This window comes from Sphingomonas sp. SORGH_AS_0438 (assembly GCF_031453475.1).
Classification (GTDB): Bacteria; Pseudomonadota; Alphaproteobacteria; order Sphingomonadales; family Sphingomonadaceae; genus Sphingomonas.
The window spans coordinates 2616157-2673056 of the sequence record NZ_JAVIZS010000001.1; the positions used below are offsets into that span (position 1 = coordinate 2616157).

A 56900-nucleotide genomic window follows, 5' to 3' on the forward strand; every position below is an offset into this window, starting at 1 on the left:
TTGGGCGCTTCATAGCCGTCGCCCGCCCGGTGATCGGGAATGTCGCGCCCGTCATAATGGCTGCCGTTCGAGGCGTTGGGCCAGCCATAGTTGCGGCCGGGCTGGATCAGGTTGATCTCGTCGCCGCCCTTGGGCCCCATCTCCTGCTCCCACAAGCGGCCCTGCGCGTCGAAGGCGATGCCCAGCAGGTTGCGATGGCCATAGCTCCACACCTCGGGCTGGAAACCCTGTGCCGCCAGCGGACTGCCCGGTGCGGGCTGTCCGTCCGGGGTCAGACGCAGCACCTTGCCCAGCGTGCCGTCCTTGTCCTGGGCGGGGGTAAATTTCTGGCGCTCGCCATTGGTGAAGAACAGATATTGCCCATCGGGCGAGAAGGCGATGCGGCCCGAATAATGGCCGTCGCCCGCCACGAAGGGACGCGCGCGGAAGATCGCCTCGATCTCGCCCAGCCGCTCGCCCCCCGCGCCGTCGGGCCGCAACCGGCCGCGCGCCAGCACCACGCCCTTGCCGCCCTCGCCCGCCGCCGAATAGCTGAAATAGACTCGCCGGCTCTGCGCGAAGTCGGGGGCGAGCACCACGTCCATCAGCCCGCCCTGCCCGGCCGAATCCACGGTGACCGTCGCCACGGTCGATCGGCTGCGGCCATCGGCCGACACCAACAGCATCCGCCCGTCCTTCTCGGTCACCAGCATCCGCCCATCGGGCAGGAAGGTCATCGCCCAGGGCGCGTCGAAATCGGCCACCACCGTCTTCACGAACGGTTCGGCCCCGGCGGGCGGCGGCGTCGCCGTGGCGCTCGGACCCGGCGCGGGGGCGTCGACCACCGGCGGGGCGGCCGTGTCGCCTCCCGGCGCGGCATTGCCCGAACAGGCCAGAAGCGCGAACGGCAACGCCGCCAGCAGGGACACACGACCGTTGCTCTTCATGACCGACCTCTCCCGTTGATCGGGACTGCAACGTCCGTATATCGGGCATGGATGCAAGCCGCATCGGCAAGGCTTGTGGAATGGCGACGACTCGCATATATCCGCGTCGCTTTCTCTACATCGCCAGATGCGGAGGCTGCGGGGCCCGGCTCCGCGGCGGCGCCCTCGCATGGAGTTCCGCTTGACCGATATCGCTGCCCTGACCGCCCTGATCGAACCTGAAGCGCAAGCGCTGGGTTTCGCGTTGGTGCGCGTGAAGATGACCGGCGGCAAGTCGGACCCGACGCTCCAGGTGATGGCCGAGCGCCCCGACACGCGTCAGCTGACGATCGAGGATTGCACCGCCCTGTCGCACCGCATCTCCGACCGGCTCGACGAGCTGGAGGCGGCCGGGCGCGACCCGATCGCCGAGGCCTATCGGCTGGAGGTGTCCAGCCCCGGCATCGACCGGCCGCTGACCCGCCTGTCCGACTATCGCGACTGGACCGGGCATGAGGCGCGCATCCGCCTGACCGAGGCGGTGGACGGCCGCAAGCAGCTGACCGGCGACATCGCCGGGGTCGAGGGCGACCGCATCTCGGTCGACCTGGGCCAGCACGGCGTGGCGACGATCGACTTCGGCCAGATCGACCATGCCAAGCTGGTGATGACCGACCGGCTCATCGCCGCCACCGCGCCGCTGTCGATGGACGGCGCCGACGAATTCGAAGATGCGCCTGACGAGGCGCCCGTATCAGCAGAGGATACCCACTGATGGCCACGGCCACCGCCAACCGCGCCGAACTGATCGCGATCGCCAACTCGGTCGCGGCCGAGAAGATGATCGATCGCGCGATCGTGATCGAGGCGATGGAGGACGCGATCCAGCGTGCCGCCCGTACCCGCTACGGCCAGGAGATGGACATCCGCGCCAAGCTGGACCCGAACAGCGGCGACTTGCGTCTGTGGCGCGTCGTCGAGGTGGTCGAGCTGGTCGACGACCTCTACAAGCAGGTGTCCGAGAAGGACGCGCAGAAGCTGAAGAAGGGCGCGGTCGTCGGCGACTTCCTAGTCGATCCGCTGCCGCCGATCGAATTCGGCCGCATCCAGGCGCAGGCGTCCAAGCAGGTCATCTTCCAGAAGGTCCGCGACGCCGAGCGCGAGCGGCAGTTTGAAGAGTTCAAGGACCGCCAGGGCGAGATCATCACCGGCGTCGTCAAGCGCGTCGAGTTCGGCCATATCGTCGTCGACCTGGGCCGCGCCGAGGGCGTGATCCGCCGCGACCAGCAGATCCCGCGCGAAGTGGTGCGCGTCAACGACCGCATCCGCTCGCTGATCCTGAAGGTGGTGCGCGAGAATCGCGGCCCGCAGATCTTCCTGAGCCGGGCGCATCCCGACTTCATGAAGAAGCTGTTCGCGCAGGAAGTGCCCGAGATCTACGACGGCATCATCACCATCCAGGCCGCCGCGCGCGATCCGGGCAGCCGCGCCAAGATCGGCGTGATCAGCCGCGACAGCTCGATCGATCCGGTCGGCGCCTGCGTCGGCATGAAGGGCAGCCGCGTCCAGGCCGTGGTGCAGGAGATGCAGGGCGAGAAGATCGACATCATCCCCTGGTCGCCCGACATCGCCACCTTCGTCGTCAACGCGCTCCAGCCGGCCTCGGTCAGCCGCGTCGTGATCGACGAGGAAGAGGAGCGGATCGAGGTGGTGGTGCCCGACGACCAGCTGTCGCTGGCGATCGGTCGTCGCGGCCAGAATGTCCGGCTCGCCTCGCAGCTGACCGGCAAGGCGATCGACATCCTGACCGAGGCGGACGCCTCCGAGAAGCGGCAGAAGGAATTCGTCGCCAATTCCGACCTGTTCCAGCAGGAGCTGGACGTGGACGAGACGCTGGCGCAGCTGCTGGTGGCCGAGGGCTTCACCAACCTCGAAGAGGTCGCCTATGTCGAGATCGACGAGCTGGCGGCGATCGAGGGCTTCGACGACGACCTGGCGCAGGAGCTGCAGAGCCGCGCGCAGGAAGCGCTCGACCGGCGCGAGCAGAATAATCGCGAGCAGCGCCGCGCGCTGGGCGTCGAGGATGCGCTGATCGACATGCCCTATCTGACCGAGGCGATGCTGGTCACGCTCGGCAAGGCGGGCATCAAGACGCTCGACGACCTGGCCGATCTGGCGACCGACGAGCTGGTCGAGAAGAAGCGCGCCGAGCAGCGTCGTCGCAACGACGAGACCAAGCGTCCCGAACCCAAGGGCGGCATCCTGGCCGAATATGGGCTGAGCGACGAGCAGGGCAACGAGATCATCATGGCCGCCCGCGCGCACTGGTTCGCGGACGAGGAGGAGGCTCCGGCCGCCGAGTCGTCGGACGAGACACAGGGCGTGGACGGTGATGACGACGCGACGACGGAGGATCATCAGGCCTGATGCCCTTTGTCAGCATCCGCATTTCCGGCACGGCGACCCGCGCGCAGAAGGCTGCGATCGTCGCCGATGTCACCGACTCGCTGGTGCAGCGGCTGGGCAAGAACCCGGCCGCCGTCCAGATCGTGATCGAGGAAGTGCCGACCGAAAATTACGGGGCCGGCGGGCAATTGCTCGCCGACCGCGATGCCGCGAAGGGAGACGCTGATGCGGTCCCCTCGCAATGAGACCCGTTCGCTAAACACGCGCGCGCACGCCGACATCGACGGTCCGGTCCGCAAGTGCATCCTGTCCCAGGATCGCGCTTCGCCGGTGGCGCTGATCCGACTCGCGCTGTCGCCCGACGGCGTGATCCTGCCCGATGTGCGCGCCAAGGCCCCCGGCCGCGGCGCATGGATCGGCGTCGATCGCGCCGAACTGGACGTGGCGCTGGCCAAGGGCCGGTTGCGCGGGGCGCTGTCGCGCGCGTTCAAGACCAGCGCGCTGACCATCCCCCGACGATCTGCCGCAGCTGATCGAGTCGGCGCTGGAGCGCAACGCGCTCGACCGGCTGGGGCTGGAGGCGAAGGCGGGCACCTTGGTCACCGGGTCCGACCGGATCGAGACGGCGGCGCGGTCCGGCCAGCTCCGGGCGCTCTATCACGCCGCCGATGCGCGCGAGGACGGGCGGCGCAAGCTGGCCCAGGCCTGGCGTGTCGGCAGCGATCGTGAAGGTTCCGATCTGAAGGGGTTGGCACTACCCGTTGAACGCACCATATTGTCGTTGGCGCTGGGCCGCGAAAATGTGGTACACATCGCCCTGACCGACCGGCACGCAGCAAAGCGGGTGAGCGAAGCGCTCGACCGATGGCTGCATTTCATCGGATCCGAATCCTTATCGGCCCCTTGCGGAACGGCCCCGCAAGGCGCATCGGCGCCCGGTTCAGACCCGGCGTCTCCGGCCGTAGACGTACGCGAGGAATTTGAGTGAGCGAAACCGACAACGACAAGCCGAAGCTGGGCATGCGCGCGCCGCTGGGACTTCGCCGCACGGTGGAGACCGGCAAGGTGAAGCAGAGCTTCAGCCACGGCCGCTCGAACACGGTGATCGTCGAGACCAAGAAGGCGCGGACGTTCCGTCGCCCCGGTGAAGCCGCGCCTGCGGGCGAAGCGGGAACGCCGGTCCCGGCCGCCGAGGCAGAAATCGCGGCCCCGACGCCGGCGGCACCGCCTGCGCCGGCACCGCGCCCGGCACCCGCCAACGAGACGGCGCAGGAGCGCCAGGCGCGTCTGCTGCGCGAGGCCGACGAGCAGCGGATGCAGGCGCTGGAAGACGCGCGCCGTCGCGAGGACCAGGAGCGCGCCCGCGCCGCCGAGGAGGAGCGCCAGCGCGCCGCCGAGCGTGCGCAGGCCGCGGCGGAGGCTGCCGCCAAGGCGGCCGAGCCCGCGCCGGCTCCTGCCCCGACGCCTGCACCGGCACCGGAACCGACCCCCGCACCCGAACCGGTTGCGCCCCAGGTCGTGGCCGCGCCGCCGGCCCCGCCCGCGCCCCCCGCGCCGCCGATCACGGTGGCGACTCCGGCCGGCCGTGGCTTCCGCCCGGTCGAGCGTCCGGTGATCCCGGCCCCCGCCCCCAAGGCGGAGACCCCGGCACCTACGCCGGCTCCGGCCCCCGCACCGACGCCGGCTCCGGCTCCGGCACCCACGCCGGCCCCCGCCCCCGTGGCGGCGCGTCCGGCACCGACCCCTGCGCCCGCTCCGGCGCGTCCGGTGGTCGAACTGGCGCGCGATCCGTCGATGCCGGCCCCGCGCCGCTTCTCGCCGGTCGCCCGGCCCGAGCGTCCTCCGCCGCCCGCGCCCAAGCCGGTGGAAAAGCCCGCAGCCGCCGCCGCACCGACCGCCGCCGCCAAGCCGGCCGAGTCGTCGGCATCGCAGCCGCGCAGCTTCACCTCGGGTGCGGCGACCCCGCGCGCCGGTGCGCCAGCCACGCGTCCGCAGCAGCGTGACCGTCGCGGCGACGAGCGTCGTGGCGGCAAGCTGACCGTGACCCGCGCGCTCGGCAGCGACGACGGCGCACGCGCCCGCTCGCTCGCGGCGCTCAAGCGGGCCCGCGAGAAGGAGAAGCGTTCCTTCGGTGGTCCGCGCGAGCCGCAGATCAAGCAGGTCCGCGACGTGCAGGTGCCCGAGGCGATCACGGTGCAAGAACTCGCCAACCGCATGGCCGAAAAGGGTGCGGACCTGGTCAAGACGCTGTTCAAGATGGGCATGCCCGTCACCATGACGCAGACGATCGACCAGGATACGGCCGAGTTGCTGGTGACCGAGTTCGGCCACAATATCGTCCGCGTCTCCGACAGCGATGTCGATCTGGCGGTCGATACCAACGAGGATCCGGTCGAGGCCCTGCAGCCGCGTCCGCCCGTCGTCACGATCATGGGCCATGTCGACCATGGCAAGACCTCGCTGCTCGATGCGCTGCGCGGTACCGACGTGGTGCGGGGCGAGGCCGGTGGCATCACCCAGCATATCGGCGCCTATCAGGTCACGCTGAAGGACAAGTCGAAGGTCACCTTCCTCGACACGCCGGGTCACGAGGCCTTCACCCAGATGCGCGCACGCGGCGCCGACGTCACGGATATCGTGGTGCTGGTGGTCGCGGCCGATGACGGGTTGATGCCGCAGACGATCGAGGCGATCAACCACACCAAGGCGGCCGGCGTGCCGATGATCGTGGCGATCAACAAGATCGACAAGCACGAGGCCAATGCCCAGAAGGTGCGCGAGCGCCTGCTGAGCGAGGAAGTCGTGGTCGAGGAGATGGGCGGCGACGTCCAGAACGTCGAGGTGTCGGCGCTCAAGAAGATCGGCCTGGAAGCCCTGATCGAGAAGATCCAGCTTCAGGCCGAACTGATGGAGCTGTCCGCCAACCCCGATCGCCCGGCCGACGGCACGGTGATCGAGGCCAAGCTGGACAAGGGCCGTGGCCCGGTCGCGACGGTCCTGGTCAATCGCGGCACGCTGAAGGTCGGCGACGTGTTCGTCGTCGGCGCGGAAAGCGGTCGTGTCCGGGCGCTGGTCGATGACAAGGGGCGCCAGATCAAGGAAGCCGGTCCGTCCATGCCGGTCGAGGTGCTCGGCCTGTCGGGCGTGCCCTCGGCGGGCGACCCGCTGCAGGTCGTCGAGAACGAGGCGCGGGCGCGCGAAGTGGCGGAGTATCGCCAGGGCGTGCTGACCCAGAAGCGCACCACCTCGGCCCCGGCCAGCCTGGAGTCGATGTTCTCGGCGCTGCGCCAGAACCAGGCGGCGGAATATCCGCTGGTGGTGAAGGCGGACACGCAGGGCACGGTCGAGGCGATCGTGGCGTCGATCAACAAGATCTCGACCGATCTGATCCGCGCCCGCATCCTGCATTCAGGCGTCGGTGGCATCACCGAGAGCGACGTGACGCTGGCTGGTGCGTCGGGCGCGCCGATCGTCGGCTTCAACGTCCGCGCCAATGCCAAGGCGCGCGAGATCGCCGAGCGGCAGAAGGTGGCGTTGAAATATTACGACGTCATCTACGACCTGATCGACGAGATCCGTGCCGGCATGGCGGGGCAGCTCGGGCCGGAAGCGTTCGAGACGGTGGTCGGCCGCGCCGAGATCCGCGAGGTCTTCTCCGCGGGTAAGCATGGTCGGGCAGCCGGTCTGCTGGTCGTCGACGGCGTCATCCGCAAGGCGCTCAAGGCGCGCATCATGCGCAACGACGTCATCATCTATCAGGGTGAGATCGCGTCGCTGCGCCGCTTCAAGGACGATGTCGCCGAAGTGCGCGCCGGCCTGGAGTGTGGTGTGACCTTCTCGAACAATTTCGTGGATATCCGCTCCGGCGACTATCTCGAAACCTTCGAGGTCGAACTGCGCGAGCGCACCCTCTGATCGGGCGCGCGACCGGTGGCGGCTTCTCCGCCGCCGGTCGCCCCCGGATTTACCGCCGCCCGCTGACCGGCGGCGCAGGACGACCATGAAACATCAAAGCGACGCCGCCCCCGAGAAATCCGTCCGCACGCTGCGCGTCGGCGAGCAGGTGCGGCACATCCTGTCCGAAGTCCTCCAGCGCGGCGACGTGCATGACGATGTGCTGGCGAAGCACATGGTGTCGGTGACCGAGGTCCGCATGTCGCCCGACCTTCGCCACGCCACCGTGTTCGTGAAGCCGCTGCTCGGCAAGGACGAGGCGGCGGTGCTGAAGGCGCTGCGCACCAACACCGCCTATCTGCAGCGCGAGGTCGCGACCCGCATCAAGATGAAATATGCCGCCAAGCTCAAGTTCCTGGCGGATGAAAGCTTCGACGAAGGCAGCCATATCGACCAGCTGCTGCGCGCACCGCAGGTGGCGCGCGATCTGAGCGAGGATTGAGCCGCTTGCTCAGCGGATAAAGATGGCCGTCCCACCATATATGGTTCCCCGGCGAAGGCCGGGGCCCAGTTGGGGGACGTTCGTAACGAAGCGCATCGCTCCCTTACATCCGCCTTCCCCACTGGGCCCCGGCCTTCGCCGGGGAACACGGGTTTGAAGGTTTGCATGCTGCTACGCAGCCAGTGCTTCACGCACCTATAACGAGGCGCCAGCCACGGCCGGCGCCCCGCGCCATCATCAACCGAACAGCTTCGCCGCCGTCTCCGCGATGCGCTTGCCCTGGTAGCGCGCGCCGGCGAGTTCCTCGGCGTGCGGCTGGCGGCTGCCGTCGCCGTCCGCGATCGTGGTCGCGCCATAGGGCGTGCCACCCAGCACCTCGGCGACGCCCATCTGGCCCTTAAAGCCGTAATCCAGCCCGACGATCGTCATGCCATGGTGCAGCAGGTTGGTGATGATCGAGAAGAGCGTCGTCTCCTGCCCGCCATGCTGGCTGGCGGTCGAGGTGAAGGCACCGCCGACCTTGCCGATCAGCTTGCCCTGGAACCACAGGCCGCCGGTCGTATCCCAGAAGGACGCCATCTGGCTAGGCATCCGGCCATAGCGGGTCGGTGCGCCGACGATGATCGCGTCATAATCGGCCAGCGCGTCCGGCCCCTCGATCAGCGGGTGGGCAGTGTCGGTCTTGAAATGCGCGGCCTCGACCACCGCCTTGGGCGCGGTTTCCTCGACGCGGCGGATGTCCACCTGCGCGCCGGCCTCGCGGGCACCCTCGGCGACGGCATCGGCCATCTGCTCGATATGGCCATAGGACGAATAATACAGCACCAGAACCTTGGTCATCGATAACTCCCTTTCCAAAACAGCGTGGTGATCCCGGAGAGGATCATTCGGCGTCGACCAGGACGATCTCGGCATCGTCGGTTGCCGCGATGTCGTACGTGCGGCCGCCCGACAGCGCCGCGCCGTCGCGCGCGTCGAACGCCTGACCGTCGATCGTGATCCGCCCGGTGGCGGGCACCAGATAGGCGTGGCGGCCGGCCTCGACGCGGTGGCTGGTCGCCTCGCCGGCCTTCAGCGTCGCGCCCATCACCCGCGCCTTGGCCCGGATCGGCAGCGCGTCGCTATCCTCGGCAAAGCCCGACGCCAGGGTCACGAACTTGCCCGAGCGCTCGCCCTTGGGAAACGGCTTGGCGCCCCAATGCGGCTCGCCACCCCGGCTGGTCGGCTCGATCCAGATCTGGAACAAGGTGGTCGGCACGTCCTCCAGATTATATTCGGCATGGCGGACGCCCGATCCGGCGCTCATCACCTGCACGTCGCCGGCGCCGGTGCGGCCCTTGTTGCCCAGCGAATCCTGGTGGGTGATCGCGCCGCTGCGGACATAGGTGACGATCTCCATGTCGCGATGCGGATGCGGCGGGAAACCGTTTTGCGGCGCGATGACATCGTCGTTCCACACGCGGATCGCGCCCCAGCCCATCCGGTCGGGATCGTGGTAGCCGGCGAAGGAGAAATGATGGCGCGCGTCGAGCCAGCCATGATTCGCATGGCCCAGCGTGTCGAAGCGACGGCGGTCGATGGCTTGGGTGTCGGAGACTGTGTCGGACATGGTGTCGAACTCCTGTGATGACACCAAGATAGGCGCTTTGCGGGTCGCGTAAACGGAAACGGTGGAAACCGATCGTTTCCACGGATAAGCATTCCGCAAAGGAGCAATGCCGCCATGCGTCTGCCGGATCTGGAAGCCTGGGCGATCTTCGCGGCGGTGGCGGAGCATCGCTCGTTCAGCGGCGCGGCCGCCGCGATCGGCCTCAGCAAGGCGACCGTGTCCAAGGCGGTGTCGCGGCTGGAGGCGCAGATCGGCCAGTCGCTGTTCCACCGCACCTCGCGCCGCCTGGCCCTGACCGAGGCGGGGCGGCCGCTCGCCGACCATGCCGCGCGGCTGCTGGCGGAGGCGCGCGCCGCCGAGGAGGCCGCGCACGACGCCGCCTCCTCTCCGGCCGGGCGGGTGCGACTCGCCGTACCGATGAGCTTCGGCATCGCCAATGTCGCGCCTTTGGTCGCGCGGTTCCTGGCCCAACATCCCGGCGTCGAGATCGACCTGCACCTGTCGGACGCGCGAATCGATATCGTCGCGGAGGGGTTCGACGTGGCGCTGCGGATCGGCGACCTGGCGGACAGTTCGCTGCGCGCGCGCCGGCTGTGCGGCATCGCCAGCCATATCGTCGCCGCCCCCGCCTATCTCGCGGCCGCCGGCGCGCCCAGCCATCCGAACGAACTGAGCGCGCACCGGCTGCTCGGCTATGCCAATGCACCCGGCCCGTGGCGCTTCGCCGATGCGGAGGGGACGGTGCTGACCGTGCAGGCCGACGGGCCGCTGACCGCCAATAGCGGCGATGCGCTGGTGCCGGCGCTGCTCCAGGGGCTGGGGATCGCCCGGCTGCCCGGCTTCATCGTCGGCCCTCACCTGGCCAGCGGGGCGCTGGTCGCGATCCTGCCCGACTGGACGCCACCGCCGATCGGGCTGCACCTGCTCACGCCGCCCAGCCCCTTGCGCCCGATGCGGGTCGAGGCGCTGATCGCCTTTCTCGCCGAGCATCTGCACGATCCCTGCGCCGCGGCGGCGACAAAGCCTGTCGCGAGCGGCCAGGCTCTGCCATGAACCGCGCATGACCTCCGACGATCCCGCGACCCAGCCCGAACCGCCCGCCGGTCGCCTGGCCCCCGACGAAGCGGATGGGCGCTTCATCCGCCGGGTCGTCATCCTGGTCGTGCTGGCGGCGGTGGTGCTGGCGCTGTGGCGGGCGAGCGACCTGCTGATCCTCGCCTTCGGATCGGTGCTGGGCGCAACCGTCATCCACGCCTTTGCCGATCTCTATGTCCGCCGCCTGAAGATGCCGGCCAAGGCGGCGCTGGGGACGGCGATGGCGACCGTGCTGGCGGCGATCGCCTTCCTGGTCTGGCTGTTCGGCGTCGCCTTTCGCCAGCAGCTCAATGCGCTGGTCACCGCCCTGCCCGGCCTGATCGACCAGTTCGCGCGCTGGGCCAGCCAGTCGCCGGTCGGCGCCAAGATCGTCGATGCGGTGCGCGCCGCCTTTGCGGGCAGCCGGGTCGCGCAGGATATCGGCGGGCTGGCGCAGGGCACGGGCGAGCTGATCCTGAACGCGCTGCTGCTACTGGTCGGTGCCTTCTTCTTCGCGGGCGATCCCAAGGTCTATGAGCGCGGGATATTGCTGCTCGTCCCGCGCAAGCACCGGCCGGCGGTGGAGGATGCCCTGGTCGACGTGGCGGTGACGCTGCGGCTGTGGCTGCGGTCGTCGCTGATCCTGATGACGAGCATGGGGGTGCTGGTCGGCATCGGCCTGGCGCTGTCGGGCGTGCCGTCCGCCGCCGCGCTGGGCCTGCTGGCCGGATTGTCAGAATTCATCCCCTATGTCGGGCCGACCGCCGCGATGCTGCCCGCCCTGGGACTGGCGGCGATCCACGGCACCGGCCCCGTCATCGGGACGCTCGTCACCTATGCGGTCGTGCGGCTGATTCAGACGAACTTCATCACTCCTTATGTCCAGCAGCGGGTGATCTCGATCCCGCCGGCCGTCACCGTCTTCGCGATCATCGGCATCGGGGTGGTGTTCGGCATCTTCGGCCTGTTCTTCTCGGCCGCGCTGCTGGTGGTATTTTTTACCCTGATTCGCAGCCTTTACCTGCGCGAGGTGCTGGGCGAGCCGATCCCCCGCGTCGTCCATCCCTCGCTGACTCAAGAAAATGAAGCGAAAATGGAGCGGGGGGCTTTTCCCGATCGTCTCTAACCAGAAATTAACCTTTTGCCTTCAAATGTTCTTTGGTTAATGAATCCAGGCCGACCGATTCCATGGGATGGGATCTTCGGCTTGTGACAGGGGACTGGCTGATGCGCGTGCTGTTGATCGAGGACGAGCCGACCACGGCAAAGGCCATCGAGCTCATGCTCTCCACGGAGGGCTTCAACTGCTACACGACCGATCTGGGCGAGGAAGGCCTCGATCTGGGCAAGCTGTATGATTACGACATCATCCTGCTCGACCTGAACCTGCCCGACATGCACGGCTATGACGTGCTGAAGAAGCTGCGGGTGGCGCGGGTGACGACCCCGGTGCTGATCCTGTCGGGCGTCAACGAGATGGATTCGAAGGTGCGCAGCTTCGGCTTCGGCGCCGACGATTACGTCACCAAGCCGTTCCATCGCGAAGAGCTGATCGCACGCATCCACGCCGTGGTCCGCCGCTCCAAGGGGCATAGCCAGTCGGTGATCCGCACCGGCAAGCTCGCCGTCAATCTCGACGCCAAGACGGTCGAGGTCGATGGCGCGCGCGTGCACCTGACCGGCAAGGAATATGCGATGCTGGAGCTGCTCTCGCTCCGCAAGGGCACGACGCTGACCAAGGAGATGTTCCTGAACCATCTCTATGGCGGCATGGACGAGCCCGAACTGAAGATCATCGACGTCTTCATCTGCAAGCTGCGCAAGAAGCTGTCGCTGGCCTGCGACGGCGAGAATTACATCGAGACCGTCTGGGGTCGCGGCTATGTGCTGCGCGACTCGGAAGACGCGGAGATCAACGCCGTCGCCTGATCCGGTTAACCCGTGGGGGGTTGATCGCCGCGCGTCTCTGGCGAGACGCGCGGCTTTTCACGTTTGAAAGGATGATGGACGCGGGTCCGTGCGCCGGCTTCACCGCGATTTGGGAAGAGGCCGCCCCTCGTCACCGTCCGGCGATGGCCGGGACCGGTGCACAAGTCGACGTTCCATTTCCGTTACCCGGCAGAGGCAGGAGTTCGGCTCCGGAAGGTTTCGAACGAACGGCGAGGCTCACCCGGCTGGATTCCCCCCTCGCCGGATGATCCCGACAGGTCTTTCAAAGAGCTCGACTGCGCCGGAATAGTCCGCGCGGAGACGAGGCCCCTCCCTACTTCCGCTCCCACATCTTCTCGCCGCCGACCCAGGTCTCCTGCACCTTGGTCGCGCGCAACTCGGCCGGGGAGGCGGCGGTCGGATCGCGGTCGACGATCAGGAAATCGGCGCGCTGCCCCGGCGCCAGTCGCCCGAACTTGGTCTCGGCGAAGGCGGCATAGGCCCCGCCCTGCGTGAAGGCCCGCCACGCCTGTTCGCGCGTCACCGCTTCTTCCGGCCGCCAGCCGCCCGGCGGCTGTCCCTGCGCATCCTCGCGCGATACGGCGGCGGCCCAGCCGGCAAAGGGGTCGGGGCTTTCCACCGGATAGTCCGATCCGAACGCGAGCGGCACGCCGTTCGCCAGCATCGTCCGCCAGGCATAGGCCCCGGCCAGCCGCGCCGGGCCCAGCCGCGCCTCGGCCATCACCCGGTCGCTGGTCGCATGGACCGGCTGCATCGAGGCGATGGTGCCGTGCTGGCCGAATCGCTTCAGGTCGGCGGGATCGACGATCTGCGCATGTTCGATCCGCCAGCGGCGATCACCCTTGTAGGTTTCCGACAATTCGTCGATCGCGCCCAGCACCTCGGCATTGGTGGCATCGCCGATCGCATGGACGGCGACCTGATATCCATCCATCGCCGCGCGGCTCATCAGGTTGCGCAGCACGGTGTCGGACAGGAAGCCCAGCCCCGATTCGCGGGGGGAATCGGCATAGGGCGCCTTCAGCCATGCGCCGCGCGAGCCGAGCGCGCCGTCGCCGTACAGCTTCACGCCCACCAGCCGCAGCCGGTCCTGATAGAGCCAGGGCGTCGGCCCCTTGCCGCCGATCCGCACCGTATCCTCGATCCCCGCGCCATAGCTGATGACGCGGATCCGCAGATTGCCGATGTCGCCCATCCGGCGATAGGTCAGCCAGTCGTCGACGCTGGTGCCCATATCGGCGGTGGCGGTGACGCCGTTCGCCAGCAGCAGCGCCTGCGCCTTGAGGAAGGCAAGGTCGCGCTCCTTGGGCAAAGGCTGCGGCACCACCTTCTGGATCAGCGCCTGCGCGGCATCGACGAAGACGCCGGACGGTTGGGTGCCGCTCTTCTCGATCCGTCCGCCCGCGGGCGACACGGTCTTCGCGGTCACCCCCGCCTCGCGCAGCGCGACGCTGTTCGCCCAGCCGGCATGGCCGTCGGCGCGTGCCAGCCAGACCGGCCGGTCGGGCACCGCCGCATCCAGCTCGGCGGCGGTGGGGAAGCGCCCCAGCCCCCAGGCCTCCTGGTTCCAGCCGCCGCCCAGGATCCATTTCCGGTCCGGATTGGCGGCGGCATAGGCGCGGATGCGCGCCTGCGCCTCGGCCAGGGTGCGCGCGCCCGACAGGTCGAGCTCCAACTGGCGAAAGCCCAGTTCCAGCACATGGCCGTGCGAATCGACGAAGCCGGGGATCATCACCCGCCCCTTCATATCGGCGCGCCAGTCGAGCTTTTCGGGCCGTTTGTCCTTGGCGGACAGCAATTTGGTGACTTTGCCGTCGAGCGACATCAACAGGCCGGTGAAGCGGACGACCTTGCCATCCTCGTCCAGCGTGATGCCGGTGACATTGTCGACCAGCGCGTCCGCGCTCGCCGCGACAGGCCAGGCGATCAGTGACAGGGCCACCAAGCCCTTGATTGCATATCCTTGCATGACATCGGCGCATAAGCGGTGTTTCCACGCCGCACCAGACGGTCTAACGACGCCCGATGACAACCCAGGTCAATGCGCCCGCCGCCTCGCTGCCCGTGTCCATCGATGACGTCCGGACCGCCCATGCGCGCATTCGCGAGTCGATCGTGCGCACCCCGACCCTGATCAGCCGCACCCTGTCGCAACTGACCGGCGCCACCGTCTATCTGAAGTTCGAGAATCTCCAGTTCACCGCCGCCTATAAGGAGCGCGGCGCGCTCAACACGCTGCTCCAGCTCAGCGAGGCGGCCCGGGCGCAGGGCGTGATCGCCGCCTCGGCCGGCAATCACGCGCAGGGCCTCGCCTATCATGCCAACCGGCTGGGCGTGCCCGCGACGATCGTGATGCCGCGCAACACGCCGACCGTGAAAGTCGTGCAGACCGAGGGCCATGGCGCGACCGTGGTGCTGGAGGGCGAGACGTTCGACGCCGCCTATGCCCATGCACGCGTGCTGGAGGGCGAGCGCGGCTATACCTTCGTCCATCCCTTTGACGACCCCCGGATCATCGCCGGGCAGGGCACGCTGGCGCTGGAGATGCTGGAGGACGCGCCGGACATCGACACCTTCATCGTCCCGATCGGCGGCGGCGGCCTGATCTCGGGCATGGCGACGGTGGCGCGTGCCGCCGACCGACGGGTCGAGGTGGTCGGCGTGCAGGCCGAACTCTATCCCTCCATGTACAACCGCATCCATGGCACCGACCTGCCCTGCGCGGGCGACACGTTGGCGGAGGGTATCGCGGTGAAGGAGCCGGGCGGCATCACCGCCCGGATCGTCGCCGAGCTGGTCGACGACCTCGTGCTGGTCGGCGAACGGCAGCTCGAACAGTCGGTCAGCCTGCTGCTCCAGATCGAGAAGACGGTGGTGGAGGGCGCGGGCGCGGCCGGCCTCGCGGCGCTATTGGCGCATCCCGAGCGATTCAAGGGACGGACCGTGGGCGTGGTGCTGTGCGGCGGCAATATCGACACGCGGCTGCTCGCCAATGTGCTGTTGCGCGACCTGGCGCGGTCCGGTCGCCTCGCCCGGCTGCGTATCCGCTTGCAGGATCGGCCTGGGGCCTTGTTCCACGTCGCCCGGATCTTTGATCAGGAGCGGGTGAACATCATCGAGGTCTATCATCAGCGCGTCTTCACGACGCTGCCCGCCAAGGGGCTGATCACCGATATCGAGTGCGAGACGCGCGATCGGGCGCATCTGGACCGGTTGATCGCGGGCTTGCGCGATGCGGGCTATGAAACCAGCCAGGTCGAACTGGCCTGAACGGGAAACGGCGGGACAGGCCATGAGCCCGTCCCGCCGCACAGCAAGATTAGTTGCTGTCCGAATTGTCGTCCTTGACGATCGCCACGACGCCGATCGCCACGACGCCGGCCGCGATCAGCGCACCGAGCAGCGCGCCGCCGCCGGCCGCCTTGTTGGCCTTGCCCGACGGGGCGCTGGCGCGAACCGACTTGGCGACCGACAGCGACGCGGCCGAGTTGGCCGGAGCCGCGACGGCGGGAACCGAAACCGCGGTTGCGGCGAGAAGGGCGACGGCAGAGGTGAACTTCTTCATAAAAATCCTCCCATTGGGAAATTCGGCAACGCAACTAGGATCAGCTCGTTCCCCACCCGATCTCGTGTTTCCGACGTCTGTGACGCCGGCGACACAATTTGATGGTAAACGACCTTTTCAGATCCAGTCACTGCCGACATATAACAGCGTAACGATTTTTGTGGGGGTTTTTCGGCGGTGACCGCGCCTTTTCGTTTTCCGCGCTTCTTCGTCACGACGCCGTCACCCTGCCCGTACCTTCCCGGGCGGCAGGAACGGAAGGTCTTTACGGAGCTGACCGGCCCCCATGCCGGCGAGTTGAACGATGCGCTCGGCCGCATCGGCTTCCGCCGCAGCCAGGGCGTGGCCTATCGCCCCTCCTGCACCGGCTGCACCGCCTGCGTATCGGTACGGGTCGTCAATTCCGAGTTCGTGCCCAATGCGACGCAGCGTAAGTTGCTGCGGCGCAACAGCGATCTGGAGGTGGTCGCCTGCCGTGCCTGGGCGACGGACGAACAGTATCAGTTGCTCCGCCGCTATCTCGGCCATCGCCATCCGGGCGGCGGCATGGCCAATATGGACGAGGACGACTTCGCCGACATGGTCGAGCATTCGCCGGTCGATTCGCTGATCGTCGAATATCGCGAGCCGCCGGCGAATGGCCGCCGCGGCAAGCTGGTGGGCGCCTGCCTGACCGACCGTCAGGCCGATGGGCTGTCGATGATCTACAGCTTCTTCGCGACCGAGGGGGATGGGGGCGATTCGCCGGTCCGGCCCGGCCTCGGCAACCTGATCATCATGGACCATATCATGCGCGCGCGGGATGCCGGCCTGCCCTATCTCTATCTCGGCTATTGGGTGAAGGGTTCGGCACGCATGGCCTATAAGACGCGCTACCGCCCGCTCGAGGTGCTGGGGCCGGCAGGCTGGCGTCGGCTCCGCGACGAGGATGTGGTGGAGGCCGCCTCTGCCCTGCCCGGTGCGGCGGTGGGCCAGCCGGTCTGATCCGGCCAGGAACGGCAGGCAGCGGATACGACAAGGGCCAGAGACGCGCTTCCGCTTCTCTGGCCCTTGTCATGGGTGGGAGCCGGAACGACCCGCGGCGAAATCGTTGCGGCTGCTTCCTTCCGGATCTGACCGGGTTGGCGACGACCACGTCCGCCCGACTCCCAGGCGCCCTATGGCGGAGCCGGGCGGCGGGATCAAGTCCCCGCGCGCCCGGCCTTCTATCGGTCAGCGATAGCGGCGCACCGTGCGGCACACCCGCTCGCGATGGCCATGGACCCAGCGATTGGTGCAGACCTTGCGGGTCGCGACGCGCTGGCGATGATGCGGGCGGACATCGTGGCGGACCACGGTGCGTTCGTGGACGACGGTGCGCTGCGCCGCGGCCGGCGTGACGAGGGCGATCGGCGACAGGCCGGTGAGCGCGACGAGGCCGGCGGCCATAAAGGTCTTGAGGGTCATGAAATTGTCCTTCCTGATGAAAGCTTTAGCGTTTTTGACTTAGCGATAGACGCGGTAGCATTGCCGGCCGTAATAGCCACGCTCGCAGACCAGTCGGCCCCGCCCGCGTCCGGCCCAGCGCGGGCCGCCCTGCCAGCGATGACCGCCCTGCCAGCGGGGGCCGCGATCCCAGCGATCGCCCCGCCAGCCGCGATCATGGCCGTAATGCCGGCCCGGTCCGCGATCCCAGCCCGGACCCCGGTCCCAACCGGGCCCGCGATGATGGTCCCATCGCTGCGCCTCTGCCGGCAGGGCGGTCAGGGCTCCGGTGGCGAGCAGGCCGGCACCGATCAGTGCTGCAATCTTCATGGCTCGATACTCCGTTACGCACCCGCCGGGTGAAGCGGGTATGACCAGAGGATTACGGCCATTGCGATGCATCACGGCTGAACCCGCCGTTGTCGCACTGTCAGGAAAGTCAATAGAAAACGATTGTTTTGTAACAATTTATGTCACGCGGACGATCAATCCCTCCAGCGCCTCGGTCAGCCGCACCTGACAGGCCAGGCGGCTGGTGCGGGTGGCGGCGGGCACGAGGTCGAGCATGTCCTCCTCCGCCTCGCCCGGCGGCGGCAGGCGATCAACCTGGTCGGCCGCGATGACGACATGGCAGGTGGCGCAGGCCAGCTGGCCGCCGCATGTCCCCTCCAGCGGCATTCCCGCCGCTTGCGCCACGTCGAGCAGCCGCGCGCCCGCTTCCGCCTCGGCCGGCACCGATGCGCCGCGATGCTCGAAGACCAGCCGGATCATTGCGCCGCCGCCGCCTCGGCGATCCGCTCCAGCGCGGCGACCAGCGTGGCTTCCGGCGTGTCGCGGCCGAAGCCGATGCGGATCGACGACCGCGCCTCCGCCTCGGACAGGCCGATCGCGCGCAGCACATGGCTGGACCGTCCCGACCCGCTGGCGCAGGCCGATCCGGCGGAAAAGGCCAGGTCGCGGCAGTCGCTCATCAGCCGCGCGACATCCAGGCCGGGCCGCCGCACATTGACATTACCGCGATAGCGCCGCTCCGCATCGCCGTTCAGCGTCCAGCCCCGCTCCGGCGACAGGATCGCGCGCGCCGCCTGCCACAGCCGCTCGACATGCGCCGCATCCTTGGCCGCCCGCTCCCGCATCAGCCGCGCCGCCGTCCCCAATCCCGCGCAAAGCGCCGGGCTCAGCGTCCCCGAGCGACCACCCTCCTGGTCGCCGCCATGCAACAGCGTCGCCGGGGCGGCCCCGCGCATCCACAGGCCGCCAATCCCCTTGGGGCCGTGGATCTTGTGCGCGGACAGCGCGATCCAGTCGACGCCCTCCGGAATGGCGACGCGGCCATAGCCCTGCACCGCGTCGCACAACATGGTCGCGCCCGCCGCCCGCGCCATGGCCGCGAGATCGGCGATCGGCTGGATCACGCCGATCTCGTTATTGACCAGCATCGCCGCGACCAGCCCGACGCCCGGCCGGATCGCCGCTCGTGCCGCCGCCGGATCGACCAGCCCGGCTTCGTCAACGGGAAGGATCGTGACGTCGCGGCCGCGGGCCGCCTCCGCCGCGACACTGTCGAGCACGGCGGCATGTTCGGTGGCGATGGTGACGATGCCGCCCTGGCTGCCCTTCACTGCCCAGTTGATCGCCTCGGTCGCGCCGCCGGTGAAGGCCAGCCGCCCACCGCCCGGCAGCAGTGCGGCGACCGCATCGCGCGCCACCTCGACGCTCGCACGGGCGACGCGCCCGGCGCGGTGCGCGCTGTGCGGATTGCCATGCTGGTCCTGCAACCAGGGCAGCATCGCCGCCAGCGCCTCGGGCGCGAGCGGGGTCGTCGCCTGGTAATCGAGATAGGTCATGCCGCGAACCGCCCGGTCGCCCGCGCCATCGCGCGCCAGGCGGCAACGAACGCCTCGACCTCCGCCGCCCCGGTCGTCCGGCCGAAGCTGACCCGGATCACCTCGCGGCCCTCCTCCGCGCGCCAGCCCATCGCCGCCAGCACATGGCTGGGCTTCATGCTGCCACTGGCGCAGGCGCTGCCCGCCGACACCGCGAAGCCGGCCAGGTCGAGCCGGATCAGCTGCGTCGTCGCCGCCACGCCGGGCAGACGATAAGAGCCGATCGCCGGGTGGCGCCTCGCCTCCGCCGCCACCGCGATGCCGCCCGACCGCATGATCCGGTCGTCGAGCATCGCGCGCAGGGCCGCATGGTCCGGCTCCGGCTCGGCGAGCGCCGCCGCGTAGCCGAGCGCGGCGGGCAGATTCTCCGTACCCGGCCGATAGCCGCGCTCCTGCCCGCCGCTCGGGCGGAGCAAGGCGAGATCGCGGACCAGCAGCGCGCCGATCCCCGGCGGCCCGCCGCGCTTGTGCGCCGACAGCGCGATCAGGTCGGCCTGCGTCGCCAGCGCCGGGTCCGCGCCCGCCGGCATCTGCGCGGCATCGACCAGCAGATGCGCGCCCGCCGCATGGACCGCCGCCGCGATCGCGGCGATCGGCTGGCGCACGCCGGTCTCGCTATTCGCCCATTGCACCGCGACCAGATCGCCGGGCGTGAGCGACAGCGCCGCCGGATCGACCAGCCCGTCCGTACCGACCGGCAGGGTCAGCGCATCGGGGCGCGCGCGCAGCACCGCGTCATGCTCGACCGCGCTGACCAGCACGCGCCCCGCCTGCGACCGGCCCAGCCCGATTGCCAGCGCCTCGCTCGCCCCGCTGGTGAACAGCAGCTCGTGCCGCCAGCCATAGGCGGCCGCCACCTCGGCCCGCGCGCCCTCCAGCGCCGCCTTCGCCGCGCGCCCTTCCGCATGCGGGCTGGAGGGATTGGCCCAGCGCGTCATCCCCTCCGAAACGGCCGCGCGCGCCGCCTCGGTCATCATCGTGGTGGCGGCATGATCGAGATAGGTGCGCAAAGCTGGGGCCGTTTCGATTGCGGAAGGAGGCGTGACGCTTATATAGCGCCCGATATCTCCCGCTCCACCCTTGGGGCCTAGCCCGAGTTTTCCGATGCCCGAAGTCATCTTTCCCGGACCCGAGGGTCGCCTGGAGGGGCGTTTCGCCCCCGCTCCCCGGCCCCGTGCGCCCGTTGCCATGATCCTGCACCCGCACCCCTCCTCCGGGGGCACGATGAACAACCGCATCGTGCAGGAACTCTACAAGACGTTCCAGCGGCGCGGTTTCGCCACGCTGCGCTTCAACTTCCGCGGCGTCGGCAAGAGCCAGGGCGTGTTCGACAACGGCATCGGCGAGCTGTCCGACGCGGCCTCGGCGCTCGACTGGGTGCAGAGCTTCCATCCGGAGGCGTCGACGACTTGGGTGGCGGGCTTCGGCTTCGGCGCCTGGATCGGGATGCAGCTGCTGATGCGCCGGCCGGAGATTCGCGGCTTCATCTCGATCGCGCCGCCGGCCAACATGTTCGACTTCACCTTCCTCGCCCCCTGCCCCTCCTCGGGCATCATCATCCAGGGCGAGCAGGACGAGGTGGTGACGCCCGGCGCGGTCCAGAAGCTGGTCGACAAGCTGCGCACGCAGAAGCACATCACCATCCATCACGACACGATCCCCAAGGCGAACCATTTCTTCGAGCATGAGATGCCCGAACTGATGGGGTCGGTGGACCGCTATCTCGACATGCGCCTGGACCCGCGCTCACCGATCAAGTGAGGGCCGCAGCGCCCCTCTGACCGGACGCGGCAACGCCCGCCTGGCTCCCGAGCCGGCGGGCGTTTCCATGTTCTGGCGACGCGGCTGGCCGGGCCGGCTTATGACGACCAGATCAGGACATTCCCCAGCAACACCGCCGCGAGCACGATCATCAGCACGCCCTTGCGCGGGTCGCGCCGCCCCCGGATCAGCCGGACGCCGCCGATCAGGCAGGCAAAGCAGGCGAGCATCGCCAGGCTCGGCGCCGCCGCCGCGATGCTGCCCAGTGGCCCGGTCATGCCGCCCCCGCCTCCGCCAGCGCGCGGGCATAGGCGGCCAGGTCGACATTGCCGCCCGACAGCACCACCAGCGTGCCGTCCGCCGGCGTCACCTGCCCGGTCAGCACCGCCGCCAGCGCCACCGCGCCGCCCGGCTCGACCACCAGCCGCAGCCGCTCCGCCGCCCAGGCCTGCGCCCGCCGTATCGCCGCTTCGCTGACCGCCAGCCCCTCCGCCCCGCGCCGCGACAGCACGTCGAAGGTCAGCGGCGAGACGCGCGGCGTCTGGAGCGCGTCGCAGGCGGTCGGCGGCGGCGCGTCGCCGACCGGCTCGATCCAGCCCGCTTCCAGGCTGCGGCGCATATCGTCCCAGCCCTCCGGCTCGACCACGATGATGCGCGCATCGGGCAGGGCCAGCGCCATCCCCGCCGACAACCCGCCGCCGCCGCACGGCACCACCGCCTGGACCGGCGCGCCGGCCCCCAGCGCCTGCATCTGCGCCGCCGCCTCGACCCCGCAACTTCCCTGGCCCTCGATGATCCAGGGATCGTCGAAGCTCGGCACCAGCACCGCGCCCCGCGCCTCCGCCAGCGCGGCGGCGATCGCCTCGCGGCTCTGGGTCTTGCGGTCGTAGTCGACCACCTCCGCGCCCAGCGCCAGCGTCCCCTCCCGCTTCGCGCGCGGCGCGTCGGCGGGCATCACGATGGTCGCGGCGATACCGAGTCGCTTCGCTGCCCAGGCCACCCCCTGCGCATGATTGCCCGAGGAGAAGGCGACGACGCCGCGCCGCCGCTGATCCTCGTCCAGCGCGGTCAGCCGGTGCCATGCCCCGCGTAGCTTGAACGCGCCCATCGGCTGCAACGATTCGGCCTTCATAAACACCGTCCGGCCGCGGATTTCCGCCGTGTAGAGCGGCGTGGGCGGCACGACCCGCGCCAGCTTCGCCGCCGCGTCGCGGACCCCCGCGCGTGTCGGCTGTCGCTGAATTGTCACTTTTTACCGCTCCCTCGATTCAACCACTTTACATGTGGGGTCGGCGACCATAGATCGCGCCTCCGCTGCCCCATGGGACTTCCAACCGCAAGGCAGCTTTTGTCACCGTATGCCGTAAGGCAATTGGAGGTCCCTTGAGTTGCACAAGCATCATAGCGCGCTGGGGCTAGCGGCCCGTACGACCGCCGTTTCCTCCGTCATGGAGCGCGGCATCGATATCGCCAAGCGGAAGCCGGTCGAACCGGTCACGCTCGTTCGTCCCCATGCCGCGGCACGGGCCGCCCGATTCTTCGTCGAGAAGTTTCCGGGCCGGTCGATGTATGCGGTCAAGGCGAATCCGTCTCCCGATCTGCTCCGTATCCTGTGGGACAACGGCATCACCTTCTACGACACGGCGTCGATCGCCGAGGTGCGTCTGGTGAAGTCGACCCTGCCGGAGGCGACCTGCTGCTTCATGCACCCGGTCAAGTCCGAGGAAGCGATCGCCGAGGCGTATTTCGTCCATGGCGTACGGACCTTCTCCCTCGACAGCATGGAAGAGCTGGCGAAGATCGTCCGTGGCACCGATGGCGCCACCGACCTGACGCTGTGCGTGCGGATGCGCGTGTCCTCCGAATATGCCAAGCTGAGCCTCGGCTCGAAGTTCGGCGTCGATCCGTCGGAGGCGACGGAGCTGCTGATGGCGACCCGCCAGGTCGCCGACGCGCTCGGCATCTGCTTCCATGTCGGCAGCCAGACCATGTCGCCCGACGCGTACAGCAACGCGATGGAGCGGGTGCGCGCGGCGATCGTCACGGCGGCGGTCACCGTCGACGTGATCGATGTCGGCGGCGGCTTCCCCTCGGCCTATCCGGGCATGACCCCGCCGCCGCTGGAGCGTTTCTTCGAGACGATCCACCGCGCGTTCGAGAGCCTGCCGGTGTCCTATTCGGCCGAGCTGTGGGCGGAACCGGGCCGGGCGCTGTGCGCCGAGTACAGCTCGGTCGTGGTGCGCGTCGAGCGTCGCCGGGGCGATGAGCTGTTCATCAACGACGGTGCCTATGGCACGCTGTTCGATGCGGCGCATATCGGCTGGAAATATCCGGTGCAGCTGCTGCGCAAGCCGGAGTCGGATGCGCGCGACATGGACTTCAGCTTCTGGGGTCCGACCTGCGACGATCTGGACTATATGAAGGGTCCGTTCCCGTTGCCGGCCGACACCAATACGGGCGACTATTTCGAGATCGGGATGCTGGGCGCATACGGCGTCGCGATGCGGACCGGTTTCAACGGCTTCGGCACCGGCGAGACCGTCGTCACCGACGACGAGCCGATGCTGTCGGTCTATGCGGCCCCGGCCGAAATGACCGCCCGCGCCAGCAACGTCGTCAAGCTGTAACCCGATCACCCTATCCCGCCCTTCCCCCCTTCCGCCCCGGCGGAAGGGGGTCGGGGTGGCATTGCGGCATCGGCCGCGCTACCGCGCCGATACCGTCCACCAACCCCGTTCGCGATTTCGTCGCGGGCGGTCCTTCCCGGGTTCCCGCGTCCCCTTAACGACGACGGCTTCTCGATGATGATGGAACCATCATGACCGATTCTCCGATCAACGACACCCGCAAGGCCGAGCTGCTTTCGACCGAGGTCGAGCATATCGACATCACCAAGTTCGACGCGCGCCCGATCGTCGATGCGATGAAGAAGATGAGCTTCACCAGCCGCGACCTGGGCCGCGCCACCGACATCTACAACCAGATGCTGGCGGACAAGGACTGCTCGATCTTCCTGGTGATCGCCGGCTCGACCTCGGCCGGCGGCTGCATGGACCTCTATGCCGAGCTGGTGCGCAACAACATGGTCGACGGCATCGTCGCGACCGGCGCGTCGATCGTCGACATGGATTTCTTCGAGGGCCTGGGTCACAAGCATTATCAGGCGCTGGAGGTGCCGGACGACGACACGCTGCGCTCGCTGTACATCGACCGCATCTACGACACCTATATCGACGAGGAGCAGCTCCAGGATTGCGACTTCACGATCAACAAGATCGCGAACGAGCTGGAGCCGCGCGCCTATTCCAGCCGCGAGTTCATCCGCGCGATGGGCAAGTATCTGGTCGAGCACGGCAAGAAGGAGAACAGCCTGGTCAAGCTCGCCTATGAGCATGACGTGCCGATCTTCTGCCCGGCCTTTGTCGATTCGTCGGCCGGCTTCGGCCTGGTCAAGCACCAGGTGGACCAGGCCAAGGCGGGCAAGCCCTATCTGATGATCGACGCGGTCGCCGATTTCCGCGAGCTGACCGAGATCAAGATCCAGGCCGGCACCACCGGCCTGCTGATGATCGGCGGCGGCGTGCCCAAGAACTTCATCCAGGACACGGTCGTCTGCGCCGAGATCCTGGGCCATGAGGACGTGCAGGTGCACAAATATGCGGTGCAGATCACCGTTGCCGACGTGCGCGACGGCGCCTGCTCCTCCTCGACGCTGCAGGAAGCGGCGAGCTGGGGCAAGGTGAACACCGGCATCGAGCAGATGGTGTTCGCGGAGGCCGGCTCGGTGATGCCGCTGCTGGCGTCCGACGCCTATCATCGCGGCCTGTGGAAGGATCGTCCCGTCCGCAAGTGGGGCGCCATCTTCGGCTGATCCCGCCCGCACCGGTGTGCAGTTCGCGCCCCCGCCGCTCGACCAGCGGCGGGGGCGCTTTGCGTTGCAGGACTGGTGCGCGACCGACCCGTGATTGTGAGCGGGGCAAAGCAAGGACGAGTCTTGGACATGAAGACGGCTGAGCGTCAGCATCTCCGCCGATCAGACCATTATGAATAAATATTTAGGATACTTCACTTAAGTTACGGATCGGACCTAAGCTTCTGAGGCATAAGGTGATTGGCGAACGATATCGGGCTCGACCCGGAACCGCCACGCATCCGGGGCAGGATGCGACGAACAGGAGGGTTTGATGCTTGGTAGCGACTCGGATCTCGCCGACCCCATCTTGCTGGCGCCCCGTCCGCCCGCCGCGGACCGCGCGCCCGAACAGCGCGACACGCTCGACCGTTTCCTCGACGGCATCTGCCGCACGGTCGGGGCGCTCGCCGGATGCCTGATCCCGCATGACGACCGCGCGATGGGCACGATCATCCGCCCCTGCGGCTTCACCGCCCGCAACGACGAGGCGCGCGCCGCCCTGCGCGTGCTGCTGCGCGTCGAGGTGGAGCTGTCGCGACGCGGCTATGGCTGGGTGCGCGATGCGGGGGCGCCCGACTATCGCGGCCTGGCGGTGGAGACGCCGATGCAGCATGGCGCGGGGCATTTGCTGCTGCTCTTCGCGCGCGACCAGCTCGAGGAGGACGAGGTGATCGTCCAGGTGCTGGCGCTGGCCCCCGGCCTCGGCGCGATGGCGGGTGCGATGCACGAGGTCACGGTCGACCTGGCGCTGGCCGAACGCCGGCATCGCGCGCTGGCGGCGGCGCTGCGGCAGAGCGAATGCGGCACCATCCTGGTCCGGGCCGACCACAGCGTGCTCTACGCCAACCCCGCCGCGCAGACGATCCTGGACGAGGCGGACGGGATGGAGCTGCGCCGGAACCTGCTGCGCCCCGAACGCTATCAGGACGTGGTCCGCTTCCAGGCCGCGTTGGACGCGGTGATCGCGCCGCCGATCCATGCCAGGTCGGGCCGCAGCCGCAGCCTGATGATGCTGCTGGAGCGTAGCGGCGCGCAGCGACCGCTGATCGCGGTGATCGCGCCGACCGGCTGCACCTCGGGCGACGATCTGGAAGGCTTCGACCAGGGCGAGGCGGCGGCGATCGTCTATCTGATGCGGCCCGAATGCCGCGCGGCGCAGGGGCTGGAGGCGATCTGCCACCTGCACGGCCTGTCGCCGGTCGAGACGCAATTGGTGTCGCATCTGGTCAGCGGCCTGCCGCTGGGCGAAACCGCCGCGCAGATGCGGATCAAGCCGGACACCGCGCGCACCTATCTGAAACAGGTCTTCGCCAAGACCGATACGCACCGGCAGAGCGACCTGCTGCAATTGATGCTGCGCTATCAACGCGCCGTGCGCGGCGACTTCCACTTCGAATCGGCCTGATCGCTCCCTTACCGCTCTAATCCGTTCGACGGCCGCGGCGTCCGCGCTGCGGCCGTTCGCGCATCTGCGCCAAAACCCGCCTCCCCGATTGGGGGGAGCGATTTTCCTCAATCGGGCGTGCGATTTTCCTCGGGTGGAGGGGGCGGCACGCGAACATGAACATCTAGTTAACCATCGTTCCAATGGGACGGGCGATGCATCCTCGCAAAAGGGGGACACCGCTTCTTGATCCGCAAGAGAGGATAACGGGGATGAAAACGAGCCTGATCATCAGCACGTCGGTCGCAGCGTTGCTCGCCGCCACCGCATCCGTCGCCAGCGCGCAGGACGGCAACAACTCCGCCGGCACCGCCGCCGCCCGCGACGGCAGCCTTGCCACCGGCGACATCGCCGATTCGGGCAACATCGTCACGACCGACAGTTCGAACCGCTCGATCAACGACAGCAACAATCCGATCACCACGGTGAACACCGACAATTCGGTCGCGGACAGCTACAACAGCGCCTCCACCTCCACCACCAACACGACGAACAACAGCGACTCGTCGTCGACCGTGGGCGATGTGTCGACGGCGAGCAACAGTTCGACGAACGACAGCTATAATGGCGGCAATACGAGCAACATGACCTCGGTCGCCGACAGCTATAACGGTGGCAACACCGCGACCAACACCAGCACCACCACCAACAGTGACTCGTCGTCGACGGTCGGCGACATCGCCACCAACAGCTCGACCAACGACAGCTATAATGGCGGCAACACCGCGACCAACACGGCGCAGACCGACAACACCAACAACTCGGTCAACGGCAGCTACAATGGCGGCAACACGATGACCGACAATACGTCAAACACGTCGGTCGCCGACAGCAACAATGGCGGCAACAGCTCGACCGTCAACACCACCAACACCTCGGTGGCGGACAGCAACAATGGCGGCAACACCGCCACCAACACCAGCTACGCCTCCACCTCCAACACCAGCACGACGACCAACACCGACTCGTCGTCGACGGTGGGCGACATCGCCACCAACAGTTCGACCAATGACAGCAACAACGGTGGCAACACGTCGATCGCTGACAGCCAGAACTCGAACAGCTCGACGAACGACAGCAACAACGGCGGCAACACGTCGATCGCCGACAGCCAGAATTCGAACAGCTCGACCAACAGCAGCTATAACGGCGGCAACACCAGCGACAGCTACAACACCGCCACCAACACCACGACCAACAACAACAACCAGACCTACAACACCGATGCGTCGACCAACGACAGCGGCAATACCAGCAACGTCGCCTATAACAATCAGACCTACAACACCGACTCGTCGAGCAGCGACAGCAGCGATTCGTCGGTGAACAACAGCAACAATACGACGACGACGAACAACAATAACCAGACCTATAACACCGACAATTCGTCGCTGGCCTATACCACGACGACGACGGAGACGGCGGGCGACTCGACCGTGTCGCCCAGCAGCACCTTCGCCGACAGCGCGGTGGTCGCCAGTGCGGCACTGTCCAACTATGTCAGCGGCGTGAAGGTCAGCTTCGCGGGTTCGGCGGGCGAGTCCAGCACCACGGACAACAGCCTGACGACCGGTGCCACGGCGTTCCAGAATTTCGCCGGGATGCAGGCGCTCAACCTCAACACCGGGGCCGGTGCGTCGCAGAACGCCAATGTCAGCGTGGCGGTCACCGCGGGCGACATCGTCCGCTGATCGTCCTGACGGGGCGGGCCGATGACAGGGGCGGCCCGCCCCCCTTTTCATCAAGTCCTTGTCCAACAGAGGGGATCGTCATGCGTCGCATCATCCGCGCCGCGGGACTGGCCATCGGCCTCACCGCCGCGCCCGTCCTGGCCCAGGGGCAAGAGCCGCAGCAGGACGCCGCCTTCCTACAAGGCAGCGCGCTCAGCGAGAGCGATCTCGGCGCCATCGCCGGCCGCGAGGATCGCGGCACCCTGATCGCCCAGGCCGACCAGCGCAATACCGTCCAGAACAACTCGGTCACCGGCAATTCGGTCACCGGCACCGTCACCATCGACGGGCAGGCCTTTTCCAACCTTTCGGGGCTGGCGGTGATCAGCGCCAATAGCGGCAACAATGTCGCGATCAATTCGGCGATGAACGTCGTCATCAACCTGGGCCCGCAATGAGGGCTGGCCGCGCCCTGACGATCCTGGCCCTGAGCCTGGGCGCGGGCGGCTGCGCGGCGCAGATCCGGCCCGCCGACCCGCGCTTCGCCGCCGCGTCCGGGCCGATCGCCGATTACCAGGTGCCGGTCGCGTCGATGCTGGCGCGCAAGTTCGCCACCGTCGTCCGCCAGCAATATGATTTCAGCTGCGGATCGGCCGCGCTCGCGACCTTGCTGCGCTATCATTACGGCCTGCCCCGGTCGGAGACGGACGTGTTCACCGGCATGTGGCGGCAGGGCGACCAGGCGCAGATCCGCCGCGTCGGCTTCTCGCTGCTCGACATGAAACGCTATCTGGCCGACCACCAGCTTCGTGCCGACGGCTACAAGGTCACGCTGGACGCGATCGCGGGGCGGAAGCTGCCCGGCATCGCGCTGATCACCGTGAAGGGCTATCGCCATTTCGTCGTGGTGAAGGGGATCACCGCCGACCAGGTGCTGCTCGGCGATCCGTCGCTGGGGCTGAAGGCAGTGCCGCGCGCGCAGTTCCAGGCGATGTGGAACGGCATCTATTTCGTGCTGACCTCCGCCCCGCAGGTCGGGACCAGCAATTTCAACGGCCCGCGCCAGTGGCAGCCGATCGCCCGCGCGCCGGTCGGCCAGCCCTTTCTCGACCCGCTGAGCGTGCAGGCGCTGACGCTGAGCGCGCCCTTCTACCGGGATTTCTGACCATGTCGTGCCGCCTGATCGCCTGCACCCTCCTGGCCCTGACCGCCGCGCCGCTGCCGGCGCAGGAGATGGGCGTGCCGCTGGCGGATGCGGAACTGGCGGAACTGACGGGCAAGTTCATCCTGCCGAACGGCGGATCGCTGGCGCTGTCGGTGACCAGCGACACGATGCTGAACGGCGCGCTGGTGCTGCGCACTGTGCTGACCGTCGACCAGGGGTCGCGCGTGCAGGTCTTCGGCCGGCCCGATGGCGCCGCCCCGCCGGCCGGTACGATCCATGGCGCGGGCCAGGCGGTGCCGGTGCTGACCAGCGGCGCATCCGTGCTGTTCGACCGCCGATCGGGTGCGCAGATCACGCCGCCCACGGTCAGCACGATCCGCGTCGGCGGCACCGGCACGGCCGGCGCGGGTGCGGCGGAACTGGGCCTGACGCCGATCACGGTCGCGGCGGGCGGACCGGCGGTGCGGACGCCGGACGGGCTGGTCTCGGTCACCACCCTGCCCAACGGCACGCAGGTGTCGCTGGCCGGCGATCAGATCGGCATCGCCCATCTGGTCGGCCCCTCGGTCGCGACCGCCATCCTAAACTCCGGCAATGACAGGACAATCGATACGGTTACAACGATCGGCATCGACCTGCACGACGCCGCCGCCCTGGCGATGGGATCGGCGGCGATGAAGGTCGACGCGCTGGCGGCGGATGCTTCGAGGGGGATGGTGCGTTGACCGCAAGCGGTGGATATTGGGGCGCGGCGCTGATCGTCGCGACGACGCTGACCTCCCCTGCCGCCCAGGCCCAGACGCGCACCACCGGACTCCAGGCCGAACTGGCGCAGGCCCGGGCGGAGATCGCCGCGCAACGCCGCCAGATCGAGCAGCAGGAGGCGCGGCTGAGGGCGCTGGAGGCCCGGATGGGTGCGCTCGCCGCCGCGCCCGTCGGCCCGCCGCCGCCCGCCGCCCAGCCGCCCTCGGCAGTCGCGCAGGCCAGCGCCGCCGCCACGCCGGGCGATCCGGCCACGATGGTCAGCGCCGTCCCCGCCACCCCGGTGGAGAGCGTCGGCGCCCGCCCGGTGGAGCGCGACCGCCCGCCCGAGGTCGCGGTGCTGGGCAGCGAGGGCAGCGTCGTCACCCGCAAGGGCCAGCTGACCGGCGAGCTCCAGTTCGACTATGCCCGCGCCGACCGCAACCGCGCGCTGTTCCGCGGCATCGAGATCGTCGAATCGGTGCTGGTCGGCGAGTTCAACATCAACGAAAGCCGCCAGGACATCATCACCGGATCGGCCGCCCTGCGCTACGGCCTGACCGACCGGCTGGAACTGGGCGTCCGCCTGCCCTTCGTGCAGCGCTGGGACACGTCGGTGCTGGTGCCGGTGCAGGGCAGCACCAACAACGACGCCGCGCGCGAGATCGACAGTTCGACCAGCGGCAACGGCATCGGCGATATCGAGATGTCGGCCCGCTACCAGATCCTGACCGGGCGGCGCGGCCTGCCCTATCTGGTCGGCAACCTGCAGGTCGTGGCGCCCACCGGCAGCGATCCGTTCGGCATCCGCCGCCTGGCGACCGGCGAGGCGACCAAGGCGGCGACCGGCGCCGGCTTCTGGGGCGTGTCGCCCAGCGTCACCGCGATCCTGCCCAGTGACCCGGCGGTGCTGTTCGGCACGATCGGCTATACCCGCAATTTCGGCCGCAATGTCGATACGGTGATCACGCCGGTGCGGATCAACTATGTGAAGCCGGGCGACGCGCTGTCGTTCAGCGCGGGCATCGGCATCGCGCTCAACGAGCGGACCTCGATCAACCTGGGCTATGCCCATACATGGGCGTTCGGCACGCGCACCCGCACCTCGCTGATCGAACCCGGCCCGATGGACCCCGACTTCGTCGAGAGCACCTCGCGCGACCTGCAACTCGGCCGGCTATTGTTCGGCGTGACCTATCGCGCGACCGACCGGGCGAGCATCAACTGGTCGGTCGAGGTCGGCGCGACCGACGATGCGGCCGATGTGCGCAGCGTGCTGCGCCTGCCGCTGATCCTGATCATGCCGAAGTGATTCAGCGCGTCCGTCGCCGCAGCATCAGGTAGAGGCCCAGCATCAGCCCGGCCGCGCCGACGATGGTCAGCGAATCGCGCTGCTGCATCAGCGCCACCACCGGATACCAGCCCGCCGGCCCGGCCATGTCGACGGGCATCGTCCAGGCGAATAGGATGATGCCGACGCCGAGTCCGGTCAGGAACAGCCCGAGATGCCGCCCGGTCCGCGCCAGCGGCGGCATCCGGTCCGGCGGCCGGGAGGATCGAGGATCGGGAGGCGTCATCGTCGAACCTTTCGATGAAAATGGCGGTCGACGAGGTAACGCATGGCCCGACTTCAACGTTCAACCCGGCGTCACGGCTGCCACTCGCCGCCATTGGGGCTGTCCAGCCGCCGGTCGAGGAAATGCGCCGCGCTGATGAAGGCGAGGTGCGTCAGCGCCTGCGGGAAATTACCCAGCGGCAGGCCGCGCACGTCCAGTTCCTCGGAGAAGAGGCCGAGATGATTGGCATAGGCCAGCCCCTTCTCCATCACCACCTGCGCCTCGTTCAGCCGGCCGGCGCGCGCCAGGCATTCGACATACCAGAAGGTGCAGGTGGTGAACGCGCCCTCGCCCCCCTCCAGCCCGTCGTCGTTGCGATAGCGATAGATCATGCCGTCATCGGCCAGCTCGCGCTTGATCGCGTCGAGCGTCGCCAGCCAGACCGGATCGGTGGCGGAGACGAAGCGGACCAGCGGCATCATCAGCAACGCCGCGTCCAGATGCGTGCCATGTTCGTCCTGGACGAAATAGCCATGTTCCGGATGGCGGAAATTGTCCCATAGATCGCGTGCGATCCGGTCGCGCAACCGCGTCCAGCGGGTCAGCGGCACCGGCAGCGACCGCTTGCGCGCCAGCCGCAGCGCGCGGTCCACCGCCACCCAGCACATCAGTCGCGAATGGGTCAGGTGACGCTCTGCGCCCCTCAGCTCCCAGATGCCGGCATCTTTGTCGCGCCAATGCTTGCGGACATGCTCGACCATCGCGGTGATCTGCTCCCAGCTCGCATGGCTGGACGCGCTGGCATAGCGGTTGGAGAGATAGACGCTGTCGAGCAGCTCGCCGAAGATGTCGAGCTGGCTCTGGTGGCGCGCGGCATTGCCGATCCGCACCGGTTTCGAATGGGCATAGCCGGCGAGATGGTCGAGCACCGCCTCGTCCTCCGCCAGCCCGCCGTCCAGCGCATACATGACGTGGAGGTGGCCGGGCCGGTCATCGTCGATCACCAGCTTGCTCATCCAGCGGCGGAAATGCTCCGCCTCCTCGACATAGCCCAGGCGCAGAAAGGCATAGACGGTGAAGGACGCGTCGCGAATCCAGGTGGCGCGATAATCCCAGTTGCGCTCCGCCCCCGTCGCCTCGGGCAGGCCGAAGGTCGCGGCGGCGGCGATCGAGCCATGGCGGTGCGAGGTGAGCAGCTTGAGCGCTAGCGCCGAGCGCATCACCTGCTCGCGCCAGCGGCCGCGATAGGTAGATTTGCGCGACCAGCCCTGCCACGCGTCGATCGTCCGCCCGATGGCATGCTCGACCTGATCGGCGTCCGGCACCGGCTGGTGCGCCTCGCCCAGCACGATATGCGCGGTCTCGCCGCAGCGGAGCGTGAAGCGGGCGGTCGCCTCCCCTTCGCCGACGGTCAGCGGCACCGAGGCGGACAGGCGCATCGCCTGCCCGTCGGGCAGCGCGATGACGAGGCCCGGATCATCGGCGCGCACCTCCGGCACGGTGCGCGCATAATCGGGCCGGGGGCGGCAGCGCATCGTGAAGGTCACGGTGCCGCGGGTCACTTCGATCCGGCGGATCAGCGCGCAATGCACCGCGCCATGCACCTCCGGATGCGGCATCAGGTCGGTCAGTTCGGCGCTGCCATCCTCCGCCAGCCAGCGCGTGACCAGCACGTTGGTATCGGGATGGTAGAATTGCAGCGTCCGCGCCTCCGTCAGCTCGGGCGCGAGCATGAACTCGCCGCCCGTGTCGGGATCGAGCAGCGCGGCGAAGATCGTCGGGCTGTCGAGATGCGGCCAGCAGAGAAAGTCGATCGTGCCGTCGCTGGCGACCAGGGCGGCGGTATCGAGATTACCGACGATGCCATGCTCGCCGATCGTCCGCCCCGGCACCGGGTTGGGCAGCGCCCCATCCTTACCCATTGTCGCGGAAGCCGGGATAGAGCGTCATGCCGCCATCGACATAGAGGGTGGTGCCGGTGACATAATCGGCCGCGTCGGACACCAGCCAGGCGGCGGCCTCGGCCACGTCCTGCGTCTCGCCGATCCGGCCATAGGGAATCAGCTTCAGCAGTTCGTCGCGCTTGGCGGGATCGCGCCACACATCCTCGTTGATCGGCGTGGCGATCGCCCCCGGCGACAGCGCGTTGACGCGGATACGGTCGGCCGCGACCTCCTGCGCCAGCGTCTTGACCATCATCGCGACGCCGCCTTTCGACGCCGCATAATTGACGTGTCCGGCCCAGGGGATGACGTCGTGCACCGACGACATGGACAGGATCACCCCGGCGGCGCGGAACGGCCGCCCCTCGCCCGGCTGGCGACGGAAATGGCGGATCGCCTCGCGACAGCAGAGGAACTGCCCGGTCAGGTCGATGTCGATCACCGTCTGCCAGTCGGCCAGCGACAGTTCGGCGACCGGCGCATCCTTTTGCGCGCCCGAATTGGCGACCAAGATGTCGACGCGACCGAACGCCTCGACCGTTTGGTCGAACAGCGATGCGACATCCGCCTCCTTCGACACGTCCGCCCGCACCGCGGCGGCACGACCGCCGGCGGCCCGGATCTCCTCCGCCAGCGCCTCGGCCGGCTCGGCCTGTGAATGATAGTTGATGGTGACGGCGGTGCCCGCCAACCCCAGGCGACGCGCCACGGCCTGCCCGATTCCCGAACTGGCGCCGGTGACGATGGCGACGGGACCATGGCCCCCGTTTGTGTCAGTCATGCCCCGAAAGACGCGCGAGCCCGTCCTGCCGTTCCCGGACGCGGGCGGCGGCGAGACCTGTGCGAAACACGATAATAGGGCACGGGAAAGCTACGGGATGACGGCCCGGCCAGTATCCAAGCCGGATGGAGGGGGGCTCCAGGCGATCGACCCGGCGCATTCCAGCAATGGTGCGACGGTCCCCTCGCGGGAGGGGCGTTTCCCGCGTCTAGACCCGCTCGACCGCGTTGACCGAGTCCACCGCGCGCAGCGCCGCGATCAGGCGCATCAGTTGCTGCACGTCATGCACCTCGACGTCGATCAAATTGGTGTGGAAGCGGCTGTCGCGCGTGTCGAGGCGCAGGTTGATGATGTTCGCCTTGTGCTGGCCGATTACCGTCGCCAGCACGCCGAGCGCGCCGGGTTCGTTCCGCACCGTCACCGAGATACGCGCGACCGCGCCCTCGGTCGCGTCGCCCCAGGAGACATCGACCCAGTCGGTTTCCTCCTCCGACCGGTCGGCCAGTTCGGTCAGCACCGCGCAGTCGATCGCATGGACCTCGATCCCCGCATCCGGCCGGCGCAGGCCGACGATGCGGTCGCCCGGCACCGGGTGGCAGCAATGCGCCAGTTCATAGGCGACGCCCGGCTTCAACCCCTTGATCGAGATCGTGCCCGATTGCGGCGGTAGCGCCGCGACGTCGGCGCCCGCCGAACCCGGCATCAGCGCCTCCATCACCACCGCATCCGACAGGGTCCGCCGGGCGATCGCGACCATCAGTGCGGCTTCGTCGGGCAGCTTCAGCCGCTTCAGCGCATGGCCCAGCGCATCCGCGCCGATCTGCGCCGGCAGGCGGCCGACGATATCGTCATAGAGTTGGCGGCCGAGCGCCAGCTGCTCGGCCCGCTCGGTCTGGCGCATGTGACGGCGGACCGCCGCCTGCGCCTTGCCGGTGACCGCGACCGACAGCCAGGCGGGTTGCGGCGTCTGCCCGGCCGATCGCAGGATCTGGACCTGGTCGCCATTCTCGATCACCGTCGACAGCGGCACGACCCGGCCGTTGATCTTCGCGCCGACCGACTGGTCGCCCAGATCGGTGTGCACCGCATAGGCGAAGTCGATCGGCGTGGCGCCCTTGGGCAGCTGAATCAACTCGCCCTTGGGGGTGAAGGCGAAGATGCGATCCTGGTACATCGCCATCTTGGTATGTTCGAGCAGTTCCTCGGGACTGTCGGCGGTGTCGAGGATCTCGACCAGGTCGCGAATCCAGCTGACCTGCGCGTCGTGGCGGCTCGACTGCTTGTAGGTCCAGTGGGCGGCCAGCCCGAAATCCGCCTCGGCATGCATGGCCGGCGTGCGGATCTGAATCTCGACGCGGTTCTGGTCGCTGGTGATGATCGTGGTGTGCAGCGAGCGATAGCCGTTGCGCTTGGGCGTCGAGATATAATCCTTGAACCGCCCCGGCACCATCGGCCAGCGGCGATGGATGACGCCCAGCGCGCGGTAGCAATCCTCCTCGGTCGGCACGATCGCGCGGAACGCCATCACGTCGGACAATTGCTCGAAGCTGATGTGCCGCTCGGCCATCTTGCGCCAGATCGAATAGGGATGTTTCTCGCGGCCGGTCACCTCCGCCTCGATCCCGGCGCGCGACAGCAGGAGTTTCAGGCCCGACGCGATGCGCGCGATCCGGTCGCCGCCGCCGATCTTCAGCTGCTCCAGCCGGCGCTGGATGCTTTCATAGGCCTCCGGCTCGATCTGCTGGAAGGCGAGCGTCTGCATCTCCTTCATGAACTCGTACATGCCCACGCGCTCGGCGAGCGGGGCATAGATGTCCATCGTCTCCTTGGCGATGCGCCGCCGCTTCTCCGGCTTGGCGATGTGATGCAGCGTGCGCATGTTGTGCAGCCGATCGGCCAGCTTGACCAGCAGCACGCGGATATCGTCCGACATGGCGAGCAGGAACTTGCGGAGGTTCTCCGCCGCGCGTTCGTTCTCGGTCTGCGCCTCGATCTTCGACAGCTTGGTGACGCCGTCGACCAGCCGCGCGACGTTGGGCCCGAACAGCCGCGTGATCTCCTCGGGCGTGGCGACCGTATCCTCGATCGTGTCGTGGAGGATCGCGGTGGCGATCGTCTCATCGTCCAGGCGCAGGTCGGTCAGGATGCCCGCCACCTCGATCGGGTGGCTGAAATAGGGATCGCCGCTGGCCCGCTTCTGGCTGCCATGGGCATGCATCGAAAAGACATAGGCGCGGTTCAGCAGCGCCTCGTCGGCGTCCGGATCATATTCCAGGACACGGTCCACCAGTTCATATTGCCGCAGCACGGCATATCAATGGCGCGGACACGCGCTGCTTTGCAAGTGGCTTGGTCGCGCAGCGCGCGGAAAATGGGCGGTTTTGGCCGCGCTCGGGTCGGCGGCGCCAGAAAAACGAGTCAGCAAAATTGTCGTGAACCCAGATATTTGTGGTCGACGGCCTCGGCGAAGGCGATTTTCGGCTATCGCCCCGACACCGGCCGGGCCGGATTCCATCCTATGATAGGACCAGGGGGCGCCGGAATGTCGCGAATCTTGTCTTGCCTGTTGGATGAGCACGCCTGGTATCTGGTCCTGGTCGCCATGGTGCTGTGCGGTGTCGCGAGCGCCGGCATGTACCTGTTGCGACGCCGCGCCCGCGAATGTGGCACACAGCGCCGCCGGGTCTGGCGGATCGCTGCTGCCACGGTCGGCGGCCTGGGCTTTTGGGCGACCCACTTCATCGCCATGCTGGGGCATCAGAGCACCGGGCCGCTGATCTGTTCGCCCGGGCTGACGCTGCTTTCGGCGGGGGTGATGGTCGTCGCGCTATGGAGCGCCTTCAGCCTGCGCGACCGGATGCCGGGCCATGGCGGAACGGTCGCGATCGGCATCCTGTCCGGACTGGGCGTGACGGCGATGCATTTCATCGGCATGGCGGCCCTGCGCACGGCCGGGCCGATCAGCTATGACATGGCGATCGTCGCGCCGGTCATCCTGGGCTCGACGGCGCTGATGGTGGCGGCGTGCTCGCTCTTCACCACACTGGCCGGGCCGCGACAGATCGTGTGGCCGAGCCTGCTGACGACATTCGGCGTCGGCGTCCTTCATTTCGGGGCGATGCTTGGCACGCACTTTGCGCAGTCCACGCATCACGCGCATATCCCCAGCGGTCATCCATTGTTGGTCGCCGGCGTCGCGCTGGTCGGCTCCCTCATCGTTCTGGGCGTGGTCGCGATCGCCATCGTCGACCGGATGCTGACCGACCTGCGCGGCCTCGCCTCCGCCGCCCTGGAAGGGCTGGTGATCGTGCAGGACGACCGGATCATCGAGGCGAACGACATCTTCGTCGCGCTGGTCGGTCATCCGGTCGACGACCTGCGCGGCACCTCGCCCGACCGATGGCTGACGGCGCTGGATGGGCAGGCGCTGCGGGAAGATCGTCTGGCCCCGTTCGAGGCGGAGATCGCGGGCGGCGACCGCCTGTGCGAGGTCGCGGTGCGCATGGTCGAATATCGCGGCCGCCGCAGCGAGGTGCTGGCGGTGCGCGACCTGACCGAAAGCCGCCGCGCGCGCGACAAAATCGCCTATCTGGCCCGGCACGACGCGCTGACCGGCCTCTCCAATCGCGCCAGCCTGCGCGAGGCGCTGGTCGAGGCGGAGCGGCGGACGGCAGCGGGGGAGCAGGTCGCGTTGCTCGCGATCGATCTCGACCGGTTCAAGGCGATCAACGACCTGTTCGGCCATGCCGCCGGCGACGATGTGCTGTGCCAGGTGGCGGACATTCTGCGCCAAGCGGCCGCGCCGGGCGATGCCGTGGTCCGTATGGGCGGCGACGAATTCATGATCCTGCAATGGGACCAGCCGCAGCCGCAGGGCGCGCAGGCCTTGGCCGGCCGGATCATGGACCGCTTCGCCGAGCAGATGGACGTGGCGCGCAATCCGCTGGCGGTGCGGGCCAGCATCGGCGTCGCGCTGATGCCCGACGACGGGGCGGTCGGCGAGACGCTGTGCCATCATGCCGACCTCGCGCTCTATCGCGCCAAGGAGGCGGGACGCGGCACCTGCTGCTTCTTCGACGGCGACATGGACCGGGCGGTGCAGGCGCGCCGGCAACTGGAACAGGATCTGCGCCACACGCTGGTGCGCGACCAGCTCTATCTGGTCTACCAGCCGCTGGTGTGCAGCAACACGCAGCGCATCGTCGGCTATGAGGCGCTGGTGCGCTGGAAACACCCCGAGCGGGGCGAGATCCCGCCCAGCGACTTCATCCCGCTGGCCGAGGACAGCGGCTTCATCATCCAGCTCGGCGAATGGGTGATCCGCGAGGCGTGCCGGGCGGCGAGCCATTGGCCCGATCACATCACCCTGGCGGTGAATGTGTCGGCGGTGCAGTTCCAGGTCGACACGCTCCCGGATATCGTCCGCGCGGCGCTGGTTGAAAGCGGCTTCGATCCGCGCCGGCTGGAGATCGAGATCACAGAGAGCGTGCTGATGCGCGACCGCGACGCGGCGCTGGCGGTGCTGCACCGGTTGAAGCGGGACGGCGTCCGGATCGCGATGGACGATTTCGGCACCGGCTATTCGTCGCTCAGCAACCTCCAGGCCTTTCCGTTCGACAAGCTCAAGATCGATCGCAGCTTCGTCTCGACGCTCGACAGCGACGATGCCGCGCGTTCGATCATCCGCGCGATCGTCGGATTGGGGCGTGGCCTCAACCTGCCCGTGGTGGCGGAAGGGGTGGAGACCGAGGCGCAGCGCCGCATGGTCGCGGAGGAAGGCTGCGCCCAGGCGCAGGGCTATCTGTTCGGTCGGCCGAGCCCCGACCTGGCGGAGGGCATGGGCCGGGCGGCGGCGCCTATGCCCTCCGCCATGAGTCGCCCGGCCGCCGCGATCGTCGTTCCTCCCGCCATCCACGCCGCCGTCCGCCGCGTCGCCTGACCGGTCAGACGAGCAGGCGGATGCCCACCACCGTCAGGGTGACCGCCAGCACCGGAGCCAGCACCCGGTCCGAGACGCGGCTGGCAATCAGGCTGGCGAGGATGATGCCGGGGATCGACCCGAGCAGCAGCGCGCCGAGCAGGCCGACATCGACCTCGCCCATCGACCAGTGGCCGATCCCGGCGATCAACGTCAGCGGCACGGCATGGGCGATGTCCGATCCGACCAGTCGCGACACCGGGCTGCGCGGATAGAGGACCAGCAGCGCGGTCATGCCCAGCGCGCCCGCGCCGACCGAGGTCAGCGACACCAGCACCCCCAGCACCGCGCCCAGCGCCACCGTCCAGCCGGCGATCCGCGAGCCGTCGATGCCGGAGAAACTCGCCGACAGCGCCCGCACGATCCGCTCGCGGAACAGCGTGGCGATGCCGGTCAGGACTAGCGCCGCGCCCAGCACGACCGAGATCAGCCCGCCGACATTCTGCGCGCGATCCTTGGCGATGGCGAGCGCGGCGAGCGTCAGCAGCGTCGCGGGGATGCTGCCCAGCGCCAGACGGCGGACGATCCGCCAGTCGACCGTGCCGCGCCAGCCATGGACGGCGGTGCCCGCCGTCTTGGTGGCGGCGGCATAGAGCAGGTCGGTGCCGACCGCCGTGGCGGGGTGGAAGCCGAACAGGATGACCAGCAGCGGCGTCATCAGCGAGCCGCCGCCGACGCCGGTCAGGCCGACCAGCAGCCCGACGAACAGTCCCGCGACGGAATAGAGCGGATCGAAATGGCTCATCGCCCACTCCGATCCATGCTCCGACCCGTTCGCAAGGCTTCCCCGCGCGCCGTCCCCGGCGCGACGATACCGCTCAACCGGCCCGCGAGGCGGGCGTGTTGACGCCCATGGATTGCAGGTATTTCTTCACGTTGCGCGCCGCCTGGCGCAACCGTTGTTCATTCTCGACCATCGCGATCCGCACGAAGCCCTCTCCATTCTCGCCGTAGCCGACCCCTGGCGCGACCGCGACCTTGGCGCACGTCAGCAATTGTTTGGAGAACTCAAGGCTGCCTAGGTGGCGGAGCGCCGGCGGCAGCGGCGCCCAGGCGAACATCGACGCGCGCGGCGACGGGATGTCCCAGCCGGCGCGGCCGAAGCTTTCGACCAGCACGTCGCGCCGCTTGTGATAGAGCTGGCGGTTCTTCTCGACGATGTCCTGCGGGCCGTTGAGCGCGGCGCAGGCCGCCGCCTGGATCGGGGTGAAGGCGCCGTAATCCAGATAGGATTTCACCCGCGTCATCGCTGCGATCAGCTTGCGGTTGCCGACGCCGAAGCCCATCCGCCAGCCGGCCATGGAATAGGTCTTGCTGAGCGAGGTGAACTCGATCGCGACGTCCTTCGCCCCCTTCACTTGCAGGATCGAGGGCGTCGGGCAGCCGTCATAATAGAGCTCCGAATAGGCGAGGTCGGAGATCACCCACAATTCGTGCTTCTTGGCGAAGGCGACGACGCGCTCGTAAAAGGCCAGGTCGACCACCTCGGCGGTGGGGTTGGACGGATAGCCCATCACCAGCACGCTGGGGCGCGGCACGGTGAAGGCCATGGCCCGCTCCAGGCTCTCGAAATAGGCCTCGTCCGGCGTGGTCGGCACGGCGCGGATCGTCGCGCCGGCGATGATAAAGCCGAAGGTGTGGATCGGATAGCTGGGATTGGGCGCCAGGATCACGTCGCCGGGCGCGGTGATCGCGGTCGCCAGGCTGGCCAGCCCCTCCTTGGACCCCATGGTCACGACGACCTCGGTCTCCGGATCGATATCGACGCCGAAGCGGCGGCCGTAATAATTGGCCTGGGCCCGGCGCAGACCGGGGATCCCCTTGGACTGGGAATAGCCGTGCGCGCTCGGCTTGCGCGCGACCTCGACCAGCTTGTCGATGACATGGTCGGGCGGCGGCAGGTCGGGATTGCCCATGCCCAGGTCGATGATGTCCTCGCCGCCCGCGCGCGCCGCGGCCCGCATCCCGTTGACTTCGGCGATGACATAGGGGGGCAGGCGCTTGATGCGGTAGAACTCGTCGGACATGATATCCCAACCTTCGTATTGCGGGTCGGCATATCCTAGGGCCTCGGGGCGGTGTCGTAACCCGCTTTATTCACGGGGCCCGCGAAACAATTATGTATCCTGCTTCCGCACGGGAGGCGGGAGGGATAGAAGGGGCGGAGGACGATAGAGGATGCCATGGCCGACCCAACCCGCGCCGCCGACCCCGCCGCCCCGGCCGATCCCGCGTCGAACGACGCCGCCGCGCCGACGATGCCGTGGCCGGTGGTGCCCGGCCTCAACGATCCCGAAACGCTGACCCGCGCCTGCACCTTGTGGATGGACACGCTGTCGCTGTGGCAGCGCGCGCTCGATCCCCGGCAAGGCGCACCGGCCGCCGAGGAGGCCCCCGACCGTGCCCGCGACAAGCGGTTTCGCGATGCCGTCTGGCGGGACCATCCGGTGTTCGACTGGATCCGGCGCAGCTATCTCGACTTTTCCGACCGGCTGATCGCCGGCATCGACACGATGGAGGGGCTGTCCCCGCGCGAGCAGGAGCGGTTGCGCTTCGCCACGCGCAACTTCGTGCAGGCGATCAGCCCGACCAACTTCCCGCTCACCAACACCCAAGGTGCTGGAGGAGACGGTGAAGACCGGCGGCGAGAATCTGGTGCGCGGCATGGAGCGGCTGATGGCCGACCTGAACCGGGGCCAGATCACGCATACCGAGGCGGGGCGGTTCGAGGTCGGCCGCGACATCGCCACCACGCCGGGCCAGGTGGTGCATCGCACCCCGCTCTACGAGCTGATCCAGTACAGCCCGACGACGGAGCAGGTGATGACCACGCCGCTGGTCATCTTCCCGCCCTGGATCAACCGCTTCTACATCCTCGACCTGTCGCCGGAGAAGAGCTTCATCCGCTGGGCGGTGGAGCAGGGCATTACCGTCTTCGTCGTGTCGTGGAAGTCGGCCGACGCGACGATGAAGGAAGTGGTGTGGGACGATTATGTCGCCGCGCAGATGGATGCGATCGACACGATCCGCACCGGGCTGGACGTGCCGTCGGTCCATGCGATCGGCTATTGCGTGGCGGGCACCACGCTGGCGGCGACCTTGTCGGTCCTGGCGGCCAAGGACCAGGCCGACCGGGTGGCGAGCGCCACCTTCTTCACCGCGCAGGTCGATTTCAGCAAGGCGGGCGAACTGCTCCACTTCGTCGATGACGACCAGCTAGCGATGCTGGAGCGGCTGTCGGCGGACGGCTATCTCGACGGGCGGTACATGGCCGCGACCTTCAACCTGCTGCGCGCCAACGACCTGATCTGGAACTACGTCACCAACAATTATCTGCTCGGGCAGGATTATGCCGCGTTCGACCTGCTCCACTGGAACGGCGACACCACCAACCTGCCGGGCAAGTGGCATCAATCCTATCTGCGCGACCTGTACCGCGACAATCTGCTGGTCCAGCCGGGGGCCCTGTCGGTCGGGGGCACGCCGATCGACCTGACGCGGGTGGCGACCCCCGCCTATGTCCAGGCGGGACGCGAGGATCATATCGCCCCGGCGGAAAGCGTCTGGGAGGTGACCCGGCATTTCCGCGGGCCGCTGCGCTTCGTGCTGGCGGGGTCGGGCCATATCGCGGGCGTCGTCAACCCGCCCTCCTCGGGCAAATATCAATATTGGATCAACCCCAAGGCGAATGAGGCGAGCAGCCTGGCCGAGTTCGTCGAAGGGGCGGAGGAGACGCGCGGCAGCTGGTGGCCGGACTGGCTGGAATGGCTGCGCGCGCGGGATGGCGGCACCGTGCCCGCCACGGGCGCGCGCCTGCCCGGCAAGGGGTCGCTGGCGGCGATCGAACCGGCGCCGGGCAGCTACGTAAGGGCCAGATAAGCCAAATCATTTTTTGTTGTGCGGTGCACAAAAGAGCGTTGACTTACGGCCGATGTGATACCATTTGTGCGCTGCAACAACGGAGGCGCAGGATGGCGACCGGTGGACGCAGGACAGGACGACGGAAGATACCGGAGGCGGCGGTGCCGCCGATCGAGTCGCATGATTCGAAGCTGGTGATCCCCGATCCGGTCGCGGCGATCCCGCCCGCCCTGGCGGCTTCCGCCAAGACCCGTCGCGTCGCGCGGCCCCGCCCGGTGGCGGAGGCGTCGACGCTGGCCGAGGTCGCGATGCTCCAGGCGGAGCCGACCGCGCCCGAGCCGACCGCATCCGATCCGATCGAGGCGCAGCCGGTCGCGGCGGCGGCCCCGGTCGAGCCGGAGCCCAGGTCGGACGCGACGCCCGAACCGATCGCCGAGCCCGAGCCCGCCCACGAACCGGTGGCGGTCGCCGAGCCGGCTCCGATTGAACAGACGCCAATCATCGAAACCCCGGCCACCCAGGCCGTCATCCCAGCGAAGGACAGCATCATGGACGTGACCAACGACACCACCCAGAAGGCCCAGGCGATGTTCTCGGACCTGACCGCCCGCAGCCAGGGCGCGGTCGAGAAGAGCCAGAAGATGTTCGGTGAGATCGCCGAGTTCAACAAGGGCAATGTCGAGGCGTTCGTCGAATCGTCGCGCATCGCCGCGCGCGGTTTCGAGACGATGGGCCAGGACGCCGTCGCCTATGCCAAGTCGTCGTTCGAGGGCATGACCCAGGCGCTGAAGACGCTGTCGACCGTCAAGTCGCCGACCGAGTTCATGAAGCTCCAGGCCGATTATGCCCGCTCGGCATTCGACGCGATGGTCGCCCAGACCTCGAAGTCGACCGAGACGACGCTGAAGCTGGCCGGCGAGGTCGCGCAGCCGATCTCGAACCGCGTCGCGGTCGCGTCGGAGAAGATGAAGGTTTCGGCCTGATCCGTTCCCGCCCGCCGGCCCGCCGGCGGTGCTAAAAGGAAGAGGGCGGTCGCGGTGGACGCGATCGCCCTTTTCCTGTTCAACGGCTCTTGCCGATCACCCGGCAAGTGCCATATTTCGAGCCGACATGCGAAGCGATATCCTCATGGCCGAACGCCGCGACAATGATGCGGGCGGCGACGATTCCGGGGTCGGCGTCGCCACCAAGACGCGCAGCAAGACCAAGCAGCCGACGCCCTATCGCGTGCTGATGCTGAACGACGACTATACGCCGATGGAGTTCGTCGTTCTCTGCCTGCAACGCTTCTTCCGCATGGACATGGAACAGGCGACGCGCGTCATGCTCCACGTCCACCAGCGCGGGGTCGGGGTCTGCGGCATCTTCTCCTATGAAGTGGCGGAGACCAAGGTCGGGCAGGTGATCGACTTCGCCCGCCAGAACCAGCATCCGCTGCAATGCACGCTGGAAAAGGCCTGATCGCCAGCCTCTCCTGAGGGGGGCTTGCGAAGCGGCACCTTCCGCCTGCCCCGCGACCCTGCTCGGCGAATGCAGGGGGCAGGAGTTCGCGCCCCCTGTTTCGCAATCTTCACGAGCGGCCTCGCCTTCCCCCCATGAAGCGGCTCAGGCGGCGGGCGGCATCCAGCCGAGATCGATCCGCGCTTGCCGATCGACATATTTGGCGGTGCGCATCAGCCTCTGGTCGTTCACCACGGTGATGCGACCATTGTCGCGCGTGATCAGATTCTCCTCCTCCAACTGGCGGAGCATCCTGTTGACATGGACGGCGGTGAGGCCGGTGGCGTCACCGATCTCCTCCTGAGTCACGCCCAGCGCGAAGCTGCCGTCGCCAGTGGACGAACGGGTGCGGAGTTCCAGCAGCAGCGCCGCGACCCGCGCCTTGGCGGAGGTCCGCCCCACCGCCGCCAGCCGATCGGTCAACCCGACGCGCGAGATCTGGTCGAACGCCATCAACGCCATGCCGATGCGCGGATGCTTCGCCACCAGTTCCGACACATGACCGCGCTCGAACGGGCAGACGACGGACTCGGTCAGCGCCATGATCGTCTCCTGCGATTTGGCGAAGGCGAGGCCCGTCAGCCCCATGAGATCACCGGGAAAATGGAAGCGCAGAATTTGCCGGCTGCCATCGTCCAGGATCATGTAGCTCATCATCAATCCGCGCTTCAGCACGAACATTTCGCTCAGTCGCTCATTCTCCCGCACCACCATGCCATTGCGGCGGACCGGGCGTTCGCGGTCTTCCAGACGGGCAATTGCGGCATGTTCCTCCGCTGTCAGGGGTATGAGGGTAGCAATACGATCTGCAAAGCAATGATCCGACACATTTTCCCCGATGCACGACTGCGGACGAACAGTGTGGCGGTAGCGGTCCCACCGCGCATTAAATTCGATCATATGAAGGACTTACGGACACTCTCTTGCGTCCGTCGCGGGGCGCGATAGGGGGGAGGGATGGATCGCATTCTCATTCGTGGCGGCCGCCGCCTGACCGGACGCCTGCCCATTTCGGGGGCCAAGAACGCGGCGTTGACGCTGATGCCCTGCGCGTTGCTCACCGACGAGCCGCTGACGCTGCGCAACCTGCCGCGCCTGGCGGACGTGGACGGCTTCGGCCATCTGCTCAACCAGCTCGGCGCGTCGACCGCGATCGAGGGGACGCGGCCCGAGGATTTCGGCCGGGTGATGACGATCCGAGCCGGCAAGTTGACCTCGACCGAGGCACCCTATGACATCGTGCGCAAGATGCGCGCGTCGATCCTGGTGCTCGGCCCCGTGCTGGCCCGTGCGGGCGAGGCGCGGGTGTCGCTGCCCGGCGGCTGCGCGATCGGCAACCGCCCGATCGACCTGCACCTCAAGGCGCTGGAGGCGATCGGCGCGGAACTGGAAATGGCCGCCGGCTATGTCAAGGCGACCGCACCCGGCGGGCGGCTGACCGGTGGCCGCTACCGCTTCCCGGTCGTCTCGGTCGGCGCGACCGAGAATGTGGTGATGGCCGCCGTGCTGGCGCGCGGCTCCAGCGTGATCGAGAATGCGGCGCGCGAGCCCGAGATCGTCGACCTGTGCCGCTGCCTGACGGCGATGGGCGCGCGGATCGAGGGGATCGGCACCGACCGGCTGGAGATCGAGGGCGTCGACCGGCTGCACGGCGCGACCTATGCGGTGATGCCCGACCGGATCGAGGCGGGCAGCTATGCCTGTGCGGCGGCGATCACCGGCGGCGACCTGGAACTGGTCAATGTCGATGCCGAGGATATGGGCGCGACCCTGTCGGCGCTGCGCGACGCGGGCGTGACGGTGGAGACGGGCAAGGACGTGATCCGCGTCGCCGCGTCGGACCGGCTGGGGCCGATCAACCTGTCGACCGCACCCTTCCCGGGCTTCGCCACCGACATGCAGGCGCAGTTCATGGCGATGCTCTGCCTGGCCGACGGGGCCAGCGTGCTGACCGAGACGATCTTCGAGAACCGCTACATGCATGTGCCCGAACTGGCACGCATGGGCGCGGACATCCTGGTCCAGGGCCGCACCGCCGTGGTGCGCGGCGTGCCGAAGCTGACCGGCGCTCAGGTGATGGCGACCGACCTGCGCGCCTCGATGAGCCTGATCCTCGCCGGCCTGGCGGCGGAGGGCGAGACCCAGGTCAGCCGCGTCTATCATCTCGACCGCGGCTATGAGCGGCTGGAGGAGAAGCTGTCGGCGGTCGGCGCGGATATCGAGCGCGTCGGCGACGGCTGATCCCGGGTCGCATCCCGTCGATTTTGTTGAACGCTGGCCGGTCTTTACCATCTGGTCAGATGCGCGCGGCGGGTTAGGATGCGGCATGGGGGACGCGACCATGGGGCAGGATGACAGGCCGGTGATGACCGGCGCGACGCGGATCGAGCGGCGCGAGCGGAGCTGGACGATCCATGCCGGATCGCTGCGCTTCGGCCTGTCGACGGTCGACTATCGCGCGGCGATGATCGCGCCGCCGACCTATGCCTATGCGCCCGACCGCGCGCCGCGCCCGCGCCGGATCACCCGGATGGCGGGCGCGATGCTGGCGACGATCGGCGCGGGGACGATCGTCGGCATCGCCGTCCAGGCGGGGGACGTGTCGGCGCGCGCGCCCTATGTGGTCAGCGTGCCCTTGCCGCCGCCGGCCGTGGTGGAGCAGGACGATGCCGAGCCGGTGATGCCGGTCGCCCGATCCCGACCCAAGGCGCGGATCGCCGCCCGGACCATCGAAGCCCCCGCCCCGTCGCCGACGCCGCGCCCGGTGGCTCTACCCACGCCCACCGCCATGACGCGGGCCGAGCCGGTGGCGGCGGAGGAAGGCGCGCCGCTGTCCAGCATGGCGCAGGCGATCGCGGCGGCGGGCCGGAGCGGGCAGTTGCAGCAATGGTCCGATGCGGAGGGCCTGGATCACGGCTTCGTCGTCGCCGGCCCCAGCGAGGGCGGCTGCCGCAGCCTGTCGGTGCTGATCCGCCGGCCGGGCAGCGACGACCGGGTCGAACAGCGCCAGGCTTGCCGCGATGGTACGACGGCGGCCGCTCCGCCGTCCTGACCGCGCCCGCCCGCGAAACGTCCCCCTCAGGCGAAGGCCGGTGCCTGGCGCAATTGCTGATAGGCGCCGATCACCTTCTGCAACAGGACCTCCTGGCTGCGGTCGCCGCCATTGCGGTCGGGATGATAGCGGCGCACCAGCTCCGAATAGCGTTTGCGCAGCGCCCCGCGATCGGCATCGGCGGGCAGGCCCAGCACCTTCAGGCTGGCGCGATCCTCGCCCGACAGGGGCTTGCCGTCGCTGCGTTCAGGCGCGGGTTCGCGGCGGAAGCGCGCGGCGATCGCGTCGAGCGGATCGGCGAAATCGGCCCAGCGCGGCCCCTGCCCCGTACCGGCGCGCGCAAAGCTGCGCGACTCCGCCTCCCAGCCGGCCATCGGCCGCTGCGCCTGGTGGATTTCGTCCGCGGTCATGCCGTCGAAGAAATTATAGCCGGCGTTGAAGGCGCGGACATGCTCCAGGCACATCCAGCGAAAGGCACGCGGGCCGTTGCCGTCGGACGGCCCCTCCAGCGGCGGCGCGCGGAACTCGCCCGGCTCGGTACAGCCCGGGGCGACGCAGATTCGTCCGTTCGCCTCGACCCGGCCATGAAACCGCGCGCCCGGCCGCTCCTTCCTTTCCGTCGATCCCGCCACGTCGTCGTCACTTCGTCCTTGCGTCAAAGGGGGCTATATAGGCGCGATGACCATCACCGCCACCGCCACGCTCGACCGGATCATCGCCGACCGGCTCCAAGCCGCCCTGTCCCCCACCCGCCTGTCCGTCTCGAACGACAGCGCGCAGCATCGCGGCCATATGGGGGACGACGGCACGGGCGAAACGCATTTCAGCGTCGATGTCGAAAGCGCGGCCTTCACCGGCCTGTCCCGCGTCGCGCGCCAGCGGCTGGTGAACCAAGCGCTCGCCGATCTGTTGGCGTCGCGGATACACGCGCTGGCGATCCGCGCCCGCGCGCCTGGAGAAAGCTGAATGCCCTACGACCTGTGGTACTGGCCCGGCATCCAGGGGCGGGGCGAGTTCGTGCGACTGGCGCTGGAAGCGGGCGGGATCGCCTATCGCGACGGGGCCCGCGAGGACGGCGTCGAGGCGCTGATCGCCGACATGGCCGCCCGGTCGGGTCGCACGCCCTTCGCCCCGCCCTATCTGGCGAGCGAGGGGCTGGTGATCGCCCAGGTCGCCAACATCCTGATGTTCCTGGGTGAGCGCCACGATCTCGCCCCCTCGGCCATGGCCGACCGGCTGTGGATGAACCAGGTGCAGCTGACCATCGCCGATCTGGTCGCGGAGGTGCACGACGTGCACCACCCGGTCGGCACCGGCGCCTATTACGAGGACCAGACGGCCGAGGCGGCGCGCGCCGCCGCGCAGTTTCGCGACGAACGCCTGCCGAAGTTCCTGACCTATTTCTGCCAGGTGATCGCCTGCAACGACGGCGACTGGACGATCGATCACCGCTGGACCTATGTCGACACCTCGCTGTTCCAGCTGGTGCAGGGCCTGCGCTACATGTTCCCGCGGCGCATGGCGACGCTGGAGCCGGACTATCCCGATCTGGTCCGGCTGCACGACCAGGTCGCGCGGCTGCCCGGCATCAAGGCCTATCTGGCGAGCGGGCGACGCCAGCCGTTCAACCAGGACGGCATCTTCCGCCACTATCCCGAACTGGACGGCGACTGACCGTGGCGGTCCGCGCCCAGCGTCCCGCCGCGCGCATCCTGCTGGTCGACCGGTCGGGCGGCGCGCCGGGTGGCCATGTCCTGCTGTTCCGCTTCACGCCCGACGACCGACCGCCCTTCTGGGTGACGCCGGGCGGTGCGGTCGATCCGGGCGAGCGCTTCGAACAGGCGGCGCGGCGCGAATTGCGCGAGGAAGTCGGGCTGGACCGGGACTGCGGCGCGCAGGTCGCCGCCCGGCTGGTCGAGTTCGTCACCATCGAGGGCGTCGCGGTGGAGGCGGACGAACGCTATTTCCGCATCGACCTGGACGGCTGCACGGTCGACCCTTCCGGCCACACCGATCTGGAGCGGCGCGTGATGCAATCCTGGCGCTGGTTCACCCGCGCCGAGATCGCCGCCTGGCCCGAGCCGATCTATCCGCTCGACCTGCTCGCCATGCTGGAAGAAACCGACGCCCCGGAGACCGTGTCATGACCGACCTCACCCGCATCGCCTTGTCGACCGGCGTCGAGCTGGACGTGCAGCTGGCCGGTCCGCGCGATGCGCCGCCGGTGGTCCTGCTCCACGGCTTTCCCGAATCGCACCGCACCTGGCGCGATATCGTACCCGATCTGGCCCGCGATCACTTCGTCGTCGCGCCCGACCAGCGCGGCTATGCCCGCTCGTCCAAGCCGGAGGGCGTCGAGGCCTATGCGCCCGACCGGATCGTCGGCGACCTGATCGCGCTGGCCGATGCACTCGGCATCGATCGATTCACGCTGGTCGGCCATGACTGGGGCGGCGCGGTCGCCTGGATGGCAGCGTTGCGCCATCCGGACCGGGTCGCGCGACTGGCGATCGTCAACGCACCGCATCCCTTCGTCTTCCAGCGGTCGCTGTTCGACGATCCGGCGCAGCGGGCCGCCAGCCAATATATCACCCGCTTCCGCGACACGGCGCTGGACCAGCATATCCTGGGCAAGGGGCTGGAATGGTTCTTCAGCACCAGCTTCGCCCAACATGTGACCAGCGCGATCGCCGGGGCGGACAAGGCGGCCTATCTGGACGAATGGGGCCAGCCCGGCGCACTGACCGCGATGCTCAACTGGTATCGCGCCTCGCCGATCATCGTGCCCGCGCCGGATGCGACGCCGGAACGCCCCGCCTTTCTCGACGCGCCCTTCCCGCCGGTGACGCAGCCGGTGCTGGTCGTCTGGGGCGTCCAGGACAAGGCGCTGCTGCCGATCCAGGTCGAACAATTGCCGCCCTTCGTCCCCGACCTGACCGTGCGCACCGTCGAGGCCGGCCATTTCGTCCCCTGGCAGGCCCCGGACGCGGTGATCGCCGCTTTTCGCGCCTGGGAGGGGTCGGGCGCGGCCTGACCGTGCCGCCCTTCAGTCGACGGGGGTCGGCCGGCGGCGCGGTTCGCCCCGGCTCGCCAGCAGCGCCTGCGACCGGGCCAGTTCCACCGCGATCCAGCCGCGCCGGGCGACCGTCTCGACCAGCGCGATCTCGTCGGCGCGGAGCGCGCGGGCCCGGCGCCAATGGACATAGAGCAGGGCCGTCAGCCGGCCGTCGCGCAGGATCGGCACATTGATCATCGCGCGGATGCCGATCGCGCGATGCGCGTCGCGATAGGTATCGCTCAGCGTCAGGTCCCCGCGCACATCGCATCGATGCACGGTCTGTCCCGCCAACAGCGCGGCATAGCCATCGGCGGGAAAGTCGCGATAGACCAGGCGTCCGGTCCCGCGCACGTTGTCGCAGATATATTGCCGGGCCGAACATGCGCTGCCATCGCCGCGATCCTCGGCGAAACCGACCCGGTTCGCGCCCAGAAATTCGCCGAGCATCCGGTTCACCGTGTCGAGCATCGCCGCTTCATCGGTGCCGTGATGCAGCGCCTGGTCCAGTGCGGTCAGGAACTGCCGATTGGCGGCGGCGCGACGCTGCGCCGTCGCCTCCAGATGCCGCTCCGTCACGTCGACATAGGTGACCAGCATGCCGCCCACTGTGCCGGGTGCGGTCGAATCCGCGACCGGTGCGTGATGCACGTCCCACCAGGCGTCCTCATCCTGCCCGAAGCGGCAGACCGACAGGCGGACGTCGCGCTGCTGGATCGATCGGCCCTCGGTCATGACGGCATCGATCTGCGGCGCAACCTGCCCCCACAGCATATGGTAATCCGTGCGGCCGCTTCCCCCGAGCAGCCAGGGATGCAGCGCCGGGCCCAGCAGCTCGCGATAGGCATCGTTGTAGAATTGGACCAGCGCCTCGCCCCACCACAGGAACATCGGCTGGGGCGAGGCGAGCATCTGCGCGACCGCCTGTTGCAAGGCCGGCGACCAGTCCGCCCGCGCCCCGACCGGCGTGGCCGACCAGTCGAGCCGGCGGATCAGTCCGTCCATTTCGCTCCGCGCGCGCTGGCGACCGGGTGCGGGACAGGGATCGATATCGTCCATGGACCGAGCGTATACCGTCTGCCCCGCGCTCCGAAAGGGCCGGCGTCAGACCGCGACGGGGGCAGCGATCGCCGGATGGGGGTCGTAATCCTCGACGGCGAAATCCTCGATCGCATAGTCGAAGATCGACTCGGGCCGGCGATGGATGCGTAGCCGGGGGCTTCCACGCGGCGTGCGGGCAAGCTGTTCCTCAACCAGATGCGCATGGTTCAGATAGACATGCGCGTCGCCCGCGCTCCACACCAGCTCGCCCGCCGCCAGGTCGCATTGCTGCGCCAGCATCCGGATCAGCAGCGCGGCGGAAAAGGCGTTGAAGGCGAAGCCCAGCCCCAGGTCGCACGACCGCTGCCACAACATGCCCGATAGCCGCCCGCCCGCAACATGGAACTGATAGGTCATGTGGCAGGGCGGCAGCGCCATGCCGCCGAGCTGCGCGACGTTCCAGCCGGTGAACAGCAGCCGGCGCGAGGTCGGGTCCTGGCGGATCATGCGGACCAGCTCGGCGATCTGGTTGATGCCGGGGCCGCGCCGGTACAGGCCGTCGCCGACCGGCTCATATTGGTCCCAATCGACCCATTGCTTGCCATAGACCGGACCGAGATCGCCCCAGGCGGCGGCGAAAGCGTCATCGGCCAGGATTCGCGCCTCGAACGCGTCGCGGTCGATCGCCTCGCCCGTCTCGCGGCGATAGCGGGCGAGCGGCCAGTCGGTCCAGATATGCACCTTCTGCGCGACCAGTGCGCGGATGTTGGTATCGCCGGTCAGGAACCACAGCATCTCGCGCGCCGCGGTCTTCCACGCCACCCGCTTGGTGGTGAGGAGCGGCACCCGGTCGTCCGACAGGTCGAAGCGCAGGGTCGGCCCGAACAGCGACCGGGTGCCGACCCCGGTACGGTCCCGCCGCTCGTCGCCCGTCTCCCAGACGCGGCGGAGCAGGTCGAGATACTGGTCTTCGTAATGGCTGGTCATGGCGGGGCTATTAGGTGGCAGGCGGCACCTTTACCACTCTTCCGCTGCACGGGAGGAGTCCGAAAATCAGGGCTTGTGCCCCTGCCCGTCCTCCGCACCCGCCGGGGCCATGCGGCATGGTCGGATGTCCGCCGGCTCGGGACGCGGGCCCATGGGGCGGAAGGTGGCGAGATAGCCACCCGCGCTCGCCATCGGCTCCAGCGACACGCGCTGGAACCCCACGGCCGCGAACTCGCAGGTCAGCAGGGCCGGCGGCGTGCCATGGTTGCGCGTGGTGCGATCGGCATCGACCACCACCACCAGCCCGTCCGGCTTCAGCGACGGCCGCAAATGCCACAGGAACTCATAGGGCTGGGCGATCTCATGGTACATGTGCACCATCATCACCCGGTCGAAGCTCCGGTCCGGCAGGCGCGGGTCGTTGGCCGTGCCGAGCCGCACGCTGACATTCTCCAGCCGCTCGCGCGAGACGCGTTCGGCCAGCGCATCGCGGATCGGCTCGAAGATATCCTCCGCCAGCACCCGGCCCCGTTCGCCGACGCGCGCGGCCAGGCGGATGGTGTAATAGCCCTCGCCCGCGCCGATATCGGCGACGGTCATGCCCGGGCGGATATTCGCCTTGTCCATCACCTGCTCGGCCTCGCGCAGGCGATCGCGCGCCTCCTCGTTCGACCAGCGCGACGACACGATCGCCGCGACCGGGCGATCCGCCGCCGGGAACGGCCCCGGCTGCTTCGGCTCGTGCTTCAGCAGCGGCTGCGAACCGTCGCAGGCCGTCAGCAGCAGGAGCGCGGGCAGCAGGGCGCAGGCCATCCTCAATCCACATCCTCCACGGCGACCTTCTCGCCGGTCACGCGCTGCGACAGCGCCGCCGCCATGAACGGGTCGAGATCGCCGTCCAGCACGTCGCCGGGCGCGGTCGAGGTCACGCCGGTCCGCAGGTCCTTCACCAGCTGATAGGGCTGGAGGACATAGGAGCGGATCTGGTGGCCCCAGCCGATATCGGTCTTGGTCGCATTCTCCGCATTGGCGGCCTGTTCGCGGATGGACAGTTCGCGCTCGTACAGGCGGGCGCGCAACTGGTTGTACGCCTCCGCCTTGTTCTTGTGCTGCGAGCGCTGGTTCTGGCACTGCACGACGATGCCGGTCGGGATGTGCGTGATGCGCACCGCCGAATCGGTCGTGTTGATGTGCTGGCCACCCGCGCCCGAGGCGCGATAGGTGTCGATGCGCAGGTCGCTCTCGTTATAGTCGACCTCGATATTGTCGTCGACGACCGGATAGACCCAGACGCTGGCGAACGACGTGTGCCGCCGCGCCGCCGAGTCGTACGGGCTGATCCGCACCAGCCGGTGCACGCCCGATTCGGTCTTGGCATAGCCATAGGCGTTCTCGCCCTTGAGCAGCAGCGTCGCCGATTTCAGCCCCGCCTGCTCGCCGGAATGGCTGTCGACCAGCTCGACCTTCAGCCCGTGCCGCTCGGCCCAGCGCGTATACATGCGGCTGAGCATCCCGGCCCAGTCCTGGCTCTCGGTGCCGCCGGCCCCGGCATTCACCTCGATATAGGTGTCGTTGGCATCGGCCTCGCCGGCCAGGAGCGCCTTCACCTTGTCCTGCTGCGCGCGGGCGGCGAGTTCGGCCAGGCTCTGCGTGCCCTCGGACGCCAGTTCCTCGTCGCCCTCCGCCTCGGCCAGCTCGATCAGCTCGACCGTGCCGTCCAGTTCCGATTCGATCGCGCGCGTCGCGGTCACCGCCTCGTCCAGCCGGCGACGCTCGCGCATCACCTCCTGCGCGGCCTTGGGATCGTTCCACAGCGCCTGGTCCTCGACCCGCGCGTTGAGTTCGTCGAGCCGGCGCAGCGCCTGGTCCCAGTTGAGGAACCGGCGGAGCAGCGCCAGCGCGTCGCGAATGCTGTCGACATGAGCCTGCGCTTCGGCGCGCATATTCTTCTCCAATCAGGACCGACATGCCCGGCGATCCGGGCAGCCTTGTGGCGGGACTGGTCGGGCCCGCCGGAAACCATCAGCTATATAAGCATGGCGGCTAGTAGATTCCGCCTTCCCTTTGCAAGAAATCGCTGTCGCGCGGACTAGGGGCCGCGGTCGGCGCGGCGGTGGCGGCCGGCGCGGCGGCATCGCCCCGGCGGCGGGCGCGGCGCGGTTCGCTCTCCGGCTTGAACGCTTCCCAGATCACGGCGGCGCGCGGATCGTCGGGGTCGGGCCAGGTGCCGAACACCGGGTGGCCACTCATCCGGTCGATCCGCACCATGCGGATGCCGGGCGGCGCGCGGAACGGCAGCTTCTCCAGCCCGTCATAGGCCTTGACCGCGAACTCCTTGAACACCGGCGCGGCGAAGGTGCCGCCCTCCACCCCGCCCAGGTTCCGGGGATGATCATAGCCGATATAGAGGCCGCCGATGAATTGCGGCGTCCCGCCGATGAACCAGACATCGGTCGGCCCGGTGGTGGTGCCGGTCTTGCCCATCATCGGCCGGTCGAGATCGCGCAGCACGGTGGCGGTGCCGCGCTGGACCACGCCCTCGGTGATATGGACCATCTGATAGGCGGTCATCGCGTCGATCACCTGCTTCTGCCGCAGGGGCGGGCGCGGCATCGGCCCGCCATTCCAGTCGGGCGCATTACATCCCTCGCACGGCCGCCAGTTTTCCGGTAGCACGACCTTGCCGTGGCGGTCCTGGACGAAGTCGATCAGCGTCGGCTCATGCCCGCGCCCCTGATTGGCGAGCGTCGCATAGGCGTTGACCATGCGCAGCACCGTCGTCTCGCCCGCGCCGAGCGCGATCGACAGATAGGGGGGATAGTCGCCCACCCCCATCCGCTTCAGCGTGTCGACCAGCTTGGGCATGCCGGTGGTGGCGGCCATGCGCACCGTCATCAGGTTGCGCGACTGCTCGATACCCCAGCGCATCGTCTTGGGCCCCGCCGAGCGCATATTGGCGAAGTTGCGGAAGCATTTTTGGCCCAGCCGCGCGCCCTGGTCGACGCAGAACGGCCCGTCGACGATGATCGACGCGGGTGTCATCCCGTTCTCCAGCGCCGCCGAATAGACCAGCGGCTTGATGGTCGAGCCCGGCTGCCGCATCGCCTGCACGGCGCGGTTGAACGCCTGGAGCCGCGCGTCGAACCCGCCCTGCATCGCCAGCACCCGGCCGGTCGCCGGCTCCTCGACCACGAAGCCGCCCGATACGCGCGGCACCGAGCGCAGCGCGAAATCGCTGCCCGAGGGGGCGACCGCGATGATGTCGCCCGGCTTGAGCGTCCCGAAGGCCGGCGTCGCCGTGCCCCGCTTGGGCGTCTGCGCGGCCCAGCGCGGCAACAGGCCGGTCGCGCCGTTGGCGAAGCCCAGCCGCCACGCATCGCCCTCGCGCGCCACCACGATTCCGGCACGCCAGTCCTGATAGTCGAGCGCGATATTGGTGTTGAGCAACGGCTGCTGCCAATTGTCGCCGTCCAGTTCGACATGGCGCAGCGGCCCAGACCAGCCGCGCCCGCTCTCATAGCGGATCAGCCCGTCGCGCAGCGCCTGCGCCGCCAGGTCCTGGAGCCGGGTGTCGAGCGAGGTGCGCACCCACAGGCCGCCTTCATAGACGCTGTTCGGGCTGGCCTTGGCCGTCTCGCCGAAGCGATTGACCAGCTCGCGCCGCACCTCCTCGACGAAATAGCCGCCGACCGCCTCGAACTTGGGCGTGCGCCGCCGCACCGTGCCGAGCGGCGCGGCATTGGCTTGCGTGAACTGCGCCTGGGTGATGAAGCCGTTGCGCACCATCTCGCGCAGCACATAGTTGCGCCGTGCCAGCGCCCGGTCGGGATGGCGGATCGGGTCGTAATTGGACGGCCCCTTGGGCAGGATCGCCAGATAGGCGAGCTGCGGCAGGTCGAGCTCGTTCAGATCCTTGTCGAAATAGGCGTGGGACGCCGCCTCGACGCCGAACGCGTTGCGGCCCAGCGGGATCTGGTTGAGATAGAGTTCGAGGATCTGCTCCTTCGACAGCGTATCCTCGATCTTGTACGCCAGGATCGCTTCGCGCAGCTTGCGCGTCGGCGAATATTCGTTGCCGATCAGCAGGTTCTTGGCGACCTGCTGGGTGATGGTGGAGCCGCCCTTGGCGCGGCGACCGGTGCCGAACTTCGACACATAATCCACCACCGCGCCCGCCAGGCCGGGATAGTCGACGCC

53 protein-coding genes, 1 other RNA gene and 2 pseudogenes (2 of these 56 only partly in view) are annotated in these 56900 nt (G+C 68.4%); 30 read left to right on the forward strand and 26 right to left on the reverse strand.

The annotated features are described in order from the left end of the window. Positions 1–926 carry the 5' portion of a PQQ-dependent sugar dehydrogenase gene (locus tag QE452_RS12160; protein ID WP_309657610.1) on the reverse strand. The gene continues 271 nt to the left of window position 1, outside the view, so only the first 926 of its 1197 coding nucleotides appear in the window; its start codon is at positions 924–926; its stop codon lies off the left edge, out of view. Between the two features lie 181 nt (positions 927–1107). Here QE452_RS12160 and rimP point away from each other — a divergent pair, with 181 nt between their 5' ends. The 6 genes and pseudogenes from rimP to rbfA all read left to right on the forward strand — a co-directional run bounded on the left by rimP (position 1108) and on the right by rbfA (position 7707). Then, positions 1108–1680, forward strand: a complete 573-nt coding sequence (rimP, locus tag QE452_RS12165; RefSeq protein WP_309657609.1) for a ribosome maturation protein RimP — start codon at positions 1108–1110, stop codon at positions 1678–1680. Beyond that, positions 1680–3332: a transcription termination factor NusA gene (gene nusA, locus QE452_RS12170; RefSeq protein ID WP_309657608.1), complete on the forward strand. Its 1653-nt coding sequence runs from the start codon at positions 1680–1682 to the stop codon at positions 3330–3332. The genes rimP and nusA overlap by 1 nt, the downstream gene beginning before the upstream one ends. Continuing rightward, positions 3332–3556: a 4-oxalocrotonate tautomerase family protein gene (locus QE452_RS12175; RefSeq protein WP_309657607.1), complete on the forward strand. Its 225-nt coding sequence runs from the start codon at positions 3332–3334 to the stop codon at positions 3554–3556. Before nusA ends, QE452_RS12175 begins: the two co-directional genes overlap by 1 nt. Next, positions 3537–4299 (forward strand): annotated as a pseudogene (locus tag QE452_RS12180) (DUF448 domain-containing protein). The gene QE452_RS12175 and the pseudogene QE452_RS12180 overlap by 20 nt, the downstream one beginning before the upstream one ends. Beyond that, the gene (gene infB, locus QE452_RS12185) at positions 4296–7226 is read left to right on the forward strand and encodes a translation initiation factor IF-2 (RefSeq protein WP_309730097.1); all 2931 of its coding nucleotides are present in this window, start codon (positions 4296–4298) and stop codon (positions 7224–7226) included. The pseudogene QE452_RS12180 and the gene infB overlap by 4 nt, the downstream one beginning before the upstream one ends. Before the next feature lie 85 nt (positions 7227–7311). Beyond that, positions 7312–7707 carry a 30S ribosome-binding factor RbfA gene (rbfA, locus tag QE452_RS12190; protein ID WP_309657604.1) on the forward strand — a complete coding sequence of 132 codons (396 nt, stop codon included), beginning with the start codon at positions 7312–7314 and terminating at the stop codon, positions 7705–7707. Positions 7708–7944: 237 nt separating this feature from the next. Here rbfA and wrbA read toward each other — a convergent pair whose 3' ends face one another. Further along, entirely contained in the window at positions 7945–8547 is a 603-nt protein-coding gene (wrbA, locus tag QE452_RS12195) for an NAD(P)H:quinone oxidoreductase (RefSeq protein ID WP_125994647.1), read from the reverse strand. A gap of 43 nt (positions 8548–8590) precedes the next feature. Beyond that, positions 8591–9316, reverse strand: a complete 726-nt coding sequence (locus QE452_RS12200) for a pirin family protein (RefSeq protein WP_309657603.1) — start codon at positions 9314–9316, stop codon at positions 8591–8593. Positions 9317–9430: 114 nt separating this feature from the next. Between QE452_RS12200 and QE452_RS12205 the strand changes: the two genes are divergently transcribed. From QE452_RS12205 to ctrA, 3 genes are all read left to right on the forward strand, one after another. Then, positions 9431–10369, forward strand: coding sequence for a LysR family transcriptional regulator (locus tag QE452_RS12205; protein WP_309657602.1), 939 nt, complete (start codon positions 9431–9433; stop codon positions 10367–10369). 7 nt (positions 10370–10376) lie between these two features. Next, positions 10377–11516 (forward strand): AI-2E family transporter, encoded by a 1140-nt coding sequence (locus QE452_RS12210; RefSeq protein ID WP_309657601.1) that lies wholly within the window; start codon positions 10377–10379, stop codon positions 11514–11516. A 101-nt stretch (positions 11517–11617) separates the two neighbouring features. Next, positions 11618–12319, forward strand: coding sequence for a response regulator transcription factor CtrA (gene ctrA, locus QE452_RS12215; RefSeq protein WP_125994651.1), 702 nt, complete (start codon positions 11618–11620; stop codon positions 12317–12319). A 334-nt stretch (positions 12320–12653) separates the two neighbouring features. Here ctrA and QE452_RS12220 read toward each other — a convergent pair whose 3' ends face one another. Continuing rightward, on the reverse strand, positions 12654–14309 hold the full coding sequence (locus QE452_RS12220; protein WP_309657600.1) for an amidohydrolase family protein: 1656 nt from the start codon (positions 14307–14309) through the stop codon (positions 12654–12656). A 56-nt stretch (positions 14310–14365) separates the two neighbouring features. Here QE452_RS12220 and QE452_RS12225 point away from each other — a divergent pair, with 56 nt between their 5' ends. After that, entirely contained in the window at positions 14366–15610 is a 1245-nt protein-coding gene (locus QE452_RS12225; protein WP_125994653.1) for a threonine ammonia-lyase, read from the forward strand. 49 nt (positions 15611–15659) lie between these two features. Here the strand turns inward: QE452_RS12225 and QE452_RS12230 are convergent, their stop codons facing one another. Next, positions 15660–15905 (reverse strand): hypothetical protein, encoded by a 246-nt coding sequence (locus QE452_RS12230; RefSeq protein WP_309657599.1) that lies wholly within the window; start codon positions 15903–15905, stop codon positions 15660–15662. A gap of 177 nt (positions 15906–16082) precedes the next feature. On the opposite strand from QE452_RS12230, the gene QE452_RS12235 reads away from it, so the two are divergent. Beyond that, positions 16083–16889, forward strand: coding sequence for an arginyltransferase (locus QE452_RS12235; RefSeq protein ID WP_309657598.1), 807 nt, complete (start codon positions 16083–16085; stop codon positions 16887–16889). A gap of 71 nt (positions 16890–16960) precedes the next feature. On the opposite strand, the gene ffs is transcribed toward QE452_RS12235, so the two are convergent. The 6 genes from ffs to QE452_RS12265 form a co-directional block, all read right to left on the reverse strand. Then, positions 16961–17058, reverse strand: an RNA gene (ffs, locus tag QE452_RS12240) — signal recognition particle sRNA small type. Positions 17059–17117: 59 nt separating this feature from the next. Beyond that, entirely contained in the window at positions 17118–17351 is a 234-nt protein-coding gene (locus tag QE452_RS12245; protein WP_309657597.1) for a hypothetical protein, read from the reverse strand. Between the two features lie 39 nt (positions 17352–17390). Further along, complete coding sequence (locus QE452_RS12250; protein WP_309657596.1) at positions 17391–17699, reverse strand: hypothetical protein; 309 nt, start codon at positions 17697–17699, stop codon at positions 17391–17393. Positions 17700–17837: 138 nt separating this feature from the next. Continuing rightward, a complete protein-coding gene (locus QE452_RS12255; protein WP_309657595.1) occupies positions 17838–18140 on the reverse strand; it encodes a 2Fe-2S iron-sulfur cluster-binding protein in 303 nt (100 codons plus the stop codon). Further along, positions 18137–19216, reverse strand: a complete 1080-nt coding sequence (locus QE452_RS12260; RefSeq protein ID WP_309657594.1) for a cysteine desulfurase family protein — start codon at positions 19214–19216, stop codon at positions 18137–18139. The genes QE452_RS12255 and QE452_RS12260 overlap by 4 nt, the downstream gene beginning before the upstream one ends. Continuing rightward, a complete protein-coding gene (locus QE452_RS12265) occupies positions 19213–20229 on the reverse strand; it encodes a cysteine desulfurase family protein (protein WP_405052801.1) in 1017 nt (338 codons plus the stop codon). Before QE452_RS12265 ends, QE452_RS12260 begins: the two co-directional genes overlap by 4 nt. A gap of 130 nt (positions 20230–20359) precedes the next feature. Between QE452_RS12265 and QE452_RS12270 the strand changes: the two genes are divergently transcribed. Beyond that, the gene (locus tag QE452_RS12270) at positions 20360–21016 is read left to right on the forward strand and encodes an alpha/beta hydrolase (RefSeq protein ID WP_184111470.1); all 657 of its coding nucleotides are present in this window, start codon (positions 20360–20362) and stop codon (positions 21014–21016) included. A 98-nt stretch (positions 21017–21114) separates the two neighbouring features. On the opposite strand, the gene QE452_RS12275 is transcribed toward QE452_RS12270, so the two are convergent. Both QE452_RS12275 and QE452_RS12280 read right to left on the reverse strand, forming a co-directional pair. Further along, positions 21115–21294, reverse strand: coding sequence for a hypothetical protein (locus QE452_RS12275; RefSeq protein WP_309657592.1), 180 nt, complete (start codon positions 21292–21294; stop codon positions 21115–21117). Next, on the reverse strand, positions 21291–22265 hold the full coding sequence (locus tag QE452_RS12280; protein ID WP_309730101.1) for a threonine/serine dehydratase: 975 nt from the start codon (positions 22263–22265) through the stop codon (positions 21291–21293). Before QE452_RS12280 ends, QE452_RS12275 begins: the two co-directional genes overlap by 4 nt. A 139-nt stretch (positions 22266–22404) precedes the next feature. Here QE452_RS12280 and QE452_RS12285 point away from each other — a divergent pair, with 139 nt between their 5' ends. The 8 genes from QE452_RS12285 to QE452_RS12320 all read left to right on the forward strand — a co-directional run bounded on the left by QE452_RS12285 (position 22405) and on the right by QE452_RS12320 (position 31261). Next, positions 22405–23643 carry a type III PLP-dependent enzyme gene (locus QE452_RS12285; protein ID WP_125994665.1) on the forward strand — a complete coding sequence of 413 codons (1239 nt, stop codon included), beginning with the start codon at positions 22405–22407 and terminating at the stop codon, positions 23641–23643. 191 nt (positions 23644–23834) lie between these two features. Continuing rightward, the gene (locus QE452_RS12290; RefSeq protein WP_309657590.1) at positions 23835–24887 is read left to right on the forward strand and encodes a 1,9-bis(guanidino)-5-aza-nonane synthase; all 1053 of its coding nucleotides are present in this window, start codon (positions 23835–23837) and stop codon (positions 24885–24887) included. A 313-nt stretch (positions 24888–25200) separates the two neighbouring features. Then, complete coding sequence (locus tag QE452_RS12295; RefSeq protein WP_309657589.1) at positions 25201–26334, forward strand: hypothetical protein; 1134 nt, start codon at positions 25201–25203, stop codon at positions 26332–26334. Between the two features lie 251 nt (positions 26335–26585). Further along, the gene (locus QE452_RS12300) at positions 26586–28064 is read left to right on the forward strand and encodes a hypothetical protein (protein WP_309657588.1); all 1479 of its coding nucleotides are present in this window, start codon (positions 26586–26588) and stop codon (positions 28062–28064) included. Positions 28065–28144: 80 nt separating this feature from the next. After that, the gene (locus QE452_RS12305; protein WP_125994669.1) at positions 28145–28501 is read left to right on the forward strand and encodes a hypothetical protein; all 357 of its coding nucleotides are present in this window, start codon (positions 28145–28147) and stop codon (positions 28499–28501) included. Further along, positions 28498–29208 (forward strand): C39 family peptidase, encoded by a 711-nt coding sequence (locus QE452_RS12310; RefSeq protein WP_309657587.1) that lies wholly within the window; start codon positions 28498–28500, stop codon positions 29206–29208. The genes QE452_RS12305 and QE452_RS12310 overlap by 4 nt, the downstream gene beginning before the upstream one ends. A gap of 2 nt (positions 29209–29210) precedes the next feature. Further along, positions 29211–29933: a hypothetical protein gene (locus QE452_RS12315; RefSeq protein ID WP_309657586.1), complete on the forward strand. Its 723-nt coding sequence runs from the start codon at positions 29211–29213 to the stop codon at positions 29931–29933. Beyond that, on the forward strand, positions 29930–31261 hold the full coding sequence (locus tag QE452_RS12320) for a transporter (RefSeq protein ID WP_309657585.1): 1332 nt from the start codon (positions 29930–29932) through the stop codon (positions 31259–31261). Before QE452_RS12315 ends, QE452_RS12320 begins: the two co-directional genes overlap by 4 nt. Position 31262: 1 nt before the next feature. Here QE452_RS12320 and QE452_RS12325 read toward each other — a convergent pair whose 3' ends face one another. From QE452_RS12325 to QE452_RS12340, 4 genes are all read right to left on the reverse strand, one after another. After that, positions 31263–31526 carry a hypothetical protein gene (locus tag QE452_RS12325; protein WP_309657584.1) on the reverse strand — a complete coding sequence of 88 codons (264 nt, stop codon included), beginning with the start codon at positions 31524–31526 and terminating at the stop codon, positions 31263–31265. A gap of 71 nt (positions 31527–31597) precedes the next feature. Further along, complete coding sequence (locus QE452_RS12330; RefSeq protein WP_309657583.1) at positions 31598–33427, reverse strand: glycoside hydrolase family 15 protein; 1830 nt, start codon at positions 33425–33427, stop codon at positions 31598–31600. Further along, complete coding sequence (locus tag QE452_RS12335; protein WP_309657582.1) at positions 33420–34229, reverse strand: glucose 1-dehydrogenase; 810 nt, start codon at positions 34227–34229, stop codon at positions 33420–33422. Before QE452_RS12335 ends, QE452_RS12330 begins: the two co-directional genes overlap by 8 nt. Before the next feature lie 208 nt (positions 34230–34437). Beyond that, the gene (locus QE452_RS12340) at positions 34438–36537 is read right to left on the reverse strand and encodes a bifunctional (p)ppGpp synthetase/guanosine-3',5'-bis(diphosphate) 3'-pyrophosphohydrolase (RefSeq protein ID WP_309657581.1); all 2100 of its coding nucleotides are present in this window, start codon (positions 36535–36537) and stop codon (positions 34438–34440) included. Between the two features lie 258 nt (positions 36538–36795). Here QE452_RS12340 and QE452_RS12345 point away from each other — a divergent pair, with 258 nt between their 5' ends. Continuing rightward, a complete protein-coding gene (locus QE452_RS12345; RefSeq protein ID WP_309730104.1) occupies positions 36796–39168 on the forward strand; it encodes an EAL domain-containing protein in 2373 nt (790 codons plus the stop codon). A gap of 4 nt (positions 39169–39172) precedes the next feature. On the opposite strand, the gene QE452_RS12350 is transcribed toward QE452_RS12345, so the two are convergent. Further along, positions 39173–39952 carry a sulfite exporter TauE/SafE family protein gene (locus QE452_RS12350; protein ID WP_309657579.1) on the reverse strand — a complete coding sequence of 260 codons (780 nt, stop codon included), beginning with the start codon at positions 39950–39952 and terminating at the stop codon, positions 39173–39175. A gap of 73 nt (positions 39953–40025) precedes the next feature. Next, positions 40026–41234, reverse strand: coding sequence for an LL-diaminopimelate aminotransferase (locus QE452_RS12355; protein WP_309657578.1), 1209 nt, complete (start codon positions 41232–41234; stop codon positions 40026–40028). 156 nt (positions 41235–41390) lie between these two features. Here QE452_RS12355 and QE452_RS12360 point away from each other — a divergent pair. The 3 genes and pseudogenes from QE452_RS12360 (at position 41391) to clpS (ending at position 44529) form a co-directional block, all read left to right on the forward strand. Then, positions 41391–43086: pseudogene (locus tag QE452_RS12360) on the forward strand (PHA/PHB synthase family protein). A 143-nt stretch (positions 43087–43229) separates the two neighbouring features. Continuing rightward, positions 43230–44051, forward strand: a complete 822-nt coding sequence (gene phaP, locus QE452_RS12365) for a TIGR01841 family phasin (protein WP_309657576.1) — start codon at positions 43230–43232, stop codon at positions 44049–44051. 145 nt (positions 44052–44196) lie between these two features. Next, positions 44197–44529, forward strand: a complete 333-nt coding sequence (gene clpS, locus QE452_RS12370) for an ATP-dependent Clp protease adapter ClpS (protein ID WP_125994753.1) — start codon at positions 44197–44199, stop codon at positions 44527–44529. 144 nt (positions 44530–44673) lie between these two features. Here the strand turns inward: clpS and QE452_RS12375 are convergent, their stop codons facing one another. Further along, on the reverse strand, positions 44674–45396 hold the full coding sequence (locus QE452_RS12375) for a Crp/Fnr family transcriptional regulator (RefSeq protein ID WP_309657575.1): 723 nt from the start codon (positions 45394–45396) through the stop codon (positions 44674–44676). 129 nt (positions 45397–45525) lie between these two features. Here QE452_RS12375 and murA point away from each other — a divergent pair, with 129 nt between their 5' ends. Next, entirely contained in the window at positions 45526–46809 is a 1284-nt protein-coding gene (gene murA / locus QE452_RS12380; protein WP_125994682.1) for a UDP-N-acetylglucosamine 1-carboxyvinyltransferase, read from the forward strand. A gap of 85 nt (positions 46810–46894) precedes the next feature. Then, a complete protein-coding gene (locus tag QE452_RS12385; RefSeq protein ID WP_309657574.1) occupies positions 46895–47620 on the forward strand; it encodes a hypothetical protein in 726 nt (241 codons plus the stop codon). 26 nt (positions 47621–47646) lie between these two features. Here the strand turns inward: QE452_RS12385 and QE452_RS12390 are convergent, their stop codons facing one another. Continuing rightward, complete coding sequence (locus tag QE452_RS12390) at positions 47647–48252, reverse strand: J domain-containing protein (RefSeq protein WP_309657573.1); 606 nt, start codon at positions 48250–48252, stop codon at positions 47647–47649. A gap of 46 nt (positions 48253–48298) precedes the next feature. Here QE452_RS12390 and QE452_RS12395 point away from each other — a divergent pair, with 46 nt between their 5' ends. From QE452_RS12395 to QE452_RS12410, 4 genes are read left to right on the forward strand one after another with little or no spacing between them, the layout of a single operon-like run. Beyond that, a complete protein-coding gene (locus QE452_RS12395; protein ID WP_309657572.1) occupies positions 48299–48586 on the forward strand; it encodes a BolA family protein in 288 nt (95 codons plus the stop codon). Continuing rightward, entirely contained in the window at positions 48587–49294 is a 708-nt protein-coding gene (locus tag QE452_RS12400) for a glutathione S-transferase (RefSeq protein WP_309657571.1), read from the forward strand. 2 nt (positions 49295–49296) lie between these two features. After that, positions 49297–49767, forward strand: coding sequence for an NUDIX domain-containing protein (locus tag QE452_RS12405; RefSeq protein WP_309657570.1), 471 nt, complete (start codon positions 49297–49299; stop codon positions 49765–49767). Further along, a complete protein-coding gene (locus tag QE452_RS12410; RefSeq protein ID WP_309657569.1) occupies positions 49764–50654 on the forward strand; it encodes an alpha/beta hydrolase in 891 nt (296 codons plus the stop codon). Before QE452_RS12405 ends, QE452_RS12410 begins: the two co-directional genes overlap by 4 nt. Positions 50655–50666: 12 nt before the next feature. Here the strand turns inward: QE452_RS12410 and QE452_RS12415 are convergent, their stop codons facing one another. The 5 genes from QE452_RS12415 to QE452_RS12435 all read right to left on the reverse strand — a co-directional run. Continuing rightward, positions 50667–51734 (reverse strand): GAF domain-containing protein, encoded by a 1068-nt coding sequence (locus tag QE452_RS12415; protein WP_309730108.1) that lies wholly within the window; start codon positions 51732–51734, stop codon positions 50667–50669. A 45-nt stretch (positions 51735–51779) separates the two neighbouring features. Next, positions 51780–52703 (reverse strand): thymidylate synthase, encoded by a 924-nt coding sequence (gene thyA, locus QE452_RS12420; RefSeq protein WP_309657567.1) that lies wholly within the window; start codon positions 52701–52703, stop codon positions 51780–51782. Positions 52704–52769: 66 nt separating this feature from the next. Further along, positions 52770–53516 (reverse strand): methyltransferase domain-containing protein, encoded by a 747-nt coding sequence (locus QE452_RS12425; RefSeq protein ID WP_309657566.1) that lies wholly within the window; start codon positions 53514–53516, stop codon positions 52770–52772. Between the two features lie 2 nt (positions 53517–53518). Then, a complete protein-coding gene (gene prfB, locus QE452_RS12430; protein ID WP_125994691.1) occupies positions 53519–54646 on the reverse strand; it encodes a peptide chain release factor 2 in 1128 nt (375 codons plus the stop codon). Positions 54647–54746: 100 nt separating this feature from the next. Further along, on the reverse strand, positions 54747–56900 hold the 3' portion of the coding sequence (locus QE452_RS12435) for a transglycosylase domain-containing protein (protein WP_309657565.1). The gene runs 345 nt beyond the window's last position; only the last 2154 of its 2499 coding nucleotides appear in the window; the start codon falls outside the window, past its right edge — the gene reads right to left on this strand; the stop codon is at positions 54747–54749.

Bases quoted from the DNA above. Each gene is read 5' to 3' on its own strand.
- nusA (WP_309657608.1), top strand. From the start codon at position 1,680: ATGGCCACGGCCACCGCCAACCGCGCCGAACTGATCGCGATCGCCAAC.
- QE452_RS12175 (WP_309657607.1), top strand. From the start codon at position 3,332: ATGCCCTTTGTCAGCATCCGCATTTCCGGCACGGCGACCCGCGCGCAG.
- rbfA (WP_309657604.1), top strand. From the start codon at position 7,312: ATGAAACATCAAAGCGACGCCGCCCCCGAGAAATCCGTCCGCACGCTG.
- wrbA (WP_125994647.1), bottom strand. From the start codon at position 8,547: ATGACCAAGGTTCTGGTGCTGTATTATTCGTCCTATGGCCATATCGAG.
- QE452_RS12200 (WP_309657603.1), bottom strand. From the start codon at position 9,316: ATGTCCGACACAGTCTCCGACACCCAAGCCATCGACCGCCGTCGCTTC.
- QE452_RS12205 (WP_309657602.1), top strand. From the start codon at position 9,431: ATGCGTCTGCCGGATCTGGAAGCCTGGGCGATCTTCGCGGCGGTGGCG.
- QE452_RS12210 (WP_309657601.1), top strand. From the start codon at position 10,377: ATGACCTCCGACGATCCCGCGACCCAGCCCGAACCGCCCGCCGGTCGC.
- ctrA (WP_125994651.1), top strand. From the start codon at position 11,618: ATGCGCGTGCTGTTGATCGAGGACGAGCCGACCACGGCAAAGGCCATC.
- QE452_RS12220 (WP_309657600.1), bottom strand. From the start codon at position 14,309: ATGCAAGGATATGCAATCAAGGGCTTGGTGGCCCTGTCACTGATCGCC.
- QE452_RS12225 (WP_125994653.1), top strand. From the start codon at position 14,366: ATGACAACCCAGGTCAATGCGCCCGCCGCCTCGCTGCCCGTGTCCATC.
- QE452_RS12230 (WP_309657599.1), bottom strand. From the start codon at position 15,905: ATGAAGAAGTTCACCTCTGCCGTCGCCCTTCTCGCCGCAACCGCGGTT.
- QE452_RS12245 (WP_309657597.1), bottom strand. From the start codon at position 17,351: ATGACCCTCAAGACCTTTATGGCCGCCGGCCTCGTCGCGCTCACCGGC.
- QE452_RS12250 (WP_309657596.1), bottom strand. From the start codon at position 17,699: ATGAAGATTGCAGCACTGATCGGTGCCGGCCTGCTCGCCACCGGAGCC.
- QE452_RS12255 (WP_309657595.1), bottom strand. From the start codon at position 18,140: ATGATCCGGCTGGTCTTCGAGCATCGCGGCGCATCGGTGCCGGCCGAG.
- QE452_RS12260 (WP_309657594.1), bottom strand. From the start codon at position 19,216: ATGACCTATCTCGATTACCAGGCGACGACCCCGCTCGCGCCCGAGGCG.
- QE452_RS12265 (WP_405052801.1), bottom strand. From the start codon at position 20,229: ATGACCGAGGCGGCGCGCGCGGCCGTTTCGGAGGGGATGACGCGCTGG.
- QE452_RS12270 (WP_184111470.1), top strand. From the start codon at position 20,360: ATGCCCGAAGTCATCTTTCCCGGACCCGAGGGTCGCCTGGAGGGGCGT.
- QE452_RS12275 (WP_309657592.1), bottom strand. From the start codon at position 21,294: ATGACCGGGCCACTGGGCAGCATCGCGGCGGCGGCGCCGAGCCTGGCG.
- QE452_RS12290 (WP_309657590.1), top strand. From the start codon at position 23,835: ATGACCGATTCTCCGATCAACGACACCCGCAAGGCCGAGCTGCTTTCG.
- QE452_RS12295 (WP_309657589.1), top strand. From the start codon at position 25,201: ATGCTTGGTAGCGACTCGGATCTCGCCGACCCCATCTTGCTGGCGCCC.
- QE452_RS12300 (WP_309657588.1), top strand. From the start codon at position 26,586: ATGAAAACGAGCCTGATCATCAGCACGTCGGTCGCAGCGTTGCTCGCC.
- QE452_RS12305 (WP_125994669.1), top strand. From the start codon at position 28,145: ATGCGTCGCATCATCCGCGCCGCGGGACTGGCCATCGGCCTCACCGCC.
- QE452_RS12310 (WP_309657587.1), top strand. From the start codon at position 28,498: ATGAGGGCTGGCCGCGCCCTGACGATCCTGGCCCTGAGCCTGGGCGCG.
- QE452_RS12315 (WP_309657586.1), top strand. From the start codon at position 29,211: ATGTCGTGCCGCCTGATCGCCTGCACCCTCCTGGCCCTGACCGCCGCG.
- QE452_RS12325 (WP_309657584.1), bottom strand. From the start codon at position 31,526: ATGACGCCTCCCGATCCTCGATCCTCCCGGCCGCCGGACCGGATGCCG.
- QE452_RS12330 (WP_309657583.1), bottom strand. From the start codon at position 33,427: ATGGGTAAGGATGGGGCGCTGCCCAACCCGGTGCCGGGGCGGACGATC.
- QE452_RS12335 (WP_309657582.1), bottom strand. From the start codon at position 34,229: ATGACTGACACAAACGGGGGCCATGGTCCCGTCGCCATCGTCACCGGC.
- QE452_RS12350 (WP_309657579.1), bottom strand. From the start codon at position 39,952: ATGAGCCATTTCGATCCGCTCTATTCCGTCGCGGGACTGTTCGTCGGG.
- QE452_RS12355 (WP_309657578.1), bottom strand. From the start codon at position 41,234: ATGTCCGACGAGTTCTACCGCATCAAGCGCCTGCCCCCCTATGTCATC.
- clpS (WP_125994753.1), top strand. From the start codon at position 44,197: ATGGCCGAACGCCGCGACAATGATGCGGGCGGCGACGATTCCGGGGTC.
- murA (WP_125994682.1), top strand. From the start codon at position 45,526: ATGGATCGCATTCTCATTCGTGGCGGCCGCCGCCTGACCGGACGCCTG.
- QE452_RS12385 (WP_309657574.1), top strand. From the start codon at position 46,895: ATGGGGGACGCGACCATGGGGCAGGATGACAGGCCGGTGATGACCGGC.
- QE452_RS12395 (WP_309657572.1), top strand. From the start codon at position 48,299: ATGACCATCACCGCCACCGCCACGCTCGACCGGATCATCGCCGACCGG.
- QE452_RS12400 (WP_309657571.1), top strand. From the start codon at position 48,587: ATGCCCTACGACCTGTGGTACTGGCCCGGCATCCAGGGGCGGGGCGAG.
- QE452_RS12410 (WP_309657569.1), top strand. From the start codon at position 49,764: ATGACCGACCTCACCCGCATCGCCTTGTCGACCGGCGTCGAGCTGGAC.
- QE452_RS12415 (WP_309730108.1), bottom strand. From the start codon at position 51,734: ATGGACGATATCGATCCCTGTCCCGCACCCGGTCGCCAGCGCGCGCGG.
- thyA (WP_309657567.1), bottom strand. From the start codon at position 52,703: ATGACCAGCCATTACGAAGACCAGTATCTCGACCTGCTCCGCCGCGTC.
- QE452_RS12425 (WP_309657566.1), bottom strand. From the start codon at position 53,516: ATGGCCTGCGCCCTGCTGCCCGCGCTCCTGCTGCTGACGGCCTGCGAC.
- prfB (WP_125994691.1), bottom strand. From the start codon at position 54,646: ATGCGCGCCGAAGCGCAGGCTCATGTCGACAGCATTCGCGACGCGCTG.